Consider the following 57,671-nt stretch of genomic DNA (forward strand, 5'->3'; position numbering starts at 1 on the left):
CCCCCAAGCCTCCGCGCAAAAAGCCCAAGCCAAACTCCCCAGCCAAAGCCGCCGCCCCCAAGGAAAAGGCCAGCCTGCACCCGCGCAATCGCCACCAGGGGCGCTACGACTTCCCGCAGTTGATCAAGAGCACCCCGGAGCTGGGCCAGTTCGTGATCCTCAACCCCTACGGCAAGGAAAGCATCGACTTCGCCGACCCGGCAGCGGTACGGGTGTTCAACCGGGCGCTGCTCAAGGCCTTCTACGGCATTGCCCACTGGGATATTCCGGCAGACTTCCTCTGCCCGCCGGTGCCAGGCCGCGCCGACTATGTGCATTTCCTCGCCGACCTACTGGCCAGCCACAACCAGGGGGAAATCCCTCGCGGCGCAGCGGTCCGGGTGCTGGACGTCGGGGTCGGTGCCAACTGCGTCTACCCGTTGATCGGCTACAGCGACTACCGCTGGCAGTTCCTCGGCTCGGACATCGACAGCACCGCCCTGGCCGCCGCCAAGGCCATTGTCCAGGCCAACGGCTTGAACAAGGCCATCAGCCTGCGCCAGCAAGGCAACCCCAGGCAGATCCTCAGTGGCCTGCTGGAAAGCACCGAGCGTTTCGACCTGACCATGTGCAACCCGCCCTTCCACGCGTCACTGGACGAAGCCACCCGCGGTAGCCAGCGCAAATGGCGAGCCCTGGGCAAGGCCGATCCCAAGCGTAAGCTGCCAGTGTTGAATTTCGGCGGTCAGGCCAGGGAACTGTGGTGCGAGGGGGGCGAGATCCGCTTCGTCAGTCAGTTGATCAGCGAAAGCGCCAGCGTCGGCCAGCAAGTGCTGTGGTTCAGCACCCTGGTGTCAAAGGCCTCGAACTTGCCGGCGATTGAAAGCACGCTGAAAAAGGCCGGAGCCCTGGAAAGCCAGGTGGTGGAAATGTCCCAGGGACAGAAACAGAGTCGCTTCGTCGCCTGGACCTTCAAGGACAAGGCACAGCAACAGGCCTGGAGTCAGGAACGCTGGGTAAGGAAGAACTGAGAGGCGGGGATTGAGCGTCGATTCACCTTGCGTGAATCGGTGTCACACAAACCGTGCCCGGAAAGCTCCTGAGCACGGTTTCACTGCAAGTATTACTTGTTAACAGCGTCGGTCAGGCCTTTAGCCACAACCAGCTTGATAACTTTCTTGGCAGCGATTTCGATGGCAGCGCCAGTCGATGGGTTACGGCCAGTACGGGCAGGACGCTCGGTCACTTTCAGCTTGCCGATACCTGGCAGAGTGATTTCGCCGCCATTTTCCAATTGATCAGCAACGATCTGAGCCAGTTGGTCCAGGGCGTTACGCGCGGTGGTTTTCGGCGCGTCGATAGCTTCAGCGATATCAGCGATCAGTTGGTCTTTAGTAATAGCCATTGTGGTGTTCCTTCCCTATCAAATTCATTTGGATTGCAGAGTGCAGTGTCAGCCATCGAGCCAGATCTTGTGAATCTGGCACCCCGGTTACAACCACGACGAATCGGGGTTATAGATACCGAAATCAGGGTTTGGTTCGACCCGACAAATGCTGAATGCACGCTTAACGCTGAGACATCGCGTAAGACGGGGCAAAACTAGCACACAGACGGGGAAATATCCGCCTCTACCTAGCCATTTGGTCAGCTTTATTGCTCTAAATCGGTAAAAAAATGCATAAGCCTTACCGACGAGCCGTTCATCGCCCGGCAAACCGCGCCAAAACCAGTGTGTGCGGTACACTGGGCACTTTTTCGGGGAGCCCGCCCTCCCCCTTCAATCAGCCGAGAAGCCCATGCCGATCCGCCATTGCATCGTCCACCTGATCGACAAAAAACCCGACGGCAGCCCAGCAGTTCTGCACGCCCGCGATTCCGAATTGGCAGAGTCCGCGGCCATCGAGAACATGCTCGCCGACCTCAATGAAAGCTATAACGCCAAACAGGGCAAAGCCTGGGGCCTGTTCCATCCAGAGTCCGGCGCATTCCCCTTCAGCGGCTGGTTGAAGGAGTACCTCGACGGCGGCCAGGACTTCACCGCCTTCAGCAAGGTGGCGGTGGAACACCTGCAGAAGCTGATGGAAGAATCCAACCTGTCGGTGGGCGGCCACGTGCTGTTTGCCCACTATCAGCAAGGCATGACCGACTACCTGGCCATCGCCCTGCTGCACCACAGCGAAGGCGTGGCAGTGACCGACCAATTGGACGTCACCCCGTCCCGGCACCTGGACCTGGGCCAGTTGCACCTGGCGGCGCGGATCAACATCTCCGAGTGGCAGAACAACAAGCAGTCCAAGCAGTACATCTCCTTTATCAAGGGCAAGAACGGCAAGAAGGTCTCGGAGTACTTCCGCGACTTCATCGGCTGCCAGGAAGGTGTCGACGGTCCGGGCGAGACCCGCACCCTGCTCAAGGCCTTCAGCGACTTCGTCGAAAGCGAGGACCTGCCGGAAGAGTCGGCCCGGGAAAAGACCAAGACCCTGGTGGACTACGCCAGCAGCCAGGCCAAGCTCGGCGAGCCCATGGGGCTGGAAGAGCTGTCCGAACTGATCGACGAAGAGCGCCCCAAGGCCTTCTACGATCACATCCGCAACAAGGACTACGGGCTGTCACCGGAGATTCCAGCGGATAAACGCACCCTCAATCAGTTCCGCCGCTTCACCGGTCGTGCCGAAGGCCTGTCCATCAGTTTCGAGGCGCATCTGCTGGGCTCGAAGATCGAATACGACGAAGAAGCCGGGACCCTGATCATCAAGGGCTTGCCGACCCAACTGACTGATCAGCTCAAGCGCCGCAACTGATGCTCCAGGGCGTGCTGAAGAAGTTCCTGCTGATCCTGCTGGTGGTCGTGCTGTATCAGAACTGGGGCAAGATCGAACGGCTGTTCAATCCTTCGGCGGTGGTCTCAGAAGAGATCCGCAACCAGGCCCAGGTGGTGCTCTACGCCACCGACTGGTGTGGCTACTGCAAGGCCACTCGGCGCTTTCTTGATCAGAAGGGCATCCCTTTCAAGGAATTCGATATCGAGAAAGACGCCGAGGCGCGCAAGGCCTACACCGCCCTGGGCGGTGCGGGCATTCCGATCCTGGATGTCAACGGCACTCTGATCCGCACCTATGACCCCGACGGGATCATGGCGGCTTTGAAACGCTAAGCGCCGGTCGGAAGGGGCCCCACTTGCCGGCGAGGACGTCTTCGAATCGTGCGCCGTCCCTGAATATGCCTTCGCTAGCAAGCCAGCGCCGACAACACCTGTCGCTACCAAGCGCAGATTTGTGTCACTGAGGCTGAATGCGAAAACCCAGCCGTGGGAAGTGCACATGCGCCACGCCGGCGCGAGGGTCTTCACGGCGCAGGATCAGCTCTTCAGTGCCAGCGAACAACAACTCTCCCGCCACCGGATCGACACCATAGTCGGTCGCAGCAATCACCACTTGCTGGCCCGCCGTGAAACCGTTGGGGTCGACCAACTGCTCATCCGGCAGCGGCGCCGGGGTAGCGCTGCGCGATACCTCAAGGGCCTCTTCGGCGCTCATTTCAGTGAAGGAGCCATGTCCAAAGCCCAACACCCGCGCCAGCCAGGCGGACACCGCCGGATACTCGTCCACCAACGGTGCAGTCACCGGCGTACCCTTGAGGAACCACAGCGGGTGGGCCAGGGCGATATCGGCAATCGACGGCTCGCCAAACAGGAAGTCCCCCGGTTCGCGCTGCAACTGCTGCTCCAGGCGCGCCATGATGGTTGGCCATTGATGCTTGGCCACTTCCAGGGGCAAACGGCTGGCATTGCCACCACTGAACAGCCCGGCGCGATCGGCCAAGAACGCCTTGACCACGTCCGGTGGCAACTTACCGAAACGTACAGCGGCGGATTCCGGCTGGAAAACCAGGGTCACGGCGTGCTGGAACACCACTGAGTCGACCCAGGCGGCGAAGGTCGCGCTGATCATTTCCTGGCCCTCGGGGAACAGCGCCGGCGAGGCTTTCTCCTGCTCCAGACGCCGGGCGATCAAAGCCGTGTCGCAGTAGATATCAGCGCCGATCTGTAGCACCGGGGTCTTGCGATAACCACCGGTCAGGGCAGTCAGATCAGGCTTTGGCATCACCGGGGGAATTTTCACAGAGCGCCAGGACAGCCCCTTGAAGCCCAGCAGCAAACGGGCTTTTTCGGCGAAGGGAGAGGTCGGGTAATGGTGCAGGATCAACTCTGACATGCTGGGGTCCGCCGGAAGAGAGGGAGGACTGAGCTTAGCCTGCAATCCCTTGGCGGCCTACAGATCCCACTGATGGAAACCAATCAGTCAGAGTGATGCACCCGCCACCAGACATTCCTTGGCGCTCTTCTTGAGTTTCTTGATCAACCGCTCCTGGCGCAGGGCCTCGCTCTTGTCCCGGCAAAGCTCGGTATAGACCAGGGCCACCGCCGGGCTGGAAAGAAAGAACCGTGCGCCCTTGCCACTCTGGTGCTTGGCGAAGCGCTTGACCGGATCATCGCTGATGCCGCAATACAGGGCGCCATTGGCGGCGCGCACCAGATAGACGAACCAGGGTTTGCGGTCCGCCAGTGGCGAAGCTGCTTCAGCGATGGAAGAGGGAACAGGACGGGTCACAAAAGGGCATCGAGGCTTGTGGATAACAAGCCGCGATCTTAGCAGAGGATGGCTTTCAGCGACCGTTTTGAAAGGCCTTCAGGCCTTTGCGGGCCTGGGCACGGACAGCGTTTTTCAACAATGGCGTCCAGCCCAGCAACCAGCCCTTGGTGCCCAGGGCCTGACGTGCCCAACGCCACATATCGAAATGGTCGTGATGTTCACAGATCTTGCCATCTCGAAACACGAAGCGCGCCTGGATATCGTTGACCACCGTGTTGCCGGTCTGGCTGAACAGATAGGTGGCGACCCAGTGCGCGCCACCTGAGTTCTGGTCCGCACGCACCTGATCGAAGGTCAGGGAAAAGTCCTTGGCTCGAGAGGTCAGCATGCGCCACATATCACCGGCATCACGCCCGCGCAGCTCGCCAAAGGCCGGATCGCTGAACAGCACATCCTCGGTGTAGCAGGCACTCATGGCCTCGGCATCCAACCGCTGGAAAGCTTGATAGAACTCAGTGATCAGGGCGCGCTGGGCATCACTCATGGACGGACTCCGAAAAGGCATAGGGATGCCAGCACAATAATCCGCAACCCTGAAGAACACTATCGGCATTTGCCGCGCAAATACCGACAGTGAGGCCCATCAGATTCTCTCGCTTTGCACCTGTACATACAGCGAGCGACCCGCTCCCAACCCAGCAACTATCGCGCCGCAACCGAGCACCGCGAAGATCCAGCCCACGGCGTCCCAGCCGCCCGTCCAGTCATGTACCAGACCCACCGCAAAAGGCCCCATCGACGCCAGGGTGTAGCCGATGCCCTGGGCCATGCTCGACAGGTTGGCAGCCACGTGAGTGTCCCTCGAACGCAGGACGATCAGGGTCAGGGCCAGGCTGAAGGTACCGCCCTGCCCCAGGCCCAGCAGGATCGCCCAGCCCCACAGTCCCTCGATCGGTGCATACAGGCAACCGAACAGGCCGCCCAGGGTCATCAGCATGACAATCACGATGGCCAGGCGCTGATCCTTGCCGCGGGTCGCCAGCCAGGGTGCGGCCAGGGAGCTGGCCAGCTGCACGATCACCGAGCCCGACAGCACCAGACCGGCCTGCGTCGGGGTCAACCCGCGACCGATAAGGATCGACGGCAACCAGCCAAACACGATGTAGGCCAACGAGGACTGCAGGCCCATGTACAAAGTCACCTGCCAAGCCAGGCGATCGCGCAGCAGTCCGCGCACCCGGAAAGCCACATGGTGGGCGCCGTGTTTCTGCCCCACTTGCGGCAGCCAGAACAGTGCCGCCACCAACGCCGGCACCACCCAGAAGCCCAGGCCCACGGCCCAGCTGTCATCGAAACGATGGCTCAGGGGCACAGTGGCGCCGGCCGCCATAGCCGCTCCCAGACACAAGGCCATGGTGTAGACCCCGGTCATGGTGCCGGCGTGCTTAGCGAAATCGCGCTTGACGATACCCGGCAGCAGCACCCCGATCACGCCAATGCTGGCGCCCGCCAGGATGCTCCCGGCAAAGACCCCGAACTCACCGAAGGAACTGCGCACCACAATGCCCAGCGCCAGGGTCAGCAAGATCCCCAGGACCACGCGCTCAGCGCCGAAACGCCGGGCCAGCAGCGGCGCCAGTGGCGCAAACAACCCCAGGCACAACACCGGCAAGGTGGTCAGCAGCCCGGCCTTGGCCGCCGACAACCCCAGGTGCAGGGAGACGTCACTGAGTAGCGGCGCCATGCTCGCCAACGCCGGGCGCAGGTTCAGTGCCACCAGGATCAACCCCAGCAGCAACAGCCAAGGGCGGTGTACTGGCGCTGGAGCCTGCTGGACTTCTTCGTCATCGGCCTCGGCGTCGATCAGCAATTCAGGGGGAGCGAGGGTATCAGGGGGTGCCTGGTGGTTGGACATGGCAGTCTCGGATTCAGGATTCGTTGATCAACTGGCGGGAGAGGTTCTTGGCCCGTTCGGGGTCGCCCTGCTCGATCGCATCCAGCAGTTGCTGATGGAGGTCGAAGACGTCCTGGCGGCGCGGGGTGAGGCTCAGGGTCTGGCGCAACTGTGCCACTACCACGCTGGAGAAATAGCGGTACAGCTGGCTCAGCGTCGGGTTGTGTGCCGCGTCCACCAGGCGCTGGTGGAACACCAGGTCGCAGGCGATGTAGCTTTCCAGATCGCCGTGAAAGTGCCCGCCGCTGAGCTGCAAGGCCGTGCTCAAGCCTTGCAGGTCCTCATCAGTACGACGCAGGGCCGCCAGGCCCACCGCCTCCACCTCAAGGATCTGCCGGGTTTCCCGGGCCTGCTCCAGGGAGCATTGCGACAGGGCCTGGAGCATGTCCAGCGGATCGGCCACGGCCCGCAGGTAGCTGCCGTCGCCCTGACGGATTTCGATCAGCCCGGAAAACGCCAGGACCCGCATCGCCTCACGTACGGTGTTGCGGCTGATGCCCAGCTCGCTGGCCAGCTCAGGCTCGGTGGGCAGACGTTGGCCGACGCTCCAGGCGCCGTTATTGATACGTGAACGCAGTTGTTCCAGGGCCTGGTCGACCAAGGATCGCTTGATCAGGGGGGAAATTTCGCTCATTAGACTCACTCAGTCATCCAATCATCGGATGAATTGCCCGACATGGTATTCAGGATTTTCCGAGAGTTCAACGTTTTAGGCTGGAGGAGGCACTTTCGCCATTTCAAACAGGCCTTGACAAAAAACCCTATAAGGGTAGTTTCAATCAGGCATCAAAGGTGTCTCATGGAAAAGAAAACACCTCATCACGATCTCTCGCTGATCAAGGCGCAGGTCGTTCGGCAAGGGGCACAAGCCTTCACTCGAAGCGCGTTGCTCTGCGGCAAAGAACTCGGATTGTCTCTGGCCGCCATGCAACGAGTGATAGCCGGACTCCAGGGCAGCATGTTCTACAAATCGATGAGCACCTATTGCGATCACCGGGTGTGGCAGGACGTGTATTACACCGGCACCGATAACCGGACGCTCTACATCAAGATCCCCCATCGCCCCGGCATAGGGCCGCCAGTGATCTCCTTCAAGGAGGCAGACACATGAAACGACAACAGTGCTACAGCTGCGGCGCCCCGACCGGCATGCTGGCGTTCGAGCGGCGCAGCGAGCTCATCGACTACCGGCACCTGTTGCGTCACCTCCATGGCCTAGCCGGCTGGGAATGCCAGGAATGCGGTGAGATCGAATTCGACGCAGCGAGCGCAGAACGCTACGCCGCCGCGGGCGATCAATTGCTGGAGGATTACCGGCAGATCGTCACCGCAGACATGAAACGCATCCGCCGCAAGCTGCACCTTTCCCAGAAGGAAGCGGTCAGGCTGCTGTCGGGCGGCGGGCACAATGCCTTTTCCCGCTACGAGCGTGGCGAAGTCGGCGCGCCCCAACCGCTGTACATGCTGATGCGCCTGCTCGATCGCCACCCGCAATTGATGAAGGACGTACTGGATCTCAGCGAACCCCAACTGACGCCCTCGGCCTCCAGCGACCTACCCGAACCACAGCTCGGTACTGCCGGCAGTTGAACACCGGGCAAAAATAAACCCGGAGCCGGTCCGGGTTTATCTTCAGCGCGGGCCCTGCAGCAGGATCAATGCAGGATCTGGCTCAGGAACAACTTAGTGCGCTCGTTCTGCGGATTATCGAAGAAGTCGTTTGGCGCCGCCTGTTCAACAATCTCGCCCTTGTCCATGAAGATCACCCGATTGGCCACGGTCCGGGCAAAGCCCATTTCGTGAGTGACACAGAGCATGGTCATACCGTCTTCGGCCAGGCCGATCATGGTGTCCAGCACTTCCTTGACCATCTCCGGGTCCAGGGCCGAAGTGGGCTCGTCGAACAGCATGATCTTGGGTTTCATGCACAGTGCCCGGGCAATCGCCACCCGTTGCTGCTGACCACCGGACAACTGGCCCGGATACTTGTTGGCCTGCTCCGGAATACGCACCCGCTCCAGGTAGTGCATGGCGATTTCCTCGGCCTTGCGCTTGGGCATCTTGCGCACCCACATCGGCGCCAGGGTGCAGTTCTGCAAGATGGTCAGGTGCGGAAACAGGTTGAAGTGCTGGAACACCATGCCCACTTCCCGGCGGATGGCCTCGATCTGCTTGAGATCGTTGGTCAGTTCCACGCCGTCTACCACGATACGCCCCTGCTGGTGTTCTTCGAGTCGGTTGAGGCAACGGATGGTGGTGGATTTACCCGACCCCGAAGGCCCGCACAGGACGATGCGCTCGCCCTGACGCACATTGAGGTTGATGTCCTTCAACACGTGGAATTGGCCGTACCACTTGTTCACGCCCTGCATCTGAATAATGCCTTCAGGGCCCACAGGCTTTTTGCTCGCTTCACTCATGGAGATACTCCTAACGCTTGTGGCCTGTGTCCAACTTGCGCTCCAGATGCATGGAGTAGCGGGACATACCGAAACAGAAAATCCAGAACACCAGGGCCGCGAACACATAGCCTTCGGTGGCCATGCCCAGCCACTTGGGGTCGGCGGCGGCTTGCTTGACGCTGTTGAGCAGGTCGAACAGGCCGATGATGATCACCAGGCTGGTGTCCTTGAACAGGGCGATGAAGGTGTTGACGATGCCGGGGATCACCAGCTTCAGGGCCTGCGGTAAAATCACCAGGCCCATGGCCCGCCAGTAGCCCAGGCCCATGGCGGCAGCCGCTTCGTACTGGCCCTTGGGAATGGCTTGCAGACCGCCACGCACCACCTCGGCCACATAGGCCGACTGGAACAGGATCACCCCGATCAAGGCTCGCAGCAGCTTGTCGAAGTTCATGCCCTCGGGCAGGAACAGCGGCAGCATCACCGATGACATGAACAGCACGGTGATCAACGGCACGCCGCGCCAGAACTCGATGAAGGTCACACAGACCACGCGGATCGCCGGCAAGTTGGAACGTCGCCCCAATGCCAGCAGGATCCCCAGGGGCAGAGCCCCGGCAATGCCCACAGTGGCGATCACCAGAGTCAGCATCAACCCGCCCCACTGGCTAGTGGCGACATTGCTCAGCCCCAGATAACCGCCGTGCAGCAAGGTGTAGGCAACGATCGGGTACCACACCAGGAAGCACAGCCCGTAGATCGCCTTGCGGGGAAAGCGCGAGATGAACAACGGCGCCGCACCGATCACCGCCAGCCACACGGTCAGGTCCACCCGCCAGCGCAACTCCAGCGGAAAATAACCGTACATGAACTGGCCAAAGCGCTGCTGGATGAACACCCAGCAGGCGCCGTCCTTGGTGCAGTCGGCCCGGGTGGTGCCAACCCAGTTGGCATCGAGGATCGCCCAGTGCACGAGCGGCGGCACGACCAGGTAAATCAGATAGAAGGCAAACAGGGTCAACAGGGTGTTGAGCCAGTTGGAGAACATGTTGGCGCGCATCCACGCCAAGACCCCGATACTGCTGCTGGGCGGCGGCATATCGGGCTTGAAAGTATGAGTCGTCATGGGCGCTTCCTCACCGCTCGATCAGCGCAATGCGCTTGTTGTACCAGTTCATCAACAGGGAAATGCTGATGCTGATTGCCAGGTACACGCTCATGGTGATGGCAATGACCTCGATCGCCTGGCCGGTCTGGTTGAGCACCGTGCCGGCGAACAGCGAAACCATTTCCGGATAGCCAATACCGGCCGCCAGGGACGAGTTCTTCGCCAGGTTCAGGTATTGGCTGGTCAGCGGCGGAATGATCACCCGCAAGGCCTGGGGAATGATCACCTTGCGCAGGGTCGGACCGTTGCGCAGCCCCAGGGAACGGGCCGCCTCGGTCTGGCCGTAGCTCACCGACTTGATCCCGGAACGCACGATCTCGGCGATGAACGCCGCGGTGTAGACGGTCAGGGCCAGGGTCAGGGCCAGCAGTTCGGGGATCAGCACCCAGCCACCGACGAAGTTGAAACCTTGCAGCTTCGGCAACTCCCAGTGCACCGGCGAGCCGAAGGCCAGCGTGCACAGCGCCGGAATCACCAGCAGCAATGCCAGGCCGGTCCAGAACTTGTGGAACGGCACGCCGGTGGCTTCAAAGCGCTTGTTGGCCCAGCGGCACATCAGCACGATGGCGACGATGGCCAGCAGCACACTCGCGACGAAGGCCCAGAACCCCGGCGCCATCTGCGCCGCCGGCATGTTCAGGCCACGACTGCTGACGAAGAAGGTATCGCCGAAGTTGTGACTGTTACGCGGCCCCGGCATGGTCAGGAACACCGCGAAGTACCAGAACAGAATCTGCAACAGCGGCGGAATGTTGCGGAACACCTCCACATACACCGTCGCCAGCTTGCTGATGATCCAGTTCTGCGACAGCCGCGCCACGCCAATGATGAACCCCAGCAGGGTCGCCAGGACGACCCCGATAACAGTCACCAGCAGCGTGTTGAGCAGGCCGATGACGAACACCCGGGCATAACTGTCCGCCTCGGTGTAGGCGATCAGGTGCTGAGCGATGCCGAAACCGGCGCTGCGCTGAAGAAAGTCGAAACCCGAGGTAATACCTCGGTGCGCCAGGTTAGTTTGCGTGTTGTCGAACAGAAACCAGCCCAACGAGACCACCGCCACCAGGGTGATGATCTGGAATAACCAGGCGCGCACACGCGGATCGCTGAGGCTGAGCCTCTGCTTGGGTGCGCCGATTGAATTTTGCATGAAGTGCCCCAGGAATAATGGAACAGAACATCACCCGGCGGTTGGCCCGCCGGGCGATAGAACCATCAGCGCACAGGTGGTGCGTATTGGATGCCGCCGTTGTTCCACAGCGCGTTCAGGCCGCGGTCGATGGCCAGTGGCGTGCTCTTGCCGAGGTTTTTCTCGAACACTTCACCGTAATTACCTACTTGCTTGACGATCTGTACTACCCAGTCCTTCGGCAGTTTCAGGTCTTTGCCGTATTCACCGTCCGCGCCCAGCAGACGTGCAACATCAGGGTTCTTGGTGGATTTGGCTTCAGCTTCGACGTTCTTCGAAGTGACACCCGCCTCTTCGGCGTTGAGCATGGCGAACAGGGTCCACTTGACGATGCTGAACCACTCTTCGTCGCCTTTACGCACCACCGGGCCCAAAGGCTCCTTGGAGATGGTTTCCGGCAGTACGACATAGTCGGTCGGGGTCGCCAGCTTGCTGCGCTGTGCATAAAGCTGGGACTTGTCGGAAGTCAGCACGTCGCAACGACCGGACTCCAACGACTTGGCGCTTTCATCAGAAGTATCAAAGGTAATCGGGGTGTATTTCAGACCATTACCGCGAAAGTAGTCCGACACGTTCAGCTCGGTAGTGGTACCGGCTTGAATACAGATGGTCGCACCGTCCAGCTCTTTTGCGCTTTTCACACCCAGCTTCTTATTCACCAGGAAGCCAATGCCATCGTAATAAGTCACGCCGGCGAACATCAGGCCCATGCCCGCATCACGCGAACTGGTCCAGGTGGTGTTGCGCGACAGCACGTCGATCTCGCCGGATTGCAGCGCGGTGAAGCGCTCCTTGGCATTCAACTGGCTGAACTTGACCTTGGTCGCATCGCCGAATACCGCCGCTGCAACAGCACGACAGACATCGGCGTCAATACCGAGGATCTTGCCGGTCGCGTCCGGTACCGAGAAGCCCGGCAAACCATCACTGACGCCACACTGTATGAAACCTTTCTTCTGTATTGCATCCAGGGTCGCACCCGCCTGTGCGAAACCGCTCATACCCAGTACTGCAGCCGCCGTGACAACGGCCAGGGTGGATTTCAACATCTTCATTCAAACCTCCAGTCTTGCTCTTGTTGTGTCGGAGCTTGAGTCCTGCCGCACCCTCATGAGGCGCTGTTGACCCTTGTCGGCTTTTTATAGGGTCAAGCGGCGTAAGACATTAGCTATGAGTCTAGTAGGAGAAATCCACATAAAGGGGGACCTACCTCTCACCAATCGACCGAACGGGCTGTAGCCCTATGAGTTCGCAGAGCCCGTAGCGGCTATTGGCGAACGTCCATCAGAGGAGCCTGGCTAGCCCACCGCCCGCGGTGCCTGTTAGTGTTACCGCCGGCAGAGAGCGCTATCACCTCGACTCCTCTTTCTGAGCCATAGCAAAGCCCATACCACAGTCCCGGCTAAAGCGTTTCAGCCAGTGGTCAATAGCAAAACATTCAACGTTGCGACATCTTCGTCACAGATCAACTTGCCGCGCCCTTCAATCACGCACTCAATCGGCGCGCACGCACAACATTGGAGCAGCCATGACCGAGCCCTTGATTCTTCAGCCCAACAAGCCCGCAGACGCCTGTGTGATCTGGCTTCATGGCCTGGGAGCGGACCGTTACGACTTTCTGCCGGTGGCCGAGGCGCTGCAGGAAACACTCCTGAGTACGCGCTTCGTCCTGCCCCAGGCACCGACTCGCGCGGTGACCATCAATGGCGGATATGCCATGCCCAGTTGGTACGACATTCTGGCCATGAACCCGGCTCGGGCCATTAGCCGTGAACAGCTTGATGAATCATCTGAGGAGGTCATCAGACTGATCGAAGAACAACGCGCCAGCGGAATAGACGCATCGCGAATTTTCCTCGCGGGTTTTTCCCAGGGCGGCGCGGTGGTGTTGCACACCGCCTTCCTCAAATGGCAAGGCCCGCTGGGTGGCGTACTGGCCCTGTCCACCTATGCCCCGACCTTCAGCGATGAACTGCAGCTTTCGGCCAGCCAGCAGCGGATTCCAGTGCTGTCGCTGCATGGCCAGTACGATGAAGTGGTGCAGAACGCCATGGGCCGCACGGCTTATGAGTACCTCAAGCAGCATGGTGTCACCGTGACATGGCAGGAATACCCAATGGAACATGAGGTGTTACCCGAGGAAATCCGCGACATCGGCACCTGGTTGAGCGAGCGTTTGCGCTAGAAAATACGCGTTGCACGAGTCCGCAGAGCAACAGACTACGCCGCGCCCGTTTCTTGCATTACACTGGCCGGCGTACATTCCTTAACCAATTGATGAGATGACCGTGCTCAAAGCACTCAAGAAGATCTTCGGTAAAAGCGAGGCTGAGCCGCTCGCGCCCAGCACCAGCGCCCCTTCCCCCAGTTCCAGCAGCCGCAATGACGGCCGTCAGCCGGAACGGAGTGCGCCCGCTACCGCAGCTAAAAAAGAACCGGTGAACACACCGGCCGCCCCTTCAGCTCCCAAAGCACCGCGCCAAGAGAAGCCCAAGGCCGAGCAACCCAAGATCGAACAACCTCGTCGCCCACGCGCGCCGAAACCACCGGTAAGCACCTGGAAACTTGAAGACTTCGTGGTGGAGCCCCAGGAAGGCAAGACCCGTTTCCACGACTTCAAGCTCGCACCGGAACTGATGCACGCCATCCAGGACCTGGGCTTTCCTTACTGCACGCCGATCCAGGCCCAGGTCCTGGGCTTCACCCTGGCCGGCAAAGACGCCATTGGCCGCGCCCAGACCGGCACCGGCAAGACCGCCGCGTTCCTGGTCTCGATCATCACCCAACTGCTGCAGACCCCTCCGCCGAAAGAGCGCTACATGGGCGAACCACGGGCACTGATCATCGCCCCGACCCGGGAGCTGGTGGTGCAGATCGCCAAGGACGCCGAGGCGCTGACCAAATACACCGGCCTCAACGTGATGACCTTTGTCGGCGGGATGGATTTCGACAAGCAGCTCAAGCACCTCGAAGCCCGTCACTGCGACATCCTGGTAGCGACCCCGGGCCGTCTGCTGGACTTCAACCAACGCGGCGACGTGCACCTGGACATGGTTGAAGTGATGGTGCTGGACGAAGCCGACCGCATGCTCGACATGGGCTTCATTCCACAAGTGCGCCAGATCATTCGCCAGACCCCGCCCAAGAGCGAACGCCAGACCCTGCTGTTCTCCGCCACCTTCACCGAAGACGTGATGAACCTGGCCAAGCAGTGGACAACCGACCCGTCGATCGTCGAGATCGAAGCCGAGAACGTCGCCAACCAGAATGTCGAACAGCACATCTATGCGGTCGCCGGTGCCGACAAGTACAAGCTGCTGTACAACCTGGTCAACGACAACGGCTGGGAGCGGGTGATGGTTTTCGCCAACCGCAAGGATGAAGTGCGGCGTATCGAAGAGCGCCTGGTACGCGATGGCGTGAACGCTGCGCAGTTGTCCGGCGACGTGCCGCAGCACAAGCGGATCAAGACCCTGGAAGGCTTTCGCGAAGGCAAGATCCGCGTCCTGGTGGCCACCGACGTGGCCGGCCGCGGCATCCACATCGACGGCATCAGCCACGTGATCAACTTCACCCTGCCGGAAGTGCCGGATGACTACGTGCACCGTATTGGCCGTACCGGCCGGGCCGGTGCCGATGGCGTGTCCATCAGCTTTGCCGGTGAGGATGACTCCTACCAACTGCCGTCGATCGAAACCCTGCTGGGGCACAAGATCAGCTGCGAGACACCGCCTACCGAGCTGTTGCGCCCAGTGGAGCGCAAGCGTCCGTAAGCGCGGGACATCCGTAAAACCAAAAAACGCAGCCAGAGGGCTGCGTTTTTTTTGCCTGCTCGGCCAGCGCTGCCGGAGCGCTGGCCGCTGCTTGTTGCGCTCCCGAGCATGCCCTATCGCAGGCACATGACGGGCAACGCCCCCTCAAGGCTTCCAGCGATCGGCCGCGACATGGTCGCTGTCGCGCCCTTCGACCCAACGTGGGCCTTCGGCCGTCTGCTCCTTCTTCCAGAACGGCGCCCGGGTCTTCAGGAAGTCCATGACGAAGGCACAGGCATCGAAGGCCGCCTGGCGATGAGCACTGGCGGCCGCGACGAAGACAATCGGCTCGCCCGGCTCCAGCGCGCCCACCCGATGCAACAGCTCCAGCTTGAGCAACGGCCAGCGCTGCTCAGCCTCCACGGCAATCTTCCCCAAGGCCTTTTCGGTCATGCCCGGATAATGCTCCAGGAACATTCCGTGCACGTCCCGCCCATCGTTGAAGTCGCGCACGTAGCCGACAAAACTCACCACCGCGCCAACACCGGCATTGGCCGCATGCATGGCATTGACTTCAGCACCGGGATCGAAGGCCGCAGACTGCACACGAATCGCCATCTCAGCCTCCGGTAACGGTGGGGAAAAATGCTACTTCATCGCCTTCCACCAAGGGCTCGTCCAATTGGCACAGGTCCTCGTTGCGGGCGCACATCAGGTTCTGTTCGCGCAATACTTCGGCGCCCTCCCCCAACACCAATACCTGGCGCACATCCTCAACCGTGCGAAAGTCCCCTTCAAGCTGGATCTCATCGCGCCCCAGGGCTTCACGATAACGGGCAAAAAACTTCACCTTGATCTTCATGCCTGATCCACCTGGTAGTGGCCGCTCTTGCCGCCGAGCTTCTCCAGCACCCGCACGCCTTCGATGATCATGCCCCGGTCCACGGCCTTGCACATGTCATAGATGGTCAGCGCAGCAACGCTGGCGGCGGTCAGCGCTTCCATCTCCACCCCGGTCTGCCCGGACAGCTTGCAGCGCGCCACGATACGCACGCTGTCCTGGCCTTCGGCGCTGAGTTCGAGCTTGACGCTGGTCAGCATCAGCGGATGACACAGAGGAATCAGGTCACTGGTTTTCTTCGCCGCCTGGATCCCGGCGATGCGTGCCACGGCGAACACGTCGCCCTTGGGATGACCGCCACTGACGATCATCTGCAGGGTTTGCGGGAGCATGCGCACCCGCGCTTCGGCTACGGCCTCACGGAACGTCACAGCCTTGTCGGTGACGTCGACCATATTGGCGCGACCTTGGGAATCGAGATGAGTCAGCACGGCGTTACTCCTGATCAGGTGTTGCGATTGTAAACCTGCGGGTCAGTTTTTCGCACGGGGCATCGCCGGCACGAAGCAGTCAATCAACCTGACGAATACCCTGCATGCGAACAAATAATTGGCCCCCGCTTATTAATAAAAGTACAAATCCAAAAAAGGAATCCAAGTCAAATGACGTTTCTATTATCAATTCTGCTCAGCTTTCTTGCTGGATTTGCAGTTCCACTACAAGCAGGAGCCAACTCAAAGCTCGGCAACTTACTGGGCCACCCTTTATGGGCTACCGGCATATCTCTAGTTGTCAGTATTATTTCACTTACTACGATTATGCTTTTTACAAAAGCCCCTCATCCAAATTTAACCGCCGCCTATGAAGGGCCCTGGTGGATATGGCTGGGAGGGATCGCAGGCGTTCTCTACATCAGTATTTCACTACTAATGACACCACGCCTCGGGGCACTTAACTTCATTATGGCCGTCATTATCGGGCAGCTGACTATTTCTTTACTCATCGATTACTTTGGCTTGATGGGACTGCCACGCAAAACCATTAACGTACAGAAAACAATAGGACTTCTTGTTGTAGTCACTGGATTCATCATTACTACTCGCAGCTAATACAGCAACCACGGAATAAAAAGTTACACCAAGGAAGGAGAAACTTCTCATGCTGACTGCTTTTCCTGCGCACACCTATCGCAACCGTATTGATGCTATCAAACGCCGTCTCGCCGAACGTGATCTGGAGGCCTTGGTGGTCAACTTTCCAGAGAACATCAACTACTTGACCGGTTTCGACAGCCTAGGCTTCCTCTGGTACCAGGCCTTGATTATCTCGCCCAAACTGGCCGAACCAATCTTCGTTACCCGCACCAGCGAAGAACCCTGCACCTGGGAGCTGTCATGTATCAAAGATGCCATTTTCTACGACATCGCCAAGGAGGAACCACTGCGCATCGTCGCTGAAATGTTGGCCCAGGCCGGGCTGAGCCAAGCCCCAATAGGGTTGGAGATGTCTGCCTCAACCTTCTCTCCATTGCAGTTCAAAGCCTTATGCGACTATTTACCCGAGGCACGTTTTGAAGATGCCTCACGGCTGATTGCACAAGAGCGTTTGATCAAGACCCCCCTTGAACTCGCCTATCAACGCAGTGCCGCGCGAATGGCGGACCTTGGCATGCTAGCGGCTTTTGAGGCCTTGCGTCCTGGCATATCAGAAGTGGAAGTGGCCGGTATCGTTGCTCACGCACTGGGCAAGGCAGGAAGTGAAAACGCCGCCATCAGTCCAATGTGCTCAACAGGCCCGCGCAGTGCCATGGCCCACGCCATGCCGCATCGACAGACCATCAGCCATGGCGACGTGGTAATCCTCGAACATGCGGGAGTCTACAACCGCTATCACGCAATCCTGATGCGCACGGCAGTGATTGGTCAGCCTACTCCGCGCTTGCGAGAAGTCTCGGCTTTGCTCACAGAAGCGTTCAACGCCGCTGTTGAAACAGCTAAACCAGGCACACCGATGGGCGAAGTCAACCGGGTGTGCAACAAGATTCTTGATCGAATCGACCTGTCACGCACCCGCGTCCACCGCATTGGTTCCAGCCTGGGCTTGGCCTACCCCGCAACGTTGCTGGAAACCATGGTGCTCGACGAAACAGATGAATGCCTGTTCAAACCCAATATGTCGTTCTCCATTGAACCTAATCTGTCGCTGTACAACGAAGGGTTCGGTATCAAGCTCGGCGACACTGTACTTTGCAGTGCAGAAGGGTCCAGCAGCCTGTCTGCATTACCTCCCGAATTGACCATCATCAATTGAAGTGCGTAACAGGGAGATTTTTTAATCTCGACGACTTGCTGCGTAATTACACCGGCACCGACGCACTTGAGTCGCAGGATAGAGCTAAAGCCGATGCTCTCCCCCCCTTGAGCGCGCTATGAGCGACCACCTGCTTGACCTGCTCGCGCAACCAGACATGGGCCGGCTCATTGTCGAAACGCTGATGCCAGATCTGCACAAAGGGAAACGGCGGAATCGGCAACGGCGGCCGCAGCTGGATCAGGTCCTGGTTGAGCAGGGCTTCGTCCAGAGTGCGGGTGGCCACCGTGAGGATCAGGTCAGTGTTGTGAATCATGCTGGGGGCGGTCCGCCAATGGGGCACGCTCACGGCAATTCGCCGTTGCAGCCCTTCATCGCGCAGCAGGCTGTCCACCTCGCCACTGGCACTGCCATCCATCGACACCAGAATGTGCGGTCGCGCCAGGTAGCTGTCCAGGTCCAGCCTGCCGTCGGCCGGCAGGGTACGCCGGTCGAGGAGACAGGAGAAGGTTTCCTCGAACAGCACTTCGGTGGAAATGTCACCCGACAGATTGGGAAACACCCCCAGGGCCAGGTCGATCTTGCCCTGGGACACCTGCTCGAACATGCCGTGTCGAGTGTCCTGGGTCACCAGCAACGTGGTGTTCGGCGCATCGCGGCGCAAACGCACCATCAGGTTGGGCAGCACCAGCGCCGCGCCGTAGTCGGACATCGCCAGGGTGAAGATGCGCTGGGAGCTGGCGGGGTCGAATTCGATGGACTTGCCGAACAGGGTTTCGATCTGGCCGAGGATTTCGCGCAACGGTTGCTGAATGTTCTGGGCCAGGGAGCTGAGCACCAGCTCGCTGCCACGGCGAATCAGGATCGGGTCGTCCAGCAGTCCCCGCAACTTGCTCAAAGAGTGGCTGATCGCCGGCTGGCTCAAGTGCAGGCGCAGGGCCGTGCGGGTGACGTGTTTTTCCGTCAGCAGCGCATCGAGCACCACCAGCAGATTCAAATCGATATTGCGTAGTAAGACCGTGACCATCCTGTCATTTCCAACTCAGGGAGCACTCTCCCAAAAGGAGCAACACATGCTGCAACTCAAACGGATTATTGAAACAGCCCTTTATGTGAACGATCTCGATATTGCGAAGGAATTCTACGCAAAAACCTTCCAGCTGGAAGTCATGGTCGAGAGCGACGAGCTAGTGGCGCTGAACATCGGCGACCAGAATACCCTGTTGCTGTTCAAGCGAGGCGCCTCGCTGCACACCAAGTACCTCAGCGGCGGAGAGATCCCGTCCCACGATGCCAGCGGACGAATTCACGTGTGCTTCGCCATCGACAAGCAGGACCTGTCCAGTTGGCGGGAACGGCTGGCCCGTTGCGGCATACCCCTGGAAGGCCGGACAGAATGGCCCAAGGGCGGTTCCAGCATCTACTTCCGCGATCCGGATGAAAACCTCGTCGAGCTGCTCACGCCCGGTTGCTGGCCGATCTACTGAAACTGCAACAGACGTCAAGGAGTGAATGTCATGGTGTCCGTCGGTGTAACCAAGCACCCGTCCCTGCGCGCGCAACTGGTGCTGATCGCTGCACTGTTGATCCTCGGCCTGCTGGCCTGGTGGCTGTGGCACGGAACCCGGCCCGGCCCCCAGGCCTACGCACAGGCCCCGGTCAAGGTCGCGGTGGCGAACGCCAGCCTGCAGCCGTTCACCCGGTACCTGGAAGCCATCGGCGAGCTGGAGGCGGTCCAGCAAGTCAGCGTACCGGCGGAAATCGGCGGGCGCATCGTCGCACTGCTGGTCCAGTCCGGGCAGCGGGTCGAGCGCGGACAGGTCCTGGTGCAGCTCAACGATGGGCCTCAACGCGGCAATCTGCTGCGCCTGCAAGGCGAAATGGAAAACGCCAAGGTGCGGCTGGAGCGCTCGCGGCGTCTGGTATCGGTCAATGCCACCTCCAAGGAGGCCTTCGACGATGCCCAGACCGAACTTTCCACCGCCAAGGGGGCGTTGCAGGCACTCACCGCGCAGATCGAGCAGCGCACCATTCGCGCGCCCTTCTCCGGCACCCTGGGGATCCGCAAGGTCCACCTGGGTCAATATGTGAACCCCGGCGACATCTTGATCAACCTGGTGGGCGACAAGGGCCTGTACGTCAACTTCAGCGTTGCGGAGCAAGCCCTGCCCCAAGTCAGGCCGGGGGCGGTGCTGGAGGTGGTCCTTGACGCCCTGCCCGAGCAGAAGCTCAGTGCCGTGGTGAGTTCCCTCGACCCGTTCCTCGATCGCACTCGCACCCTCAGTGTCCAGGCCCGCCTGCAAGATGCACCGGCCGCGGCGTTGCCACGGATGTTCGCCCGCGTACGCCTGGCCCAGCCCATGCCCAGTGACACCTTGAGCGTGCCGGAAACCGCCGTGACCTATAACGCCTACGGCGAAGAACTGTTTGTGGTCCAGCCCGCCGAGAACGGCCAGGGCGCACCAACGGTGCGCCGGGTATCAGTCAAGACCGGTGAGCGGCGCGACGGCCGCGTGGTCATCGACAGCGGCCTGGCGCCGGGTCAACAGGTGGTGATCTCCGGGCAGATCAAGCTCAGTGACGGCTCGGCGATCGAGCCCCAGCAGCACAGCGTGCTCACCCCCCCGAACACCGCTGACGCCACCGTCGCCGTTGGAGAGACGCCGTGAGATTCACCGATCTGTTCGTTCGCCGCCCGGTGCTCGCGCTGGTGGTCAGCCTGTTGATCCTGCTGGCCGGCCTCAAGGCCTACAGCAACCTGCCGGTGCGGCAGTACCCGCTGCTGGAGAGCTCGGTGATCAGCGTTACCACCGACTACCCCGGCGCCCCGGCGGAGCTGATGCAAGGCTTTGTCACCCAGCCAATCAACCAGGCCCTGGCATCTGTGGAGGGTGTCGACTACGTCAGCTCGTCCTCGGTCCAGGGGCGCAGCCTCATTACCCTGCGCATGGCCCTCAACCAGGACTCATCCAAGACCCTCAGCGAGGTGATCGCCAAGGTCAACCAGGTCAAGTATCGCCTGCCCGAGCAGGCCTACGACCCGGTGATCGAGCGCTCCGCAGGAGACGCCACGGCCGTGGCCTATGTCGGTTTTGCCAGTCGCTCGCTGTCCGCCTCGGCGCTGAGCGACTACCTGAGCCGGGTGGTGCAACCGCTGTTTTCCAGTATCGAAGGCGTAGCCAAAGTCGAGACCTTCGGCGGCCAGCGCCTGGCCATGCGCCTGTGGCTGGACCCGCAACGGATGGCCGGCCACGGCATCAGCGCGGCCCAGGTGGAACAGGCGATTCGTGCCAACAACTTCCAGGCCGCTCCCGGCCAGATCAAAGGCCAGTACGTGATCTCCTCGATCCAGGTCAACACCGACCTCAGCAGCCTGGACGAGTTTCGCGACATGGTCATCAGCAACCGCGGTGACCACCTGTTGCGCCTGCGGGACATCGCCCGGGTCGAGCTGGGTTCGGCCTCCTATGAAACCAGCGCCCTGATGGACGGCAAGCCAGCGGTGCACCTGGGCCTGTACGCCACCCCCAAGGGCAATCCGCTGCTGATCGTCGCCGACATCAAGCGCCTGCTGCCGGAGATCCAGAAGACCCTGCCACCGGGCGTGGAAGTGGCCCTGGCCTTCGAGACCGCCCACTTCATCCAGGCGTCAATCATCGAGGTGATCGAAACCCTGATCGAAGCCGTGCTGATCGTGGTGGCCATCATCTACCTGTGCCTGGGTTCGGTGCGCAGCGTGTTGATTCCGGTGGTGAGCATCCCGCTGTCGATGGTCGGCGCCCTGGCACTGATGGAGCTGTTCGGCTTCAGCATCAACTTGCTGACCCTGCTGGCCATGGTGCTGGCCATCGGCCTGGTGGTGGATGACGCCATCGTGGTCATGGAGAACATCCACCGTCATCTCAAGGAAGGCCGTACGCCGCTCCAGGCAGCCTTTGTCGGTGCCCGGGAAATTGCCTCGCCGGTGATCGCCATGACCATCACCCTGGCCGCGGTGTACATGCCCATCGGCCTGATGAGCGGGCTGACCGGTGCGCTGTTCAAGGAGTTTGCCCTGACCCTGGCCGGCGCGGTGCTGATCTCCGGGGTGGTGGCTCTGACCCTGACCCCGGTGATGTGCGCCAAGCTGCTGCCGACGGGCCAGCAGGAAGGCCGCATGAGCCGTTGGGCCGAGCAGTTTTTCCACTGGCTGGCACGCCTCTACCAGCACGGCCTGGTGCGCTCGCTGCGCTGGCGCAGCGCGGTGCTGGCATTTGCCGCCCTGGTGCTGCTCAGCCTGCCGTGGCTCTACGGCCACGCCAGCAAGGAACTGGCGCCCAACGAAGACCAGGGCAACCTGCTGCTGGCGATCAAGTCGCCACAGCATGCCAACCTGGATTACGTCGAGCGGTATGCCTACCAGTTGGACGCGATACTTCAAGCCCTGCCAGAGACCGTCAGCACCTGGATCATCAATGGCAACGATGGCGTTGCCGCCAGTTTCGCCGGGGTCAACTTCAGCGAATGGTCGCAACGCCAGCGCAGTGCAGCCAGCATCCAGAGCGAGTTGCAACAAAATGTCGACGCGGTGGAGGGCAACTCGATCTTCGTCTTTCAACTGCCGCCCCTGCCGGCGTCCACCGGTGGCCTGCCGGTGCAACTGGTAATCCGCAGCACCGAGGACTACCGCTCGCTGTACCAGGCCATGGAAGAGATCAAGAGCAAGGCCCGCTCCAGCGGCCTGTTCGCGGTGGTGGACAGCGACCTGGCATTCAACAACCCGGTGACCGAAGTACGCATCGATCGCAGCAAAGCCAATAGCCTGGGGATTCGCATGCAGGACGTCGGCAATACTCTGGCCGTGCTGATTGGCGAGAACTACACCAACCGTTTCGCCCTGCAGGGACGCTCCTATGACGTGATCCCCCAAAGCACCGCCGCTCAACGCCTGACCCCGCAAGCCCTCAGCGGCTTCTACGTCGACACCGACAGCGGCGCCCAGGTGCCGTTGTCGACCGTGGTCAGCCTGCATGACAGCATCCAGCCCAACAAGCTCAAGCAGTTCAACCAGCAGAACGCAGCGATCTTCCAGGGCATCCCCGCGCCGGGGGTCAGCCTAGGCCAGGCCGTGGCCTTCCTGCAGCAGCAGAGCCAGGAGCTGCCCGCCAGTTTCAGCCACGACTGGCAAGCCGACTCACGCCAGTTCATCCACGAAGGCAACGCCCTGCTGCTGACGTTTCTGTTCGCCCTCATCGTCATCTACATGGTGTTGGCCGCGCAGTACGAAAGCCTGAGCGACCCATTGATCATCCTGATCACCGTCCCCCTGTCGATCTGCGGCGCGTTGATCCCGCTGGCGCTGGGACTGGCAACCATCAACATCTATACGCAGATCGGCCTGGTGACCTTGATCGGACTGATCAGCAAGCACGGCATCCTGATGGTGGAGTTCGCCAATGAGCTGCGGATCGCCCACGGCTATACCCCGGCCCAGGCGATTATCCGCGCCGCACGGATCCGCCTGCGACCGATCCTCATGACCACCGCCGCCATGGTGGTGGGGCTGGTACCACTGCTGTTCTCCTCCGGCGCCGGCGCCAGCAGCCGTTTCGGCCTGGGCCTGGTGATCGTCATCGGGATGCTGGTGGGCACCCTGTTCACCCTGTTCGTCCTGCCGTCGATCTACAGCCTGATGGCCCGCGCCCACAGCCGCTCTAGCGAGCTGGAGGAACTGCAGCAACTGGCCTAAGCCTGCGCCACATGCACAACAGGCGGCCCAAGGGCCGCCCGTTGTGTTTCAGGGGTGAGGTTACAGGTGGGTTTCGGCGTATTCCGCCAGGATCGAGCGCGGCACCCCTTGCAGGGTGATGTGCACACCGTTGGGGAAATCCTTGAAGCGTTCGGTGAGGTAGGTCAGGCCCGAGCTGGTGGCCGACAGGTAAGGGGTATCGATCTGTGCCAGGTTGCCCAGGCACACCACTTTGGAACCGGCGCCGGCACGGGTGATGATGGTTTTCATCTGGTGCGGGGTGAGGTTCTGGCATTCGTCGATCAGGATCAGGCTCTGCTGGAAGCTGCGACCGCGGATGTAGTTCAGGGATTTGAACTGCAACGGCACCTTGCTGAGGATGTAGTCGACGCTGCCATGGGTGTTCTCGTCATCCATGTGCAGGGCTTCAAGGTTGTCGGTAATCGCGCCGAGCCAGGGTTCCATTTTCTCCGCCTCGGTGCCCGGCAGGAAGCCGATCTCCTGGTCCAGCCCCTGCACGCTGCGGGTGGCGATGATCCGCCGGTAGCGCTTGCTGACCATGGTCTGCTCGATGGCGGCGGCCAGGGCCAGGATGGTCTTGCCGGAACCAGCGGCGCCGGACAGGTTGACCAGATGGATGTCCGGATCGAGCAGCGCGTACAGCGCCAGGCCCTGGTAGATATCACGCGGTTTCAGGCCCCAGGCTTCCTGGTGCAACAGGGGTTCCTGATGCAGGTCGAGAATCAGCAGCACATCGGCGCGGATTTCCTTGATCCAGCCGACAAAGCCCTGCTCGTCGATGATGAATTCGTTGATGTGTACCGCCGGCAGGTTGTCGATCAACTGCACCTGGTGCCAGGTACGACCGTGGTCCTGGCGGGTTTCCACCTTGCTCACGCGATCCCAGAACGAACCACTCATGTTGTGGAAGCCGTTGGGCAGCAGGGACACATCGTCCACCAGCTGGTCGGTGCTGTAGTCCTCGGCGGCGATCCCGCAGGCCCGCGCCTTGAGGCGCATGTTGATGTCTTTGGTCACCAGCACCACGGGCAAGTCCTTGTTGCGCGCGTGCAGGTCGATCAACTGGTTGATGATGATGTTGTCGTTGAGATTGTCCGGCAACAGGCTATTGGGCTCGTTGCGCTTGCTCATCAGGATCGACAGCAAGCCCTTGGGCCCACTCTTGCCGCGTTGGATCGGTACGCCCAGTTCGACATCCTCGGGAGAGGCTTCGCCGAGGGTCTTGTCGATCAGGCGAATGGCCTGCCGGCATTCTGCAGCAACGCTGTGATGCCCGCTCTTGAGCTTGTCCAGCTCTTCAAGGACGGTCATCGGGATGGCGACGTGGTGTTCTTCGAAGTTCAGCAGGGCGTTGGGATCGTGAATCAATACATTGGTATCGAGTACATAAAGGATTGGCTGATTGGAAGAAGAGCTACGTCCGTGGTCATCCATACTCGGTCACCTTATGTGGGAGCCAGTCGACGCAACACCATGGGGTATCGCGCCTCGAAGGGCCACCGAATTCACCCGCTGGGGTTCAGGTGAGCTGCACACAAGGAGTCTTGGGAGACGCCACCTGTGTTGCAGGTTTCGGCGGTCTGACTTCGTAATACTCCAAAAACCATGACAGGAAAAAGCACTTTGACGCTTTTTTGAAGTTTATTTTTCAGAGTGACGAAAAGCCCTTGGCGAGCTGTCCGGGCACCGCTAAAGTCATAAGTTCACCTGGCTCGAAATCTTCTGCAAGTTCAGCTCTTTTATCGGCTAAATCGCCTGTTTCCGGCAGGTTTACCGTTTCAGCGAAACGCCTCCTGACAATCCTCCCAGCCGATCCCGCTTTGCGCGGTCTGTGCCAGTAACCAGGGCAGCGTGCTCTTGACCCCATCCTGCTTGGCATTGAAGGCAATCACCCCGCGCCGCCACAGCAGCATCAGCGTCAGAACCCGCTGGCCACTGTCCTGGGCCTTGAGCTTACCGGCGCCGTCCTGGGCATCGATGTCCCACAACGCCACCTGCATGCCCTGGGCATTGAAGAATCCCTGGGCATCGGCACGGCGCTGGCCGTAAGGCGGGCGAAACAGCGGTACATAGTTTTCCGGCAGCTTGCTTTTCACCAGCTCGGCGCTGCGCTGGATCGAATACTGCCAATCCTGCCAGTGGCTGTGGGAGCGATACTCCCAGCCCTGGACACCCACGCACTGCCGGGAATACAGCGACTGCAGGCTGGCCACCGACGCCTGGTTGAGGCGGTTCTGGATGTCGTTGCCCAACACAAAGAAGGTACCGCTGAGGTTGGCCTTGCGCAGGTAACCGGTCAGCCACGGGGTGTTGTCCGGTGCCAGGTTGGCGGCGCTGTCGAAAGTCAGCAGGAACAGCCGGTCATTGAGTTCGTCGCCATTGCGCTCGTAGTCGCCAAAGCGCAGCACTTCGCTGCTGGTCTGCGGCAACAGCGCGGCCTTGCGCAGCAACTCGTCGAGATACTGCTCGTGGAAGGTCCGGCTCGGTTCGCCCCAACGGGCGTAATAGGAGTCCGCCGCCAGCTGGAACTTGCCGGCCTGCTTGCGCAATTGCGGCATGTTTTCCACCAGGAAGCAGAATGAGGCGTCCTGATCGCAGCTCTGCTGGGCGAAGTTGTAGTTCTCCAGCAAGCGTTGCCACAGATGCTCACGCAGACTGTTGATCGCCTCCATGTTGATCATGCGCAGCCCAAGGCGCTGCTTGAGCGAGCCCTCGTCCCAGGCCTCGCTGACCAGCAGGGCACGGGCAAAGGTCAGGATCTCGGCCCGCGAGGCCACATCGAACAGGACCGGGCTGTCGAGCTTTTCCGGCCAGGTGCTGCGATCCAGGGTCGCCACATCATTGGGCGCTGCCAGCACGCCGAAACTCAAAAGCCAGGCCGAGAACAAAAACGCGATACGCAAAAGGGATGCCTCCAGAACAAAACCCGCGCGGCACTATAGCCGATCTATGCAGGGGATCAGGCATGGTCATGACGGCCCCTTCGCTGGCAAGCCAGCTCCTACCGGGCCGTGTAGGAGCCGGCTGCCGGCGAAGGGGCCCCGACTATCGCCATCATAGGTGGAGTCCAGGCGCCCCAACCCCTAGAATCCCCCGACGCTTAAAGGAGACGACTCATGCTGATGGTGATTTCCCCCGCCAAGACCCTCGATTACCAGACGCCGCCGGTAACCCAGCGCTTCACCCAACCGCAATACCTCGATCACTCCCAGGAACTGATCCAGCAGTTGCGGGAACTGACCCCGGCGCAGATCAGTGAACTGATGCACGTATCCGACAAGATCGGCGGCCTCAACGCCGCACGCTTCGGCAGCTGGACCCCGGCCTTTACCCCGGAAAACGCCAAGCAGGCCTTGCTCGCGTTCAAGGGCGACGTCTACACCGGGCTCAACGCCGAAACCCTCAGCGAGGCGGATTTCGACTACACCCAGCAACACCTGCGCATGCTCTCCGGCCTCTATGGCCTGCTGCGCCCGCTGGACCTGATGCAGCCCTATCGCCTGGAAATGGGCACCAAGCTGGCCAACGCCCGGGGCAAGGACCTGTATGCCTTCTGGGGCACCCGCATCAGTGAATGGTTGAACCAAGCCCTGCACGAACAAGGCGACGACCTGCTGCTCAACCTGGCCTCCAACGAGTACTTCTCGGCGGTCAAGCGCCCAGCCCTCAACGCGCGGATCATCAACACCGAGTTCAAGGACCTGAAGAACGGCCAGTACAAGATCATCAGTTTCTACGCCAAGAAGGCGCGGGGCATGATGAGCCGTTTCGTCATCCAGGAACGCATCAACGACCCTGCCCAGCTCAAGCAGTTCGACGCCCAGGGCTACCGCTACAGCGCGGAACAGTCCAAAGCCGACAACCTGGTATTCCTGCGCGACCACGCAGCGGAATAAAGCGTTCCCCTGCCGCGCTCGTTTTCATCCGGCGAGCGCGCCAGAATGTGATCATTCGCACATTCCTCACCTTTATTAAGCCAATTTTCTGGCGCCATTAAACTTTCATATTTCTTCATAACTTTTATTTCACTCGACAGCCGTATTTTTTTTCAGTAGTGGCACCACTTTTTTATTCAGTAGTGGCACAAAAGTACCCCATCGCTTTATCTCCCCACAACTAAAGGGCGAAACCCTTAGTGCTATCAATTTGAGAGCAGTGCCATCTTTCTCAACAATTCAATAATTTTCAAAAAACAAGATGAATGGGTTGGAACTATGCCTGCAGCCACTGCTCATACCACCGGTAACGATTCTTAACGACGTTGTAAGAGATGACTTACACGCACTCAGGAAAAACCAATTACTTTACAGAATTGGTTTGACCAATGAGTCACAAACTTGAACTAAAGACTTATCAAAAGGAGATAAAGCGTCCCAACTATCCCCTAATGAGCCAAGAAACAGCTGGCCTTCAAGGACCACGGAAAGCAACTGGATAGCCCCAATTACATGGCATCCAGCCATCCACAGGAACGCGGATGGTTTTCCCAAGGGGCCTGCAGCAGGAGCCGCCGGCAACATTCAAGGGCAAGTCAAAACAACATGGATCGGTTGCGCACAACTTGAGTGCATTTATTTAATCACTCGGAACTTAGTCTGCCTGCACACGACACTACAGCGTACTTCGCTGTACTTCCGAGTGTGCAACAACAGCTGGCAAACATGAACTCCGGCCATCTAATGGCGTGAATAACACAGAGGTAAATTCGATGCGCATCAGCATATTTGGTTTGGGTTACGTCGGTGCAGTCTGTGCCGGTTGCCTGTCCGCACGGGGCCATGAAGTGGTTGGCGTGGATATATCCAAAGACAAGATCGACCTGATCAATGCCGGCAAATCGCCGATTGTCGAACCGGGTCTGGGTGAACTTCTGGCTCAAGGGATTCAGAACGCTCGTCTGCGCGGCACCACCAACTTCGCCGAAGCCATTCGCGATACCGACGTGTCGATGATCTGCGTCGGCACCCCGAGCAAGAAGAACGGCGACCTGGAACTGGACTACATCGAATCGGTGTGCCGCGAGATCGGTTTCGTCCTGCGCGACAAGGCCACCCGCCACACCATCGTGGTACGCAGCACGGTCCTGCCGGGCACGGTGAAAAACGTGGTGATCCCGATTCTCGAAGACTGCTCGGGCAAGAAGGCCGGGGTGGATTTCGGCGTGGCGGTGAACCCCGAGTTCCTGCGCGAAAGCACCGCGATCAAGGACTACGACTTCCCGCCGATGACCGTGATCGGCCAGTTCGACCAGGCCTCCGGTGATGTGCTGCAAGCGCTGTACGAAGAGCTCGACGCGCCGATCATCCGCAAGGACATCGAAGTCGCCGAGATGATCAAGTACACCTGCAACGTCTGGCACGCGACCAAGGTCACCTTCGCCAACGAGATCGGCAACATCGCCAAGGCGGTGGGTGTCGACGGCCGTGAAGTGATGGACGTGGTCTGCCAGGACAAGACCCTCAACCTGTCCCAGTACTACATGCGCCCGGGCTTCGCCTTCGGCGGCTCCTGCCTGCCCAAGGACGTGCGCGCCCTGACCTACCGCGCCGGCGCCCTGGACGTGCAAGCGCCACTGCTCAACTCGCTGATGCGCAGCAACGAGTCCCAGGTGCAGAACGCCTTCGACATCGTTTCCAGCCACGACAAGCGCAAGGTCGCCCTGCTCGGCCTGAGCTTCAAGGCCGGCACCGACGACCTGCGCGAAAGCCCGCTGGTGGAGCTGGCGGAAATGCTCATCGGCAAGGGCTTCGACCTGAGCATCTACGACAGCAACGTCGAGTACGCCCGGGTCCATGGCGCCAACAAGGACTACATCGAGTCGAAGATCCCCCACGTCTCGTCCCTGCTCAACTCGGACTTCGACGCGGTGATCAATCACTCCGACCTGATCATCCTCGGCAACCGCGACGAGAAGTTCCGCGCCCTGGCCCAGAACGTGCCCCACGGCAAGCAGGTCATCGACCTGGTGGGTTTCATGTCCAAGGCCACCTGCAGCCAGGGCCGTACCGAAGGGATCTGCTGGTAAGGCTGCGCCGGCCAGCCGGCTCCTACCCCATCCCCGTAGGAGCTGGCTTGCCAGCGAACAGTCTCACCCCAATCTCCACGCCTGCCTTAACCCCCCTCGGGCCACCCCACAGGCTCGCCCGAGACCTTGATGGACGCAGATTATGCACAGGCTAAAGCACGGCCTGCTTCAGGCCGCCGGTTGGCTGTTCTACTTGAGTTTGCTGATGGGCATGGCCTTGTTGCTGCCCGCCTCGACCTTCGACTCGCAGTCCAAGGACTTCATTTTCCTGATTGGCGCCGTGGGCATCTGGCGCTACTCCATGGGTGCCACGCACTTTGTCCGCGGCATGCTGTTTCTCTACGTGGTCTACCCGCACCTGCGGCGCAAGGTGCGCAAGCTCGGCAGCGCGGCGGACCCGTCCCATGTGTACCTGATGGTCACCAGCTTCCGGATCGACGCGCTGACCACCGCCCAGGTCTACGGCTCGGTGATCCGTGAAGCCATCGACTGCGGCTTCCCCACCACCGTGGTCTGCTCGATCGTGGAGATGTCCGACGAGCTGCTGGTGAAAAGCCTGTGGGCGCGGATGAACCCGCCGGAGCGGGTCAAGCTGGACTTCGTGCGCATCCCCGGCACCGGCAAGCGCGACGGCCTGGCCTTCGGTTTCCGCGCCATTTCCCGCCACCTGCCGGACAGCCGTGCCGTGGTGGCGGTGATCGACGGCGACACCGTGCTCGGCGAAGGCGTGGTGCGCAAGACCGTGCCCTGGTTCCAGCTGTTCGGCAATGTCGGCGGCCTGACCACCAATGAATTCTGCGAAGTGCGCGGCGGCTACATCATGAGCGAATGGCACAAGCTGCGCTTCGCCCAGCGCCACATCAACATGTGCTCCATGGCCCTGTCCAAGCGCGTGCTGACCATGACCGGGCGCATGTCGGTGTTCCGCGCCACCGTGGTCACCGACCCGGACTTCATCGCCGACGTCGAAAGCGACTCCCTGCAGCACTGGCGCCTGGGCCGCTTCAAGTTCCTCACCGGCGACGACAAGTCCAGCTGGTTCAGCCTGATGCGCCTGGGCTACGACACCTTCTACGTGCCCGACGCGGCGATCAACACCGTGGAGCACCCGCCGGAGAAGAGCTTCATCAAGGCCAGCCGCAAGCTGATGTTCCGCTGGTACGGCAACAACCTGCGGCAGAACGCCCGGGCCCTGGGCCTGGGCATCAAACGCCTGGGGCTGTTCACCAGCGTGGTGCTGTTCGACCAGCGCGTGTCGATGTGGACCTCGCTGCTGGGCCTGACCGTGGCCCTCATCGCCAGCTTCAAGTACGGCACCGCGTTCATCCTCGCCTACCTGCTGTGGATCGGCATTACCCGGCTGATCCTGACCCTGCTGCTGTCCTGCTCGGGGCACCGCATCGGCCCGGCCTACCCCTTGATTCTCTATTACAACCAGATCGTCGGCGCGCTGGTGAAGATCTACGTGTTCTTCCGCCTCGACCAGCAATCCTGGACCCGCCAGGACACCAAGCTGACCCGCGACCTGGCCAGCTTTCAACGTTGGTTCAACACCTGGTCGTCTCGGACCATGACCTTCTCGGCCGGCAGCGTGTTCGTCGCCGTGCTGTTGCTGATGGTCTGAACCGCCTTGCCTGAAATTAGGAAATCGACTCTATGAACACCCCCATGAACGTCAACGTAGTGCATGAATCCGAAGCCCAACGCCAGCACGCCCGGGTCAAGATCCCGGCCAAGCTGCGCTTCTTCGGGAACGAGGCCAAACCTCTTGAAGTACGGGTCCACGACCTCTCCGCCGGCGGCCTGAGCTTCAACGCCGGGCAGCAGATGCTGAGCATCGGCGCGGTGCACAAGGGCCGCCTGCAATTCGTCATCGACAACCTTGGACTGGCCATGGACGTCGAGCTGCAAATCCGTTCCTTCGATCGCCAGAACGGTCGCGTTGGTTGCCAGTTCCAGAACCTCGAACCCCAGGACATTTCCACCCTGCGCCACCTGATCACCTCGCACCTGGCCGGCGACATCGTCAGCATGGGCGACGTGCTCGCCACCCTGCAGCGCGACAACTTCACCAAGGCGCGAAAGGTCAAGGACAGCGGCAGCGGCATGAGCCCGCTGGGCCGCCTGCGGGCGGTGACCTTCAGCGCCGGAATCTTCATCGTCGGCCTCGCCGCCTTCGGCTTCGTGCTCAAGTCGGTGTACGGCATGTACTTCGTCAGCCACGCCGAGGCCGGCCTGGTCAGCGTACCGGGGATGAACGTGACCATGCCCCGCGATGGCACCGTACAGAGCCTGGTGCAGACTGATGGCAACGTCGCCAAAGGTGCGCCACTGGCCACCTTCAGCACCAGCATGCTGGACGTGCTCAAGGGCCACCTGGATGAAAACCAGCTGCAACCGGCCAAGGTCGAAGAACTGTTCGGCAAGCAGATGACCGGCACCCTGACCGCCCCCTGCGACTGCACCGTGGCCCAGCAACGGGTGGCCGACGGACAGTACGCCAGCAAGGGCGACGTGATCTTCCAACTGGTGCCGCGCAACAGCCTGGCCAACGTCGAGGCGCGCTTCTCTTACCGTCAATTCGGTGATGTACGCCCAGGCACCAAGGTCAACTTCCAGATTGCCGATGAAGACACCGTGCGCCGCGGCACCATCGTCAGCAGCACCAGCCTCAACAGCAACGACCTGTCCTCCGACATCCGCGTACAGATCAAGCCCGACGCGCCCCTGAGCAGCACCTTCGCCGGCCGCCCGGTGGAAGTCAGCAGCGACCGCGGCCCTTCGATGAACTGGCTGATCGACAAAGCCATGGCCGCCGGTCTCTGAGCGGAGGACATGCCTGTGACTAGCCTTTTGATTGGCGAGTGCTGCGCACTCGATCGCGAGCAAGCTCGCTCCTACCCGAGCAACGCCGCCCCCCGTAGGAGCGAGCTTGCTCGCGAAAGCGCCCCAGGCCGTCGCCATCTGGCCCTGTGCTCCCTGGCGCTGGCCGTGAGCCTGGCCGGTTGCGCCGGCCTGCCGGACCAGCGCCTGGCCAACCAAGCCCTGAAGCGCGGTGACACCGCCCTGGCCCAGCAGAACTACCGCCAGCTGGCGGACCTGGGCTATAGCGAAGCGCAAGTGGGCCTGGCCGACATCCAGGTGGAAAGCCGCGACCCGGCGCAGATCAAGCAGGCCGAGGCCACCTACCGCGCCGCGGCCGACACCTCGCCACGGGCCCAGGCGCGCCTGGGTCGGCTGCTGGTGGCCAAGCCCGGCTCTACCGAAGCCGAGCAGCACGAAGCCGAGGGTCTGCTGAAAAAAGCCTTTGCCAATCGCGAAGGCAACACCCTGATCCCCCTGGCGATGCTGTACCTGCAATACCCCCACAGCTTCCCCAACGTCGACGCCCAGCGGCAGATCAGCCAATGGCGCGCCGCCGGCTACCCGGAGGCCGGGCTGGCCCAGGTCCTGCTTTACCGCACCCAGGGCACCTACGACCAGCACCTGGATCAGGTGGAAAGCATCTGCAAGGCCGCCCTCAACAGCACCGACATCTGCTACGTCGAACTGGCCACCGTCTACCAGAAACGCGGCCAACCGGAGCAGCAGGCCGAGTTGATCAAGCAGTTGCAGGCCGGCTATAGCCGCGGCGCCATCAGCGCCCAGCGGGTCGACAGCGTGGCCCGGGTGCTGGGGGATGCCAGCCTCGGCAAGCCGGACGAAAAGACCGCCCAGGCCCTGCTGGAACAGGTCGCCCCCGGCTACCCGGCATCCTGGGTCAGCCTGGCGCAACTGCTCTACGACTTCCCCGAACTGGGTGACGTCGACAAGATGATGGAGTACCTGGACAACGGCCGCGCCGCCGACCAGCCCCGGGCCGAACTGCTGCTGGGCAAGCTCTACTACGAAGGCAAGTGGGTCCCGGCCGACGCCAAGGTCGCCGAAGAACACTTCCAGAAAGCCGTGGGCAAGGAAGTGGCCGCCGATTACTACCTGGGGCAGATCTACCGCCGTGGCTACCTGGGCCAGGTCTATCCGCAAAAAGCCCTGGACCACCTGCTGACCGCCGCCCGCAACGGCCAGAACAGCGCCGACTTCGCCATTGCCCAGCTGTTTTCCCAGGGCCGCGGCACCGCGCCCAACCCGGTCAACGCCTACGTCTTCAGCCAGCTGGCCAAGACCCAGGACACGCCCCAGGCCAACGAACTGGCCCAGCAGCTGGATCAACAACTGCCCCCCGGCCAGCGCGCCGAAGCCCAGCGCCTGCTGCAACAGGAGCAGGCGGTACGTGGCGCCCTGACCCAGAACACGCTGCAACTGCACGCCCTGCAGGAAGAAGACGGCGAGGAATCCCTATGAAGCTCACCCCATTCAACACCGCCCCTGTAGCCGCTGCCGCAGGCAAGCGCTGCAGCCTGTCGAAACTGGGCATGGCCCTGGGTGTTGCCATGATCTGGTCCAACCCGACCCTGGCCGCCCTCACCGACACCAAGAACTTCGGCCTGGAAGTGAAGATCACCGGCCAGTCCGAGGACGATCGCGACCTCGGCACCCAGGGCGGTGGCGACGTCAACGGCATCGGCCTCGACCTGCGACCCTGGGTCTACGGCGAAAGCGGCAACTGGAGCGCCTACGCCATGGGCCAGGCGGTGACCTCCACCGACGTGATCGAAACCGACACCCTGCAACAGTCCAGCGATGACGCCAGCCAGCAATCCAGCAACGACGACCGCAAGACCAAGAAGAACTACCTGGCCATGCGCGAATTCTGGGTCGGCTACAGCGGCTTCACCGCCTACCCGGGCGAGCAGTTGAAGTTCGGTCGCCAGCGCCTGCGCAACGATGACGGGCAATGGCGCGACACCAACATCGAGGCGCTGAACTGGACCTTCGACACCACCCTGCTGCGGGCCAACCTGGGGGCCGCCGAGCGCTTCAGCGAATACCGCACCGACCTCAAGGAACTGGCGCCCAAGGACAAGGATCGCCTGCACCTGTACGCCGACGCCGCCTACCAGTGGACCCCCGGCCAGTGGGTGGGCATCCGCGCCCACCATACCCATGACGACGGCAAGCTCGACTATGCCCAGCCTGGGGTGGCCAGCGACCCGCTGGACAAGAAACAGAACGGCGACCTGACCTGGCTCGGCCTGGAAGCCAACAGCGACGCCTTTAACTGGCGCAACACCAATACCGTCAACTACTGGGCCAGCCTCACCGGCATGCGCGGCGACCGCGACACGGTCAACCCGCTGAACGCCGACGGCAGCCGCCCGACCCAAGCCAAGCGCGGCGACAATCTCGATGGCTGGGCCACTGACCTGGGGGTGCGCCTGCGCCTGGACCCGAACTGGCAAGTGGGCGCGGCCTATGCCCGGGCCAGTGCCGAGTACGAGCAGAACGGCCTGCAAAGCAACCGTTCCAATTTCACCGGCACCCGCTCGCGCATGCATCGCTTCGGCGAGGCCTTTCGCGGCGAGCTGAACAACACCCAGACCGCCACCCTGTTCGGCTCCTGGCAGCTGCGCGAGGACTACGACGCCAGCCTGGTCTACCACAAGTTCTGGCGCGTGGACGGCAACAAGCCCGTGGGCAGCAACGGCATCAACGCTGTGGACAACAACTACGACGACACCACCGGCGCCCTGCTCAGCAGCACCTCGCTGCCACTCATGGACGGCAAGAAAGACCTCGGCCAGGAGATGGACCTGGTGGTCACCAAGTACTTCAAGCAAGGCCTGTTGCCGGCGGCCCTGAGCCAGTCGATCGATGAACCTTCGGCCCTGGTGCGTTTTCGTGGTGGCGTGTTCAAGCCCGGCGACGCCTACGGCAAAGAGGTCGACTCCTACATGCACCGCGCCTTTATCGACGTGATCTGGCGCTTCTGATGCAAGCCGCCAAAGGAGTGCCCGACATGAATGGCTACCCCCACAACAGCCAGCGCTACAAAGGCTCCCTGAGCCTGCTGGCCGGCGCCCTGCTGCTGGCCGGCAGCAGCGCCTTCGCCAGCGTCGAAGCGGCCAAGGCACCAATCGTCGCCAAGGAGCTGCAACAGGCCAAGACCTACACCGTCAGCAGTGCCCCCACCGAGCCCCTGGCCCTGGCCAAGCCGACCCTGCCCGACCTCTCCGGCTACACCGCCGAAGCGGCCGCGGCGAAGATCGTGCGCAGCAAGCCGGGCAAGATCAGCGTGCGCCGGATGATGCAGGAAGACGCCCTGAAGGACTTTATCGGCGGCGACAACAAGATGGCCGAATGGGTGGTGCGCCAGCACGGCATTCCCCAGGCGATCTTCATCGACGACGGCTACGTCAACCTCAAGCAACTGGTGGGCAAGCTGCCCAAGCAGTACATCAGCGAGACCGCGCCCGGGGTCTACCTGGCGCGCGTGCCCATCGTCGTCGGCCGCCACGGCATCCTGGAAATCGACCAGCAGACCCAGGAGCTGCGCCTGTCCCAGGAAGGCGGCTCGTTCCTGGTCAACGACGGCCAGCTGTTCGTGCGTGACAGCAAAGTCACCGGCTGGCGCGAGAAAGACAACGGCCCGGCGACCTTCCGCTCGCCCAAGGAATTCCGCCCGTTCCTGCTGGCCTGGGGCGGCACCCAGACCTACATCGTCAACAGCACCATGGCCAGCTTCGGCTACGCCAACTCCAAGTCCTACGGGGTGAGCATTTCCCAGTACACGCCGAACATGGCCAAGGTCCTCAAGCGCCCCGAGCCCACCGGCTGGATCATCGGCTCGACCTTCTCGGACATGTGGTACGGCTTCTACTGCTACGAGACCCGGGACTTCGTGCTCAAGGGCAACACCTACAAGGACAACATCGTCTACGGCATCGACCCCCACGACCGTTCCCACGGCCTGATCATTGCCGACAACAGCGTCCACGGCACCAAGAAGAAGCACGGCATCATCATTTCCCGGGAAGTGAACGACAGCTTCATCTTCAACAATCGCAGCTACGACAACCACCTTTCCGGGCTGGTGATCGACCGTAACAGCGTCAACAACCTGATCGCCTACAACGAGATCTACCGCAACCACACCGACGGCATCACCCTCTACGAGAGTGCCGACAACCTGATCTACGGCAATAAGGTGATCAGCAACCGCCGCCACGGCATCCGCATTCGCAACAGCGTGAACATTCGCCTGTACGAAAACATCGCCATGGCCAACGGCCTGACCGGGGTCTACGGCCACATCAAGGACCTGTCCGACACCGACCGCGACATCAAGCTCGACCCGTTCGACGCCCAGGTCTCGCTGATCGTGGTCGGCGGCGAGCTGGCGGCCAACGGCAGCGGGCCGATGTCCATCGACTCGCCCCTGAGCGTGGAGCTGTACCGGGTCTCCATGCTGGCGCCGACCAAAAGCAGCGGCATCAGCTTCTCCGGCATCCTCGGCGAGCGCCAGGATGAAATTCTCGACCTGCTGGTGCGCCAGCAGAAAGCCGTGTTGATCGACCCCGTCGAACGCCAGACCGAAATGCGCGATTGAGGATGACTGTCATGCACCCACACTGGATCAAACTCCTGGGCCTGTCGGCCCTGACCGCGGGGATTCTCGCCGCCAGCGCCGGCGCCCGTGCCGACGAAAGCAGCGCCACCAGCGCCGCGCCAAATTTCAAGGCCGAGCCGTGCTGCAACCTGTGCCCGGCCGCCCACGATGCAAAAAACTACGTGACCCGTTACCAGCAGAACTTCACCACCCTGGTGCAAGCCCAGGGCGACTGGCTGTTCCGTACCCAGGAAGATTTGCGCACCGAGTTCAACACCACGCCGGAAGGCTACCGCCGCCTCCAGCAGCTGCACCAAGCCTTCAAGAGCAAGGGCGTGGAGCTGGTGCTGGTCTACCAGCCGACCCGCGGCCTGGTGAACCGCAACAAGCTCAACCCGGCACAAAAAGCCCGCTTCGACTACGACAAGGCCCTGAGCAACTACAAGGCCATGCTCGGCCGCTTCGCGCAGATGGGCTACGTGGTGCCGGACCTCTCGCCGCTGACCAACGAACAGCTGCCCGAAACCCTGCCGGCCCACGACTTCTACTTCCGCGGCGACCAGCACTGGACGCCTTACGGCGCCCAGCGCACGGCGCAGATCGTCGCCGACCAGATCAAGCAACTGCCGGCCTTCGCCGACGTGCCACGGCGTGAATTCGAGACCCGCAAATCCGGGCGCATGGGCAAGACCGGCACCCTGCACAACATGGCCGGGCAACTGTGCGGCACCAGCTACGCCATCCAGTACATGGACCAGTTCACCACCGAGCCCAAGGGCGAAGCCGGCGACGGCGACCTGTTCGGCGATTCCGGCAACCCGCAGATCACCCTGGTGGGCACCAGCCACAGTGGCAAGAACTACAACTTCGCCGGCTTCCTTGAAGAAGCCATCGGTGCCGACATTCTCAACGTCGCCTTCCCCGGCGGCGGCCTGGAAGGCTCGATGCTGCAGTACCTGGGCAGCGATGAATTCCAGAAGAGCCCGCCGAAGATCCTGATCTGGGAATTCTCGCCGCTGTACCGCCTGGACCAGGAAACCATCTACCGGCAGATGATGGCCCTGCTGGACAACGGCTGCGAAGGCAAGGACGCGCAGATGACCGGCAGCACCACCCTCAAGCCCGGCAAGAATGAACTGCTGGTCAACAGCAAGAACCTGGACCTGCGCAACAGCGGCCATCAGGTCGACATCCGCTTCGCCGACCCTTCGGTGAAAACCCTGCAAGCCACCCTCTGGTACATGAACGGGCGCCACGAGGACATCAAGATCGAAAAACCGCAAACGTCCGACACCGACGGGCGCTTCGCCTTCGAACTGCGTAGCGACGAAGACTGGGCCGCGCAGAACCTGCTGGCGGTCGAAGTCCAGGGCCCGGAAGCGGGCACGGCGGGGCAGAAGGTCGAAGCGAAAATTTGCAAACGCAACGTATTCCCGAGCGCCGAGCAACGCACCGCGCAAATCGGGCAATGAGGTTTCCCATGCAAAGCACAGACTTGAAACGCTTGTTGATCCCCAGCCTGCTGGGGCTGGCCATCGTTACCGGCAGCGCCCAGGCCGCTGCGCCGCTGCGCCCGCCCCAGGGCTATTTCGCCCCGGTGGACAAGTTCAAGAGCGGCGACAACAGCGAGGGCTGCGACGCCATGCCGGCGCCCTACACCGGCGCCCTGCAGTTTCGCAGCAAGTACGAAGGCTCGGACAAGGCCCGGGCCACCCTCAATGTGCAGTCCGAACAGGCCTTTCGCGACACCACCGCGGACATCACCAAGATCGAGCGCGGCACCAGCAAGCGGGTCATGCAGTTCATGCGCGACGGCCGCCCGGAACAGCTGGACTGCACCCTCGCCTGGCTCAGCGCCTGGGCCCAGGCCGATGCGCTGATGTCCAGGGACTTCAACCACACCGGCAAGTCCATGCGCAAATGGGCCCTGGGCAGCATGGCCTCGGCCTACCTACGGCTGAAGTTCTCCGACTCCCACCCCCTGGCCACCCACCAGGAACAGGCGCAGAAGATCGAAGCCTGGTTCAGCAAGATGGCCGACCAGGTGGTCAGCGACTGGGACAACCTGCCCCTGGACAAGACCAACAACCACTCCTACTGGGCCGCCTGGTCGGTAATGGCTACCGCCGTGGCCACCAACCGCCGCGACCTGTTCGACTGGGCAGTGAAGGAATACAAGGTCGGCGCCAACCAGATCGACGCCGACGGCTTCTTACCCAACGAACTCAAGCGCCAGCAACGGGCCCTGGCCTACCACAACTACGCCCTGCCGCCGCTGGCGATGATCGCCAGCTTCGCCCAGGTCAATGGTGTGGACCTGCGCCAGGAAAACCACGGCGCCCTCAAGCGCCTGGGCGAACGGGTACTGGCCGGGGTCAAGGACCCGGACACCTTCGAGCAGAAGAACGGCAAGCAACAGGACATGACCGACCTCAAGGTCGACTCCAAATTCGCCTGGCTGGAACCCTACTGCAGCCTCTACACCTGCGCCCCAGATGTGCTTGCGCGCAAGCACAAGATGCAGCCGTTCAAGACCTTCCGCCTGGGGGGCGACCTGACCAAGGTCTACGACCCGGCCCACGAAAAAGGTTCCTGAGCACCACCCGCAAACGACCCACCGTAGGAGCTGGCTTGCCAGCGAAGAGGCCCTCAAGGACACCGTCACATCCAAGGACGCCTTCGCCGGCAAGCCGGCTCCTACACAGGGCGCGCTACACGCAGTACCGCTTCCCCGGTTTTCACGGGGGGGTTTGGGGGGGCTCCGGCCTCTGACTATTGGTTAAACATGGAGAGATCGGGATGGTTTTCTCATCCAATGTGTTCCTGTTCCTGTTCCTGCCGATCTTTCTCGGCTTGTACTACTTGAGCGGGCAACGCTATCGCAACCTGCTGCTGCTGATCGCCAGCTACCTGTTCTATGCCTGGTGGCGCGTGGACTTCCTGGCGCTGTTCGCCGGGGTCACCCTGTGGAACTACTGGATCGGCCTGAAAGTCGGCGCCGCCGGGGTCAGGACCCAACCCGCCCAGCGCTGGCTGCTGCTGGGGGTGGCGGTGGACCTGTGCATCCTCGGCTACTTCAAGTACGCCAACTTCGGCGTCGACAGCATCAACGCCATCATGACTTCCATGGGGCTTGAGCCGTTCATCCTGACCCACGTGCTGTTGCCGATCGGCATCTCGTTCTACATCTTCGAGTCCATCAGCTACATCATCGACGTCTACCGCGGCGACACCCCGGCCACCCGCAACATGATCGACTTCGCGGCGTTCGTGGCGATCTTCCCGCACCTGATCGCCGGCCCCGTGCTGCGCTTTCGCGACCTGGCGGACCAGTTCAACAATCGCACCCACACCCTGGACAAGTTCTCCGAAGGCTGCACCCGCTTCATGCAGGGCTTCATCAAAAAAGTGTTCATCGCCGACACCCTGGCGGTGGTCGCCGACCATTGCTTCGCCCTGCACAACCCCACCACCGGGGACGCCTGGCTCGGCGCCCTGGCCTACACCGCGCAGCTGTACTTCGACTTCTCCGGCTACAGCGACATGGCCATCGGCCTGGGCTTGATGATGGGTTTTCGCTTCATGGAAAACTTCAAGCAGCCCTACATCAGCCAGTCCATCACCGAGTTCTGGCGGCGCTGGCACATCAGCCTCTCCACCTGGCTGCGGGACTACCTGTACATCACCCTGGGGGGCAACCGCAAAGGTACCCTGATCACCTACCGCAACCTGTTTCTGACCATGCTCCTGGGCGGCCTGTGGCACGGCGCCAACTTCACCTACATCGTCTGGGGCGCCTGGCACGGCATGTGGCTGGCCATCGAAAAGGCCCTGGGCATCAACACCACGCCGCGCAGCCTGAACCCGGTGCGCTGGGCCCTGACCTTCCTGCTGGTGGTGATGGGCTGGGTGATCTTCCGCGCCGAAAACCTGCACGTGGCAGGCCGCATGTACGGCGCCATGTTCAGCTTCGGCGACTGGTCGCTGTCGGAACTCAACCGCGCCAGCCTCACCGGCCTGCAAGTGGCGACCCTGGTCCTGGCCTACGCCACCCTGGCGTACTTCGGCCTGCGTGACCTGTACCGCAACCCGGCGCCGGTCAAGGCCAAGCCTGAAGTCGACAGCCAAGCCGACGGCCCGGCCAGCGCCCAGCCCGGCCTGATCAAGGCGGTACCCGGGGACAACCCCGGCAGCATTCACCAACCGGGCTACATCGTCGGCCGCGAGGCCCAGGTGCAGCCGGCCTACTGGACTGCCGACTGGTCGCGCTACGCCATGCGCGCCCTGGTGCTGCTGCTGTTCATTGCCTCGATTCTCAAACTCTCGGCGCAAAGCTTCTCGCCGTTCCTTTACTTCCAGTTCTGAGGGATCTGCCCATGACCCGCTCATTACGTGTGTTCTACATCGCGCTGTTCCTGGTGACCCTGCTGGTCCTCGGGCTGTGGTCGGCGCGCAGCTTCTTCGGCTTCAGCACCAACAATGACGCCACCGTGCTCAACGGGCGCTGGGCCAAGGCGGTGGAAACCCACTACGACGACCAGTTCCCGATCAAGCGCCTGGGCACCAACCTCTGGGCCGCCCTGGACTTCAAGCTGTTCAACGAAGGCCGCCCGGGGGTGGTGCTGGGCCGCGACCAGTGGCTGTACAGCGATGAAGAGTTCAACCCGGTGGTCAACGAGGAACTCAACCTGCAGGGCAACTACGCCCTGGTGGAAGGCGTGCGCCAGACCTTGAAGGCGCACGGGGTGAAACTGCTGATGGCGATCGTTCCGGCCAAGGTGCGCCTGTACCCGGAACACATGGACGAAGTGCGCCCGGCGCGCATTCACGCCAACCTCTACCAGGACTTCCACGCCCGGGTCGCCGCCAACAAGATCCTCGCCCCCGACCTGCTAGGGCCCCTGCAACAGGCCAAGCAGCAGGGCCAGCAAGTGTTTCTGCGCACCGACACCCACTGGACCCCGGCGGGCGCCGAAGTCGTCGCCCGCCAGCTGGCCCAGACCATCGCCGCCAAGACCCCGCTCAGCGGCCAGCCGCAACGCTTCGTCACCGAAACCCAGGAGACCGTGGAGCACCAGGGCGACCTGCGCCGCTTCCTGCCCCTGGACCCGCTGTTCGAGAACCTGATGCCCGCCGAAGAGCCCCTGCAAAAGCGCGTAACCCGGGCCAGCGACGAACAGCCGGCCGCCGACGACGCGCTGTTCGCCGACCACGAAGTGCCAGTGACCCTGGTGGGCACCAGTTACAGCGCCAACCCCAGCTGGAACTTCGTCGGTGCCCTGAAACAGGCCCTGCACAGCGACGTGCTGAGCTACGCCGAAGACGGCCACGGGCCGATCCTGCCGATGCTCAGCTACCTGAAAAGCGACGACTTCAAGAACCACCCGCCCCAGGTGCTGATCTGGGAATTCCCTGAACGCTATCTGCCGGTGAACAACGAAATCGGCGACGCCGACCCGCAGTGGGTCGCAGAGCTCAAGCAAGCCGGTGCTCAAGCCGGGCCGAGTAGAAGCGTCGCGAGCGAAGGCAAGACAAGGCAAAAACAGGCGAGGACGCGGAGTTTACGAGCTGTAAATGAGCAGTCCGAGCCTGTTTTTAACGCTGGATTGCCGAGCGCAGCAACTTCTACCCAGCCCGGCCAGCAAAACCTAGCCAACAACACCCCGAAATCCGAGACGCCCGATCGGGCGCAAAACTGAAAAGAGGTAACACTCATGACTGTCATCACTACTCCTCGCCGTCTCGCCCAAGCAATCACCCTGGCTGCCGGCATGAGCGTCCTGTCCCTGTCCGCCTTCGCCGGTGGCGATGCCGCGCTGTACGGCCCCACCGCGCCCAAGGGCTCGACCTTCGTGCGCCTGTACAACGCCAGCAACAGCGAAGTCAGCGCCACGGTGGGCAGCACCAACGTCAACGACGTCGCGCCCCTGGCCAGCAGCGACTTCAGCTTCATGCCCGGCGGCGACTACAGCGCCAAGGTGGGCAGCCAGAGCGTGCCGGTAAAACTGGCCGCCGATCACTATTACACCCTGGTCAACAACGCCAGCGGCCAGCCGCAACTGATCGAAGAACCGCCGTTCAAGAACAAGCAGAAGTCCCTGGTGCGGGTGCAGAACCTCAGCGACCAGGCCCTGACCCTGAAGACCGCCGACGGCAAGACCGACGTGGTCAAGGCCGTGGCGGCCAAGGGCCGCGGCGAGCGCGAAATCAACCCGGTAAAGGTCAGCTTCGCCCTGTATGACGGCGAGAAAAAGGTCAGCGACCTCAAGCCCGTGGCCCTGGAGCGCGGCGAAGCGGCGGTGCTCTACGTCACCGGCAACGGCAGCAGCCTGTCGCCGGTGTGGGTCAAGCGCCCAGTCTCCACCCGCTAACGAATTTCCGGATGCACGCCGCACCCGCCGCCTCTCGTAGGAGCTGGCTTGCCAGCGAAGGCGCCCTCAAGCCCGACACAAGGCTCAAAGGCCCCTTCGCCGGCAAGCCGGCTCCTACAGGGGGCAGGCAACGCATCCGGGCACGCAACAAAAACAAGAGTGAAACGACAGAACGCAGTAGCTCTAACCCATACGATGTTTGAAGGAGTAACAACATGATTCCGGTGATCTTGTCAGGTGGTAGCGGCTCACGTCTTTGGCCGCTTTCGCGCAAGCAATTCCCCAAGCAGTTCCTCGCCCTGACCGGCGAACACACTTTGTTCCAGCAGACCCTGGAGCGCCTGGTGTTCGAAGGCATGGACACCCCCATCGTGGTCTGCAACAAGGACCACCGCTTTATCGTCAACGAGCAGTTGGCCAACCGTAACCTCGAATCCCAGCGCATCCTCATGGAACCCTTCGGCCGCAACACCGCGCCCGCCGTGGCCCTGACCGCGATGATGCTGGTCAACGAAGGCCGCGACGAGCTGATGCTGGTGCTGCCCGCCGACCACGTCCTCGACGACCAGAAAGCCCTGCAACGGGCCCTGGCCCTGGCCACCGTGGCCGCTGAGCGTGGCGAAATGGTGCTGTTCGGCGTACCGGCGACCAAACCGGAAACCGGCTACGGCTACATCAAGTCCAGCCACGACGCCCTGCTCCCGGAGGGAGTCAGCCGGGTCTCGCACTTCGTTGAAAAGCCCGACGAAAAACGCGCCACCGAGTTCGTCCAGGCCGGCGGCTACTTCTGGAACAGCGGCATGTTCCTGTTCCGCGCCAGCCGCTTCCTCGAAGAGCTGAAGAAACACGATCCGGACATCTACGACACCTGCCTGCTGACCCTGGAACGCAGCCAGCAGGACCCGGACACCGTGACCATCGACGAAGCCACCTTCGCCTGCTGCCCGGACAACTCCATCGACTACGCGGTGATGGAAAAGACCCAACGCGCCTGCGTAGTCCCGCTGACCGCTGGCTGGAGCGACGTGGGCTGCTGGTCGTCGCTGTGGGACGTGCATGAAAAAGACGCCAACGGCAACGTCAGCAAAGGCGACGTGGTGATCCAGGACAGCAAGAACTGCATGATCCACGGCAACGGCAAGCTGGTGTCGGTGATCGGCCTGGAAAACATCGTCGTGGTGGAAACCAAGGACGCCATGATGATTGCCCACAAGGACAAGGTCCAAGGGGTGAAACAGATGGTCAACACCCTCAACGAACAGGGCCGCAGCGAGACCCAGAACCACTGCGAGGTCTACCGCCCGTGGGGTTCCTACGACTCGGTGGACATGGGCGGGCGCTTCCAGGTCAAGCACATCTCGGTCAAGCCGGGGGCCTGCCTATCTTTGCAGATGCACCACCACCGCGCCGAACACTGGATCGTGGTCAGTGGCACCGCCGAAGTCACCTGTGACGAGAACGTGTTCCTGCTCTGCGAGAACCAGTCCACCTACATCCCGATTGCCTCGGTGCACCGCCTGCGCAACCCCGGGAAGATCCCGCTGGAGATCATCGAAGTGCAATCGGGTAGCTATTTGGGTGAAGACGATATCGAGCGGTTTGAGGATATCTACGGGCGTTCTACTCCGGTGGAGCGTGGCGTTTCGGTGAAGACCATAGCTCAGTAACAGCGGCAAGTTTCAAGCAAGAGCAGCCGTAAGCTTCAAGCGGCAAGCTGCAAGTAAAAGCAGGGAGTCGTGCTAGCAAGACCTTTGTGCTCCCCCGTTCCAGGTGCCTGCGTCCCCTATCCGCAGGCGGTTGGACAGGGGGATTTTTTTCAGAAGCAGGGGCAAGTGGCAAGCTTCAAGCAGCAAGCCAGATCAACAGCCATCTGTGGATACAAAAGGTCGTTCAAGGCTACACATATCGGGTTGACCGCCCTCTTCTCGCTCCCTATCCTCGCGCCTGTCACGACTCATTCGTGATCGAGGTTGACGGCTCGGTTGTTTTCTCAGGAACGCAGTTTCCAACACTGTTTCTTTGGAGCCCACCATGGCCGACCGTATCGCGTTAACCAGCAACGAATCCTCCACCCCCACCCTGTTTATCGACACCCGAGCGCCCTTGGACGAACTCCATGCCAGCGCCGCCTACCGCATCCTCGCGGTGACTCAACTGATGGAAAGCATCGTGCACATGGACAGCCGCCACGCCGATGCCACCGACCTGACACAGATCGCTCACGCCAGCGCCATTCTGTTGCGCGATGGTTGTGATCTGCTGGATGTGTTGGGTCGGCGGATTCGTGGTAGTCAGTCCCTGAACTAAAACGCCCCGTGATCGTTCCCTCCTTCAAACGCGGGGGAACGATCTGCAAGCCTATCCCCTCTCCTTCATCTCCAACCCCACCTCATCGATCACTGTCGCGCCCCTCTGCACCACAAAATGCACAGCCCTGCGAAGGGAGGCAGCCGTACGCGGATTGGTCGGCCGGAGATACAGGCACCCGGCAGGGACGAAGCCCTTCCACGCACAGCTGCCATTGCCCGAATACACAGGTGCACAACGAGCTTGCAATAGCGAAATGGGGCGCTGCAGCAGCTATCAAAACGGGTTACCAAGCGAAGGGGTGGCAGCTGCGTGCAGGTTGGTAAACCGGAGATACAGGAGCCCGGCAGGGACGAACCCTCCCACGCACAGCCGCCATTGCACGAGTGAAATACGGCGCTGCTGCGCCTGGATCAGAACGGGTTACCAAGAGCCCGGTGGTTGAATGGACAGCGACGCTCAAAGGCTAGTCCGGGTTCGATACGGAGCAACGACAAAGGCGTCGCAGTTTATGTCCAAGTCACTTGTGTTGGGAATGTTCAGGATGGCGGGAAGCCGTAGCACACTAGAACCCGCAGGCCACTACGGCCAGTTCCGATAGGGGGTGTTATTAGGCGGTGACGATGCGCTTGAAGATGTCCGCCATGGGCGCGTAGTTCACATGGACACCATTAATATTCGCTTCAAGCCACTCACCCTGGCTGACCTCTTGCCAGTCCAGTTCGTAACCGGCCGATAGCGCAAGGTGTTCAAAGAAAATCCGCTGAACCCTGCCATTGCCCTCGCGAAACGGATGGATCATGTTCAGCTCGCAGTAGAACTCCGCCAACTTTTCACAAAAGTCGTTTCGTTCAAGTCCACTCAACCAGTTGTTTTCTTGAAGCTCGGAAAAAATCTTGAGTGCTGCAACCTCGATTCTTCCGCAGTGACAGAAACGGGTTCCGCCCTTGGAGATATCAACATTCCTTATTTCTCCCGCCCAGGCATAAAGATCGGAGAACAACTGTCGATGCAACAGCTTGAAACTTTCCAGGCTGTAGGGTGGGGCGACATAGCGAACCCTGTTGACCGTCAGCGCGGTGATTTCCCTCTCTGCGGCCTCAAGGGCTGCCATTTCCTGGATATTCAGCTTGTTTTTAAGCACTGAGGATGCGGGGTAGCAGTAATGATCATGAGAGGCGTCGTACTTATCCATTCAACGGTCTTCCATGCTTGGCCAGGATTTTTTCCAAAGACGCTTTTTCGTCGAAGACAGGTATCTCTATACCTTCCAGTCTTGAGCTGCTTATAAAGTTTTTTAGCTTCTTCTGCTCAAAACGCTCATAAGGATCGAACTCCGGGCGGGTTGAACCTTTCGACAACTGATTCAAAGCTGCCCTGAGCTCGGTAAAATTCCTTGCGGTGATCTGGAAGCCGATCCTTTTTGAAACTTCATGCCGTACAGCCGGATATGGCTGCGCATTACTGATATCACGTGCGCACTCGCGGCCCTCTTCTGCCAGGGCGCCTAGAAGCCTTAAACGCAAAAACAAGGAGTTCCATCCATTGGCCCCCAACTTCAAAAAAAGCTGAGCTTCGACAAAGTGCTTTACCTCAAGAAACTTCCCCAGTCTCTTAAGATCGCTAACCTGTGCAGTTTGCAAGATCTGCTGCAGTGATACGTCCATCATCGCCCCATGACTTTTACCAAAGCCCGAAAATTATACACCCCATGGATCGCCGTCGCGGACCAGTCTCACCCCTTCCACCACCACTCTTCGCAGTCGAAACCGGGCCCCTAATCCTTCAGCCAGGATGTTCCTCGATAGATTTTTGAAGAGCTGAGAGCCTGAGCACTCTCCGATACTGGCAGGGAGTTGGAGCGCGCCTGCCGGCTGCTCAGGAAGACATCGGAGTGGACCACATGATGTCCACTATCCCCCTAAAACCGCGTTAACAGACCTTCTATTGTCCCTACCAGACAAATGAAAACCAGCTCTGCGGATAAAACCCATCGCAACCATCATCCATCGCCAACCCCACCTACGCTTAGGTAGGATGTCCCCTCCTTTTCCCCGAGGCTCGCGTCATGTTCATCGGCGTTCTGCTGGTCATCACCTGGCTGATCCTGCTTCTGCGCTACCCCGCCAAAGCCCTTCCCGTGTCCCTGGCCGCCGCTTTCGGCCTGGCCCTGGTGGCCTGCTGGGTGGTCTGGCTGGACAACCGCGAAGCCCAGCAACTGGCGCGCCTGGAATTGCGCCTGACCTACGCCCCGGAACATTGCCCCGCCGACCGGCCGTTGCAGGTCAAGCTCAATAACGGCAACAAAGTGCCCCTGATCGAGCTGCGCTGGCGGGTCGCTGCCTATGCTCCGGGGGACACGGTCAACCTCGCCGATAACCAGTACAGCGCCCCGCGCTACCGTGGCCCCGGCGAGTTGCAGGCCGGCGCCAACTGGCAGGACTGTCTGCCGCTGCCACCGCTGCGCCCGGGCTATCGCCCGCAAACCCTGGAGTTTCGTGCCGAACGTTTACAAGGTAGCTTCTCCCACTGATTCGCCCCTCCCCTCACCCCAGCACAAGGACCGCGCCATGCCCGTAGCGTTGATCACCGGTTGTTCCAGCGGCATCGGCCGCGCCCTGGCAGACACCTTCAAGGGCGCCGGCTTCACCGTGCTCGCCACCGCCCGCAAGGCCGAGGACGTCGCCACTCTGCAAGCCGCCGGCTTCACCGCGGTGCAGTTGGACGTGAATGACGGCCCGGCCCTGGGCGCCCTGAGCGAAGAGATCAACCAGCAGTACGGCGGCCTCGATGTGCTGATCAACAACGCCGGCTACGGCGCCATGGGCCCACTGCTGGACGGTGGCGTGGAAGCCATGCAGCGCCAGTTCGAAACCAATGTGTTCTCGGTGGTCGGGGTGACCCGGGCGATGTTCCCCGTGCTGCGTCGCAGCCGTGGCCTGGTGGTGAACATCGGCAGTGTGTCCGGGGTGCTGGTCACCCCCTTTGCCGGTGCCTACTGCGCCTCGAAAGCCGCGGTGCACGCCTTGAGCGACGCCCTGCGCATGGAGCTGTCGCCGTTCGGCATCCGGGTCATGGAAGTGCAGCCCGGGGCCATTGCTTCAAGTTTTGCCAAAAACGCCGGGCATGAAGCCGAACAGTTGCTCAACGAACAATCGCCCTGGTGGCCGCTGCGCGAGGGCATCCGCTCCCGGGCCAAGGCCTCCCAGGACAAGCCGACACCGGCCAGCGAATTTGCCGCCGGCTTGCTCAAGGCCGTGCAACAGGACAAGCCGCCACGCCTGGTGCGCCTGGGCAATGGCAGCCGTGCCTTGCCGCTGCTGGCCCATCTGCTGCCCAAGGGTTTGCTGGAGAAGGGCCTGATGAAGCGCTTCGGCCTGGGGGCGAAGCTGTAAGCGCCTTCGCCGGCAAGCCGGCTCCTACAGCGCTATTCAATAGCGATCAAAGCTCCAGAATCGACACCCAGCAAGCCAGGGCCATTCCCAGCAGCGCCGCGGCGAGGATCAGATCGTCCCAGGTGTCGGCAATCACTTCCTCGGGAGCGGCGGGGTTATAGAAAATCCCCACCTCAGCGCCCGGCTTTATCCCGGAAAATGTACCGTTGAACTCATGCTTGACCAGCACTCCCCCGGCAGTCGCAAACTCGACCGTGACGCTCGAACGGTAGCTGGTACCCCCTCTCGAACCGGCCACTTGCTGGCTCGAAGCGCTGACCACCTTAGCAACGCCGTGCAACCCGCTCACCCGCAGATGGAAAAAATCATAGGCAACGCTGGCCGCACCCGCAGCGCTGCCCAGCACTATGATCAACAGCAAAAACTTGGCGACGTACTTCACCCCAGCGTTCCTTGCGCGCTCGAACAGCCGGCGAATATATAGCGGCGAAGAAACCATCAGCAACTGCCGACACCGCCGGCCAAGGCCTTGCTCATCCTGTAGCTGGCGCTGCGCTTTTCATTGTGCACTCAACGGATGCCGGTAAAATGCCCCACCCTTGAGGCTTGCCAAAGCCCTCAACAAGCCGCATGGAATCGCTGGCGAACGGCTGAAATCCCCCCGCGCCCTCCTTCCATGCTCACCGCTACTCAATCGTCGTTCAGGGAATCCCCATTGAAGTTGCGCAACGTACTGCCATGGATCATGGCCACAGCACTGCTCGGCTGCGGCGCGCCGTCGCCAGACGAGGAGCTCAACGCCACCTTGCCCAAGGTCAGCCTCAACGAGCTACTGCCACCGGCGGTGGCCAACGAGCACTGCAACCCGGACCTGGACAGCGACCTGCTGTATGGCATCGGTTACCAGCTGTACAACGACAATCAATCGGCAGAAGCCCGCAACTGCCTGATCATGGCCGCGCCCACTCACGACCGGGCCCTGTGCTACCTGGCGAGCATCGCCGAGCAGGACAGCAGCAAGGACAGCGCCGAACGCGACCGTGAAGCCTTTGGCTACATGGCTTACTCGGCACGCAAAAGCGACGCTTGCGCCGAGTTCGGCATGTTCCAGAACTTCACCTTCGGCATGCGCGGGCAGACCCCGGATACGGCCCTGGGCCTGCGCTGGCTGGAGCGTTCCGCACGCCACGGCGATACCGATGCCCAGCAAACCCTGGTGCGCCTGCACAATAACAAGGGCAATCTGCCGCTGGCCTACAGCTGGGCCAGGGTCCTGGACGATACGGCGAAGACCGAGGCCTTGAAGCAGAAGATGAACCCGCAACAGATCAGCGAAGGCGAACAAGGCTACGAACAACTGAGCAAGAGCGTGACCAGCCAGGACAGCGTGCGCAAGGAGGCTCGGGAGGAAAACATCGCGGTGTACACGGCGAACATCCATATGGAGTACCCCGAGACGTTCAAGGGCATGTCCGTAGCCGATCGACATGCCTTCATGGAACAGGCTGTAGCCACGGTGAGCGCCCGGCCCGAGTTCAGCACCCGTGGCCAGCTGTACGCCTATGTGATGCTTGCCCGCAAGGCCCAGTTGCAGAAGGCCGGTGTCGACGTGCTGCAGAACCCGCAGATTTTGCAGGTGCTCAGCGACCCAGAGTTGGAAGTGGCCGATATGCTGAAAAAGGCCGAGGTGATTCTCGGCCAGGCTGCCCCGTAACCCCGCCTTCACCGTAGGAGCCGGCTTGCCGGCGAAGAGGCCCGCGAGCCGAGTGCAAACCTTGCGATTGCCTTCGCTGGCAAGCCAGCTCCTACAGCGGTGGTGCGCTTCCGATTGTGCCCCCTCGCATTCCCAGTAGAATGCGCGCGCAGCATGGAATCGCTGGCGTCGACACCCAAGCACGGAATGGCTAATGCTCCACCCTCTGCCGTCCCGTCCCAGCCTGATTTCATGCGCGTCTTTTTTCATTCGCCGATCAGGGAATACCCATTGAAATTGTTCAACGCGCTGCCACTGGCATTGGCTGTCTTGCTGGCGGCCTGCGCCTCCACGGCTCCGGAAAACACCGGACCGAAAGTCCCCGAACTGAATGACACCCTGCCCAAGCTGACCCTGGAAAGTGTCTTGCCCAAGGTGACGCCCAACGAATACTGCAACCCATCCATGGATGCCGATCTGCTGTACGGCACCGGTTACAAGCTGGACGAGGCCGAGGACTACAAGAACGCCAAGAGCTGCTTCGCCATGGCCGCGCCGCACTACACCCGGGCCTTCTGCTACCTGTCCACCACCACCGATCAGGAAACGGACAAGCCCAAGGCCGAGCGCGACCGCGAGTCCTTCAACTACATCGCCTACTCAGCCTCGCAAAACGACTGGTGCGCCGAGTACGGCATGTATGCCACCTACTGGTTCGGCGACAAGGACATCCCCAAGGACCGGGACCTGGCCCTGCGCTGGCTGGAGCGCTCGGCGCTGCACGGCAACCCGGAGCCGCAGCAGAACCTGGCCGACGCCGCCGAAGAATCCGGCGACCTAGTGAAGGCCTATGCCTGGCTGAAGATCATCGACAATACCGAAGACACCAGCCAACTGGATGCCTTGAAAGGCAAGATGAGCCCGGAGCAACTGGCCGAAGGCGAACAACGCTTTGCCGACCTCAAGAAGCGCGTGACCAGCAAGCAAGTGATGTACGACGAGGCGCGGGATGAGGAAGTGGCGATTTTCTCCGCCGAAATCCATTTCGATATCCCCGACCTGTTCCAGGGCATGACCACGGCCGAGCGCCAGGCCTTTGTCAAAACAGCGATTGCCGATGCCCGGGACAGCGGCCAGTTCAAGCTGCATTACGCGGTGACCCAGTACATCATCGTTTCGCGCCTGGCCCAGCAGCGTTACCCCGGCGTCGACATCCTGCAGAACCCGAAGCTGGTGGCCGCCATCAACCACATTAACGACGGCTTGGAAGCCACGGCGAAAAAGTCCCTGGCGATCATGCAGAAAAGCTACAAATAACCGCGCGCCCCACCGTCGTAGGAGCCGGCTTGCCGGCGAAGGGGCCCTTGAGTCTTGCATCGCCTGGGCCGGCGCCTTCGCTAGCAAGCCAGCTCCTACAGCAGTCAGATAGACCGTGCAGCTCCCCGTAGGAGCCGGCTTGCCGGCGAAGAGGCCCTTGAGTCTTGCATCGCCTAGCCCGGCGCCTTCGCTGGCAAGCCAGCTCCTACAGCAGTCAGACAGACCCTGCAGCTCCTACAGCAGTCAGATAGACCGTGCAGCTACCCGTAGGAGCCGGCTTGCCGGCGAAGAGGCCCTTGAGTCTTGCATCGCCTGGGCCGGCGCCTTCGCTGGCAAGCCAGCTCCTACAGCAGTCAGACAGACCGTGCAGTTCCCTGTAGGAGCCGGCTTGCCGGCGAAGAGGCCCGCGAGACATGCATTGCCTGGGCCGACACCTTCGCTGGCAAGCCAGCTCCTACACATGCCAGATCGCGCCTATTGAGACTCCTGGTTGACGACGACGGTACAGGTGATGCCGGCCGCCAGCAGTACGCCGTCCGGCACTTCGTCGATGTGGATGCGCACCGGCACACGCTGGGCCAGGCGCACCCAGTTGAAGGTCGGGTTGACGTCGGCAATCAGTTCGCGGCTTTCCGGGTTGTCGCGGTCGTAGATGCCGCGGGAAATGCTTTCCACGTGGCCCTTGAGCACTTCGCCACTCATCAGTTGCATGTCGGCCTTATCTCCCACGCGCACGTGGGGCAGCTTGGTTTCTTCGAAGAAGCCATAAACCCAGAACGAGTTCATGTCGACCACCGCCATCTTCGCCTCGCCAATGCGTGCATAGTCGCCGCGGTGCACGTTGAGGTTGGTGACGTAGCCGTCCACCGCCGCCCGTACCTGGGTGCGTTTGAGGTTGAGTTCCGCCGCTTCCAGCTGGGCCTGGGCGTGCTGGTAGTCGGCCAGGGCCGAGTCGGCGATGTTGCCGGCGTCGTCGCGGTTTTCCTTGGAGATCACCAGGTTGTCCATGTCGGCGCGGCGCCGGGCGTTGACCTTGCGCATTTCCCAGGTGGCCTTTTTCGACGCCACCAGGGATTGCGCCTGCTTGACCGCGATCTGGTAGTGCTCGGGGTCGATCTGCATCAGCAGATCGCCCTTGCGCACCAGTTGGTTGTCCTTGACCGGCACGTCCACCACTTCGCCGGTGACGTCGGCGGCGACGTTGATGATGTCCGCCCGCACCCGACCGTCACGGGTCCAGGGGGTGTACATGTAGTGCTCCCACAGGGTGCGGCCGATCCACAGGGCCAGGGCCAGCACGAGCAGGGTGGCGAGCAGGCTGAAAAACTTTTTCATCGCGGGGGTCTCAACGGTAGACAGTGAGCGCCATGGCGCCGAACAGACAGCAGAACAGGCTCAGGCGCAGCAGCGCCGGGTGCCAGAAGAAGCGATACAGGTCGTAGCCGGAAATGAACCGGTCCAGGGCCCAGGCCAGGGCCGCGGCGATGAAGAACATCAGGGTCATGGTGGGCATGTAAACGCCGTGGAAGGCGATTTCACGAGGCATGTTCAAGTCCTTGGGGTGCAGGCAGCGCCGGCTTGGCCACGGCATAGGCCGCCAGCGGCGATTGCGGGTCGAGCAGTGAGGTACGGATGAAGTGCAGGTAGCTCTTGACCCGGCGCAGGGCCGAAGTGTCGAAGTGCGGGGCGAAGGGTTCGTCGGTGGCCTGGACCCGGCTGATCGCGTGGTCCACGGCGATCAGCCCACGCTCCAGGTTGCTCTGGCTGGGCTGCAGGAACAGCCGCACCAGGGAGCGGCCCATGACCCGGATCGCCTGGCGCCAGGGCTGGGATTCGGCATAGGCCGGGTGCACCGGAAGAATCGCCTGTTCCTTGCGCAGCTCGATGATCGCGTGGCCGACTTCCAGCACCACGAACATCCAGCGCAGCAGCTCGCTCTGCACCTTGGGCTGGCCCACCGCTAGGCCATAGGCCTGGTGCAGCAGGTCGCGGGTGCGGCTCTCGAAGCTTGAGGCCAGGCCCTTGAGCTTGCCGCTGATGGCGTACACCACCTGGCCGCGCAGGTCCTGCTCCAGGCGCCGCCACAGCCAGCGGCTGTTGGGCGGCAGGATGATCGCCCCGGCCGCGGCGCAGACCAGCATGCCCATGACCATGGCGATGTAGTCGTTGATAAAGGTGTAGGGGTTGTAGACGGTCAGGTTGTCCGGCACCGAACCGGTGCTGAAGAAGATCAGCAGCCCCAGGCCGACCCCGGCGTACTTGGGCCGCGAGGCCAGGAACGAACCGAGCACGATCACCGGCGCCAGCATCAGGCACAGCAGCGGGAAGCCGTCGATCCAGGGGAACACGAAGAACATTTCGACGAAGCCCACCAGGGCGCCGATGAAAGTCCCGCAGGCCATCTGGAAGGCCATGCGCTTGGGGTTCGGCGTGGCAGCCGAGAGGCCGATGGTGGCGGCGGCGATCAGGGTCATGGTGGCGCCACTGGGCCAGGCGGTGGCCACCCAGTAGCTGCCCAGCACCACCAGCACGAAGGCCGCGCGGATGCCCGAGGCGGCGCAGGCCAGCCAGTTGGTCTGCGGGGTGTAGGGCTCGTCCCAGCGCTCGCGTTCGTGGCTGTGGTCGGCCAGGGAGGCGTGGGTCTGGGCGTAGCTGTGCATCTCGTCGACGAAGCGGTAGAGCAGCTCGTAGGCGGTGTGGAAATCCAGCTGCTCGGCGTCGCTCGGTCCGCTCTCCTGGAAGGCCGCCCGCAGGCTGCGCACCCGCGCCGGCAGCTCGGCCTTGTAGGCCGCCAGGGCCGTGGCCAGGCGCGCCGCGTCGGGGCTGGTCAGGGCGCGGCCGGAGAAGCCGTCGAGCAGTTCTGCCAGGTCCTGCAGGCCGGGCTTGATGGCCGCCACCACGTGATCGGTGCCGCTGCTGCGCAGGCGTTCAAGCAACTGGTGCAAGGCGTTGAAGCGCGTGGTGATGCCCATGAACTCGCTGTTCAGGCGGCTCAGGCGGCCATTGCGCCGGCGCATGTGCGGGTCTTCGAACACGGTGACGCTGCGCAGCCCTTCCAGGCCCACGGCCTCGGCGATGAAACGCACGTTGCTGGTTTCGAAGCTGTCGCGCTGGCTGCGCCCGCGCAGGCCGTCGGTGACGAACAGGGCGAACACCCCGAAGCGCTGGTACAGGGCGTTGCGCATGGCGGCGCTGGCGGTTTGCGGCAGGATCGCGGCGCTGACCAGGGTCGAGCAGAGAATCCCCAGGGAAATCTCCAGCACCCGCCACACCGCCGCCATGAAAGCGCCTTCCGGGTGGGCCAGGGCCGGCAGGCCGACCATGGCCGCGGTGTAGCCGGCGAGGACGAAACCGTAGGCGCGAAAGTTGCGATAGCGCGCGGCACCGGCCGAACAGATGCCGACCCAGATCGCCAGGGAACCGAGGAACAGCTCGGTGTTCTGGGCGAACAGGGCGATCAGCGCCACCATCACCGCCGAGCCGGCCAGGGTGCCGAGAAAGCGGTAGAAGCTCTTGGCGAACACCTGGCCGCTCTGCGGCTGCATGACGATGAACACGGTGATCATCGCGGTGCGCGGTTGCGGCAGTTCCAGGCGCATGGCCAACCACAGGGTGAGGAACGCGGCGGCCAGGACCTTGAAGATATAAACCCAGGTCACGCCGTCGCTGCGCGCCCAGTCGAAGAAACCCCGGCGCCATTCAAGGGAGTACAGCCAGCGCAAAGGGGCGGGCAAGGAAGTCATGGGAGCCTGCTTCAGTGGTCGAACACGGCCAGGGCCGCGGGAGTCTTGGGTGCCTCAAGGCGGTCTTGCGTGGGGACGTCGCGGCCGGCTTCAAGCCCGCCGCCCAGGGCCGTCACCAGGTCCGCCTGGACCGTCAGGCGCGCGGCCTGTACCTGCTGCTGGATCTGCTGCTGATGGAACAGCAGGCTCTGGGCGTTGAGTACGTTCAGGTAGTCGGTCAGGCCGCGCTGGAAGGCCACGGTGGCGATGTCGTAGGTCTTCTGCGCAGCGGCCACCGACTCGGCGGCAAAGGCTTGCTGCTTGTCCATGGACTCGCGGCGGATCAGCTGGTCGGAAATGCTTTTCAGCGCGTCCACCAGGGTCTGGTTGTACCGGGCCACAGCCAGGTCGTAGCCGGCCGCGGCTTCACCCAGCTGCGAGCGCAGGCGCCCGCCATCGAAGATCGGCAGGCTGATGGCCGGGCCGACGTTGTAGTTGAGCTTCTTGCCGGTGAGGAACTCCAGGGCCCCACCGCCGGTGGCCATGAACCCGATGCTGCCCACCAGGTCGACGTTGGGGTAGAAGCCAGCGTGGGCCACATCGATGCCGCGAGCCTGGGCCGCCACTTGCCAGCGGCTGGCGACCACGTCCGGGCGCTGCCCCAGCAGTTCGGCGGGCAGGGCCGAGGGCAGTTTCAGCGCCGCGCCCAGGGACAGCGTCGGCCGCTGCAACTGCGCGCCCTCCCCCGGGCCCTTGCCGGCCAGGGCCGCCAATTGGTTGCGGGTCAGGGCGATTTCTTCGTCCAGGGCATCCAGCTGGCGATGGGTTTCCGGCAGCGGCGCCTCGGCCTGGCTGACTTCGAAATGGGTGCCGAGGCCGCCGTCCAGGCGCCGTTGCGCCAGTTCGAGAATCTGTTGCTGTTGCTTCAAGGTGGCCTGGACCACGTCGCGCTGGGCGAAGTGCAGGGACAGCTGGATATAGCTGCGCACCACATTGTTCACCAGTTCCAGCTGCGCTTGGCGGGCTTCGGCCACGCTCATGTGGGCCAGGTCCACGGCGCGCTCGGTGCTGTTGCTTTCCCGCCCCCAGAGGTCCAGGGCATAGCTGAAGCCCAGGGCGGCGTTGTTGTCCCAGGTGGTGGAGTTGGCCAGGGCACCGGGACCGTAGAACTGATCGGTGGGCCAGTTGTGGCGCTTGAGGGTGGCGTCACCCTTGACCTGCAACGACTCGGCCGACTCGGCGATACCGGCCAGGGCCTTGGCCTGACGCACCCGCGCGGCGGCCATGGCCAGGCTCGGACTGCCGTGCACGGCGAGGCTGATCCAACGGTTCAGTTGCGGGTCGCCGTAAGCCTGCCACCATTGCGCGCTGGGCCAGTGGGCGTCCTGCGCGGCGGTCTTGATCGCCTCGTCGGTG

Annotated in this window: 52 protein-coding genes and 1 pseudogene (1 of these 53 running past the window's edge); 30 read left to right on the forward strand and 23 right to left on the reverse strand. The window is 61.8% G+C overall.

Features of this window, described 5'->3' with window-relative positions:
- Positions 1-1,010: 23S rRNA (adenine(1618)-N(6))-methyltransferase RlmF (gene rlmF / locus GV818_RS27235; protein ID WP_161778000.1), on the forward strand; the 1,010-nt coding region annotated here is incomplete at its 5' end.
- 92 nt (positions 1,011-1,102) lie between these two features.
- On the opposite strand, the gene GV818_RS27240 is transcribed toward rlmF, so the two are convergent.
- A complete protein-coding gene (locus GV818_RS27240; protein WP_003440137.1) occupies positions 1,103-1,384 on the reverse strand; it encodes an HU family DNA-binding protein in 282 nt (93 codons plus the stop codon).
- 394 nt (positions 1,385-1,778) lie between these two features.
- On the opposite strand from GV818_RS27240, the gene yejK reads away from it, so the two are divergent.
- Positions 1,779-2,783 (forward strand): nucleoid-associated protein YejK, encoded by a 1,005-nt coding sequence (gene yejK, locus GV818_RS27245; protein ID WP_161755309.1) that lies wholly within the window; start codon positions 1,779-1,781, stop codon positions 2,781-2,783.
- Complete coding sequence (locus tag GV818_RS27250) at positions 2,783-3,136, forward strand: glutaredoxin family protein (RefSeq protein WP_161755311.1); 354 nt, start codon at positions 2,783-2,785, stop codon at positions 3,134-3,136. Before yejK ends, GV818_RS27250 begins: the two co-directional genes overlap by 1 nt.
- A 124-nt stretch (positions 3,137-3,260) precedes the next feature.
- Here GV818_RS27250 and GV818_RS27255 read toward each other — a convergent pair whose 3' ends face one another.
- The 5 genes from GV818_RS27255 to GV818_RS27275 all read right to left on the reverse strand — a co-directional run bounded on the left by GV818_RS27255 (position 3,261) and on the right by GV818_RS27275 (position 7,162).
- Entirely contained in the window at positions 3,261-4,196 is a 936-nt protein-coding gene (locus GV818_RS27255) for a glutathione S-transferase family protein (protein WP_161755313.1), read from the reverse strand.
- A gap of 87 nt (positions 4,197-4,283) precedes the next feature.
- Entirely contained in the window at positions 4,284-4,592 is a 309-nt protein-coding gene (locus tag GV818_RS27260; RefSeq protein ID WP_161778001.1) for a GIY-YIG nuclease family protein, read from the reverse strand.
- A gap of 55 nt (positions 4,593-4,647) precedes the next feature.
- Complete coding sequence (locus GV818_RS27265) at positions 4,648-5,118, reverse strand: nuclear transport factor 2 family protein (protein ID WP_161755318.1); 471 nt, start codon at positions 5,116-5,118, stop codon at positions 4,648-4,650.
- Positions 5,119-5,217: 99 nt separating this feature from the next.
- Complete coding sequence (locus tag GV818_RS27270; protein ID WP_161755320.1) at positions 5,218-6,489, reverse strand: CynX/NimT family MFS transporter; 1,272 nt, start codon at positions 6,487-6,489, stop codon at positions 5,218-5,220.
- Between the two features lie 13 nt (positions 6,490-6,502).
- Positions 6,503-7,162 (reverse strand): FadR/GntR family transcriptional regulator, encoded by a 660-nt coding sequence (locus GV818_RS27275; protein WP_161778002.1) that lies wholly within the window; start codon positions 7,160-7,162, stop codon positions 6,503-6,505.
- A 165-nt stretch (positions 7,163-7,327) separates the two neighbouring features.
- On the opposite strand from GV818_RS27275, the gene GV818_RS27280 reads away from it, so the two are divergent.
- On the forward strand, positions 7,328-7,639 hold the full coding sequence (locus tag GV818_RS27280) for a type II toxin-antitoxin system MqsR family toxin (protein ID WP_161778003.1): 312 nt from the start codon (positions 7,328-7,330) through the stop codon (positions 7,637-7,639).
- Positions 7,636-8,118, forward strand: coding sequence for a type II toxin-antitoxin system MqsA family antitoxin (locus tag GV818_RS27285; protein WP_161778004.1), 483 nt, complete (start codon positions 7,636-7,638; stop codon positions 8,116-8,118). Before GV818_RS27280 ends, GV818_RS27285 begins: the two co-directional genes overlap by 4 nt.
- Before the next feature lie 65 nt (positions 8,119-8,183).
- On the opposite strand, the gene GV818_RS27290 is transcribed toward GV818_RS27285, so the two are convergent.
- The 4 genes from GV818_RS27290 to GV818_RS27305 all read right to left on the reverse strand — a co-directional run bounded on the left by GV818_RS27290 (position 8,184) and on the right by GV818_RS27305 (position 12,342).
- Complete coding sequence (locus GV818_RS27290; protein WP_161755329.1) at positions 8,184-8,948, reverse strand: amino acid ABC transporter ATP-binding protein; 765 nt, start codon at positions 8,946-8,948, stop codon at positions 8,184-8,186.
- Positions 8,949-8,958: 10 nt separating this feature from the next.
- Complete coding sequence (locus GV818_RS27295) at positions 8,959-10,056, reverse strand: amino acid ABC transporter permease (protein ID WP_161755331.1); 1,098 nt, start codon at positions 10,054-10,056, stop codon at positions 8,959-8,961.
- Positions 10,057-10,066: 10 nt separating this feature from the next.
- On the reverse strand, positions 10,067-11,248 hold the full coding sequence (locus GV818_RS27300) for an amino acid ABC transporter permease (protein WP_161755333.1): 1,182 nt from the start codon (positions 11,246-11,248) through the stop codon (positions 10,067-10,069).
- A gap of 65 nt (positions 11,249-11,313) precedes the next feature.
- The gene (locus tag GV818_RS27305; protein ID WP_161755335.1) at positions 11,314-12,342 is read right to left on the reverse strand and encodes an amino acid ABC transporter substrate-binding protein; all 1,029 of its coding nucleotides are present in this window, start codon (positions 12,340-12,342) and stop codon (positions 11,314-11,316) included.
- Between the two features lie 473 nt (positions 12,343-12,815).
- Between GV818_RS27305 and GV818_RS27310 the strand changes: the two genes are divergently transcribed.
- Together GV818_RS27310 and rhlB are read left to right on the forward strand one after the other, a co-directional pair.
- Entirely contained in the window at positions 12,816-13,472 is a 657-nt protein-coding gene (locus GV818_RS27310; RefSeq protein WP_161755337.1) for an alpha/beta hydrolase, read from the forward strand.
- 97 nt (positions 13,473-13,569) lie between these two features.
- Positions 13,570-15,060, forward strand: coding sequence for an ATP-dependent RNA helicase RhlB (rhlB, locus tag GV818_RS27315; protein WP_161755339.1), 1,491 nt, complete (start codon positions 13,570-13,572; stop codon positions 15,058-15,060).
- A gap of 144 nt (positions 15,061-15,204) precedes the next feature.
- On the opposite strand, the gene moaE is transcribed toward rhlB, so the two are convergent.
- From moaE to moaC, 3 genes are read right to left on the reverse strand one after another with little or no spacing between them, the layout of a single operon-like run.
- A complete protein-coding gene (gene moaE, locus GV818_RS27320) occupies positions 15,205-15,657 on the reverse strand; it encodes a molybdopterin synthase catalytic subunit MoaE (protein ID WP_161755341.1) in 453 nt (150 codons plus the stop codon).
- Between the two features lies 1 nt (position 15,658).
- Positions 15,659-15,901, reverse strand: a complete 243-nt coding sequence (locus GV818_RS27325) for a MoaD/ThiS family protein (protein ID WP_161755343.1) — start codon at positions 15,899-15,901, stop codon at positions 15,659-15,661.
- Positions 15,898-16,371: a cyclic pyranopterin monophosphate synthase MoaC gene (gene moaC / locus GV818_RS27330; RefSeq protein ID WP_161755345.1), complete on the reverse strand. Its 474-nt coding sequence runs from the start codon at positions 16,369-16,371 to the stop codon at positions 15,898-15,900. Before moaC ends, GV818_RS27325 begins: the two co-directional genes overlap by 4 nt.
- 171 nt (positions 16,372-16,542) lie before the next feature.
- On the opposite strand from moaC, the gene GV818_RS27335 reads away from it, so the two are divergent.
- A complete protein-coding gene (locus tag GV818_RS27335) occupies positions 16,543-16,989 on the forward strand; it encodes a DMT family transporter (RefSeq protein WP_161778005.1) in 447 nt (148 codons plus the stop codon).
- 49 nt (positions 16,990-17,038) lie between these two features.
- Entirely contained in the window at positions 17,039-18,190 is a 1,152-nt protein-coding gene (locus GV818_RS27340; protein WP_161778006.1) for a M24 family metallopeptidase, read from the forward strand.
- A 46-nt stretch (positions 18,191-18,236) separates the two neighbouring features.
- On the opposite strand, the gene GV818_RS27345 is transcribed toward GV818_RS27340, so the two are convergent.
- Complete coding sequence (locus GV818_RS27345; protein WP_161778007.1) at positions 18,237-19,217, reverse strand: LysR family transcriptional regulator; 981 nt, start codon at positions 19,215-19,217, stop codon at positions 18,237-18,239.
- Between the two features lie 46 nt (positions 19,218-19,263).
- Here GV818_RS27345 and GV818_RS27350 point away from each other — a divergent pair, with 46 nt between their 5' ends.
- From GV818_RS27350 to GV818_RS27360, 3 genes are read left to right on the forward strand one after another with little or no spacing between them, the layout of a single operon-like run.
- Complete coding sequence (locus GV818_RS27350) at positions 19,264-19,677, forward strand: VOC family protein (RefSeq protein WP_161778008.1); 414 nt, start codon at positions 19,264-19,266, stop codon at positions 19,675-19,677.
- Positions 19,678-19,707: 30 nt separating this feature from the next.
- Positions 19,708-20,859 carry an efflux RND transporter periplasmic adaptor subunit gene (locus tag GV818_RS27355; protein ID WP_161778009.1) on the forward strand — a complete coding sequence of 384 codons (1,152 nt, stop codon included), beginning with the start codon at positions 19,708-19,710 and terminating at the stop codon, positions 20,857-20,859.
- Positions 20,856-23,918 carry a MexW/MexI family multidrug efflux RND transporter permease subunit gene (locus tag GV818_RS27360; protein ID WP_161755366.1) on the forward strand — a complete coding sequence of 1,021 codons (3,063 nt, stop codon included), beginning with the start codon at positions 20,856-20,858 and terminating at the stop codon, positions 23,916-23,918. Before GV818_RS27355 ends, GV818_RS27360 begins: the two co-directional genes overlap by 4 nt.
- A 60-nt stretch (positions 23,919-23,978) precedes the next feature.
- On the opposite strand, the gene GV818_RS27365 is transcribed toward GV818_RS27360, so the two are convergent.
- Positions 23,979-25,373 carry a PhoH family protein gene (locus tag GV818_RS27365; protein WP_161755368.1) on the reverse strand — a complete coding sequence of 465 codons (1,395 nt, stop codon included), beginning with the start codon at positions 25,371-25,373 and terminating at the stop codon, positions 23,979-23,981.
- Between the two features lie 344 nt (positions 25,374-25,717).
- Positions 25,718-26,842: a polysaccharide deacetylase family protein gene (locus GV818_RS27370; protein WP_161778010.1), complete on the reverse strand. Its 1,125-nt coding sequence runs from the start codon at positions 26,840-26,842 to the stop codon at positions 25,718-25,720.
- A gap of 213 nt (positions 26,843-27,055) precedes the next feature.
- On the opposite strand from GV818_RS27370, the gene yaaA reads away from it, so the two are divergent.
- From yaaA to GV818_RS27440, 14 genes and pseudogenes are all read left to right on the forward strand, one after another.
- Positions 27,056-27,835: a peroxide stress protein YaaA gene (gene yaaA, locus GV818_RS27375; RefSeq protein WP_161755372.1), complete on the forward strand. Its 780-nt coding sequence runs from the start codon at positions 27,056-27,058 to the stop codon at positions 27,833-27,835.
- 812 nt (positions 27,836-28,647) lie between these two features.
- Positions 28,648-29,964, forward strand: a complete 1,317-nt coding sequence (locus tag GV818_RS27380) for a nucleotide sugar dehydrogenase (RefSeq protein ID WP_161778011.1) — start codon at positions 28,648-28,650, stop codon at positions 29,962-29,964.
- Positions 29,965-30,106: 142 nt separating this feature from the next.
- Complete coding sequence (gene alg8 / locus GV818_RS27385; protein ID WP_161755376.1) at positions 30,107-31,588, forward strand: mannuronan synthase; 1,482 nt, start codon at positions 30,107-30,109, stop codon at positions 31,586-31,588.
- Positions 31,589-31,620: 32 nt separating this feature from the next.
- Positions 31,621-32,790, forward strand: a complete 1,170-nt coding sequence (locus tag GV818_RS27390) for an alginate biosynthesis protein Alg44 (protein ID WP_161778012.1) — start codon at positions 31,621-31,623, stop codon at positions 32,788-32,790.
- 9 nt (positions 32,791-32,799) lie between these two features.
- Positions 32,800-34,305 (forward strand): alginate biosynthesis TPR repeat lipoprotein AlgK, encoded by a 1,506-nt coding sequence (algK, locus tag GV818_RS27395; RefSeq protein WP_161778013.1) that lies wholly within the window; start codon positions 32,800-32,802, stop codon positions 34,303-34,305.
- Positions 34,302-35,834 (forward strand): alginate export family protein, encoded by a 1,533-nt coding sequence (locus GV818_RS27400; protein ID WP_372242128.1) that lies wholly within the window; start codon positions 34,302-34,304, stop codon positions 35,832-35,834. The genes algK and GV818_RS27400 overlap by 4 nt, the downstream gene beginning before the upstream one ends.
- Positions 35,835-35,860: 26 nt before the next feature.
- On the forward strand, positions 35,861-37,450 hold the full coding sequence (algG, locus tag GV818_RS27405; RefSeq protein WP_161778014.1) for a mannuronan 5-epimerase AlgG: 1,590 nt from the start codon (positions 35,861-35,863) through the stop codon (positions 37,448-37,450).
- A gap of 11 nt (positions 37,451-37,461) precedes the next feature.
- Positions 37,462-38,922 carry an alginate O-acetyltransferase gene (locus GV818_RS27410; protein ID WP_161778015.1) on the forward strand — a complete coding sequence of 487 codons (1,461 nt, stop codon included), beginning with the start codon at positions 37,462-37,464 and terminating at the stop codon, positions 38,920-38,922.
- 8 nt (positions 38,923-38,930) lie between these two features.
- Positions 38,931-40,046 (forward strand): mannuronate-specific alginate lyase, encoded by a 1,116-nt coding sequence (locus tag GV818_RS27415; protein WP_161778016.1) that lies wholly within the window; start codon positions 38,931-38,933, stop codon positions 40,044-40,046.
- 203 nt (positions 40,047-40,249) lie between these two features.
- Positions 40,250-41,815 (forward strand): MBOAT family O-acyltransferase, encoded by a 1,566-nt coding sequence (locus tag GV818_RS27420; RefSeq protein ID WP_161778017.1) that lies wholly within the window; start codon positions 40,250-40,252, stop codon positions 41,813-41,815.
- A gap of 11 nt (positions 41,816-41,826) precedes the next feature.
- Positions 41,827-42,945: pseudogene (locus GV818_RS27425) on the forward strand (alginate O-acetyltransferase); the annotation flags it as partial.
- A 219-nt stretch (positions 42,946-43,164) separates the two neighbouring features.
- Positions 43,165-43,821 carry an alginate O-acetyltransferase AlgF gene (locus GV818_RS27430; protein ID WP_161778018.1) on the forward strand — a complete coding sequence of 219 codons (657 nt, stop codon included), beginning with the start codon at positions 43,165-43,167 and terminating at the stop codon, positions 43,819-43,821.
- A 215-nt stretch (positions 43,822-44,036) separates the two neighbouring features.
- A complete protein-coding gene (locus GV818_RS27435; protein WP_161755392.1) occupies positions 44,037-45,488 on the forward strand; it encodes a mannose-1-phosphate guanylyltransferase/mannose-6-phosphate isomerase in 1,452 nt (483 codons plus the stop codon).
- 364 nt (positions 45,489-45,852) lie between these two features.
- The gene (locus GV818_RS27440) at positions 45,853-46,128 is read left to right on the forward strand and encodes a short-chain dehydrogenase (protein ID WP_161755394.1); all 276 of its coding nucleotides are present in this window, start codon (positions 45,853-45,855) and stop codon (positions 46,126-46,128) included.
- A gap of 610 nt (positions 46,129-46,738) precedes the next feature.
- Here the strand turns inward: GV818_RS27440 and GV818_RS27445 are convergent.
- Positions 46,739-47,323 (reverse strand): putative adenosine monophosphate-protein transferase Fic, encoded by a 585-nt coding sequence (locus GV818_RS27445; RefSeq protein ID WP_161778019.1) that lies wholly within the window; start codon positions 47,321-47,323, stop codon positions 46,739-46,741.
- On the reverse strand, positions 47,316-47,795 hold the full coding sequence (locus tag GV818_RS27450; RefSeq protein ID WP_178125139.1) for a YhfG family protein: 480 nt from the start codon (positions 47,793-47,795) through the stop codon (positions 47,316-47,318). Before GV818_RS27450 ends, GV818_RS27445 begins: the two co-directional genes overlap by 8 nt.
- A gap of 401 nt (positions 47,796-48,196) precedes the next feature.
- On the opposite strand from GV818_RS27450, the gene GV818_RS27455 reads away from it, so the two are divergent.
- Both GV818_RS27455 and GV818_RS27460 read left to right on the forward strand, forming a co-directional pair.
- Positions 48,197-48,661 carry a multidrug transporter gene (locus tag GV818_RS27455; protein WP_161778021.1) on the forward strand — a complete coding sequence of 155 codons (465 nt, stop codon included), beginning with the start codon at positions 48,197-48,199 and terminating at the stop codon, positions 48,659-48,661.
- A 37-nt stretch (positions 48,662-48,698) separates the two neighbouring features.
- On the forward strand, positions 48,699-49,523 hold the full coding sequence (locus GV818_RS27460; RefSeq protein WP_161778022.1) for an SDR family oxidoreductase: 825 nt from the start codon (positions 48,699-48,701) through the stop codon (positions 49,521-49,523).
- Between the two features lie 46 nt (positions 49,524-49,569).
- Here GV818_RS27460 and GV818_RS27465 read toward each other — a convergent pair whose 3' ends face one another.
- Positions 49,570-49,965: a DUF3592 domain-containing protein gene (locus tag GV818_RS27465; RefSeq protein WP_161778023.1), complete on the reverse strand. Its 396-nt coding sequence runs from the start codon at positions 49,963-49,965 to the stop codon at positions 49,570-49,572.
- 273 nt (positions 49,966-50,238) lie between these two features.
- Between GV818_RS27465 and GV818_RS27470 the strand changes: the two genes are divergently transcribed.
- Together GV818_RS27470 and GV818_RS27475 are read left to right on the forward strand one after the other, a co-directional pair.
- Positions 50,239-51,237: a hypothetical protein gene (locus tag GV818_RS27470; protein ID WP_256667419.1), complete on the forward strand. Its 999-nt coding sequence runs from the start codon at positions 50,239-50,241 to the stop codon at positions 51,235-51,237.
- A 270-nt stretch (positions 51,238-51,507) separates the two neighbouring features.
- The gene (locus GV818_RS27475; protein WP_256679541.1) at positions 51,508-52,533 is read left to right on the forward strand and encodes a sel1 repeat family protein; all 1,026 of its coding nucleotides are present in this window, start codon (positions 51,508-51,510) and stop codon (positions 52,531-52,533) included.
- A gap of 474 nt (positions 52,534-53,007) precedes the next feature.
- Here the strand turns inward: GV818_RS27475 and GV818_RS27480 are convergent, their stop codons facing one another.
- The 4 genes in view from GV818_RS27480 to GV818_RS27495 are tightly spaced (at most 11 nt apart) and all read right to left on the reverse strand, a layout consistent with a single transcriptional unit that may run on beyond the window.
- On the reverse strand, positions 53,008-53,868 hold the full coding sequence (locus GV818_RS27480) for an efflux RND transporter periplasmic adaptor subunit (protein ID WP_161778025.1): 861 nt from the start codon (positions 53,866-53,868) through the stop codon (positions 53,008-53,010).
- Between the two features lie 10 nt (positions 53,869-53,878).
- Complete coding sequence (locus tag GV818_RS27485; protein ID WP_007930063.1) at positions 53,879-54,079, reverse strand: DUF1656 domain-containing protein; 201 nt, start codon at positions 54,077-54,079, stop codon at positions 53,879-53,881.
- Positions 54,069-56,276, reverse strand: coding sequence for an FUSC family protein (locus tag GV818_RS27490; protein ID WP_161778026.1), 2,208 nt, complete (start codon positions 56,274-56,276; stop codon positions 54,069-54,071). The genes GV818_RS27485 and GV818_RS27490 overlap by 11 nt, the downstream gene beginning before the upstream one ends.
- Positions 56,277-56,287: 11 nt before the next feature.
- A protein-coding gene (locus GV818_RS27495) for an efflux transporter outer membrane subunit (RefSeq protein WP_161778027.1) crosses the window boundary here: on the reverse strand, positions 56,288-57,671 show its 3' portion. It continues 128 nt past the right edge of the window; 1,384 of the gene's 1,512 nt are visible here — the last part of the coding sequence; its start codon lies beyond the right edge, outside the window; the stop codon is at positions 56,288-56,290.

Origin of the sequence: Pseudomonas sp. Fl4BN1, from assembly GCF_009908285.1 — a bacterium.
Classification (GTDB): domain Bacteria; phylum Pseudomonadota; class Gammaproteobacteria; order Pseudomonadales; family Pseudomonadaceae; genus Aquipseudomonas.

Coding starts and splice junctions, on each gene's coding strand:
- GV818_RS27275 (WP_161778002.1), bottom strand. CDS start 7,162: ATGAGCGAAATTTCCCCCCTGATCAAGCGATCCTTGGTCGACCAGGCC.
- alg8 (WP_161755376.1), top strand. CDS start 30,107: ATGCACAGGCTAAAGCACGGCCTGCTTCAGGCCGCCGGTTGGCTGTTC.
- moaE (WP_161755341.1), bottom strand. CDS start 15,657: ATGGCGATTCGTGTGCAGTCTGCGGCCTTCGATCCCGGTGCTGAAGTC.
- GV818_RS27265 (WP_161755318.1), bottom strand. CDS start 5,118: ATGAGTGATGCCCAGCGCGCCCTGATCACTGAGTTCTATCAAGCTTTC.
- GV818_RS27430 (WP_161778018.1), top strand. CDS start 43,165: ATGACTGTCATCACTACTCCTCGCCGTCTCGCCCAAGCAATCACCCTG.
- yaaA (WP_161755372.1), top strand. CDS start 27,056: ATGCTGATGGTGATTTCCCCCGCCAAGACCCTCGATTACCAGACGCCG.
- GV818_RS27435 (WP_161755392.1), top strand. CDS start 44,037: ATGATTCCGGTGATCTTGTCAGGTGGTAGCGGCTCACGTCTTTGGCCG.
- GV818_RS27445 (WP_161778019.1), bottom strand. CDS start 47,323: ATGGATAAGTACGACGCCTCTCATGATCATTACTGCTACCCCGCATCC.
- GV818_RS27485 (WP_007930063.1), bottom strand. CDS start 54,079: ATGCCTCGTGAAATCGCCTTCCACGGCGTTTACATGCCCACCATGACC.
- GV818_RS27400 (WP_372242128.1), top strand. CDS start 34,302: ATGAAGCTCACCCCATTCAACACCGCCCCTGTAGCCGCTGCCGCAGGC.
- yejK (WP_161755309.1), top strand. CDS start 1,779: ATGCCGATCCGCCATTGCATCGTCCACCTGATCGACAAAAAACCCGAC.
- GV818_RS27350 (WP_161778008.1), top strand. CDS start 19,264: ATGCTGCAACTCAAACGGATTATTGAAACAGCCCTTTATGTGAACGAT.
- GV818_RS27380 (WP_161778011.1), top strand. CDS start 28,648: ATGCGCATCAGCATATTTGGTTTGGGTTACGTCGGTGCAGTCTGTGCC.
- GV818_RS27300 (WP_161755333.1), bottom strand. CDS start 11,248: ATGCAAAATTCAATCGGCGCACCCAAGCAGAGGCTCAGCCTCAGCGAT.
- GV818_RS27355 (WP_161778009.1), top strand. CDS start 19,708: ATGGTGTCCGTCGGTGTAACCAAGCACCCGTCCCTGCGCGCGCAACTG.
- GV818_RS27250 (WP_161755311.1), top strand. CDS start 2,783: ATGCTCCAGGGCGTGCTGAAGAAGTTCCTGCTGATCCTGCTGGTGGTC.
- GV818_RS27480 (WP_161778025.1), bottom strand. CDS start 53,868: ATGAAAAAGTTTTTCAGCCTGCTCGCCACCCTGCTCGTGCTGGCCCTG.
- GV818_RS27455 (WP_161778021.1), top strand. CDS start 48,197: ATGTTCATCGGCGTTCTGCTGGTCATCACCTGGCTGATCCTGCTTCTG.
- GV818_RS27450 (WP_178125139.1), bottom strand. CDS start 47,795: ATGGACGTATCACTGCAGCAGATCTTGCAAACTGCACAGGTTAGCGAT.
- GV818_RS27270 (WP_161755320.1), bottom strand. CDS start 6,489: ATGTCCAACCACCAGGCACCCCCTGATACCCTCGCTCCCCCTGAATTG.
- GV818_RS27420 (WP_161778017.1), top strand. CDS start 40,250: ATGGTTTTCTCATCCAATGTGTTCCTGTTCCTGTTCCTGCCGATCTTT.
- GV818_RS27490 (WP_161778026.1), bottom strand. CDS start 56,276: ATGACTTCCTTGCCCGCCCCTTTGCGCTGGCTGTACTCCCTTGAATGG.
- GV818_RS27280 (WP_161778003.1), top strand. CDS start 7,328: ATGGAAAAGAAAACACCTCATCACGATCTCTCGCTGATCAAGGCGCAG.
- GV818_RS27440 (WP_161755394.1), top strand. CDS start 45,853: ATGGCCGACCGTATCGCGTTAACCAGCAACGAATCCTCCACCCCCACC.
- GV818_RS27325 (WP_161755343.1), bottom strand. CDS start 15,901: ATGAAGATCAAGGTGAAGTTTTTTGCCCGTTATCGTGAAGCCCTGGGG.
- GV818_RS27390 (WP_161778012.1), top strand. CDS start 31,621: ATGAACACCCCCATGAACGTCAACGTAGTGCATGAATCCGAAGCCCAA.
- GV818_RS27345 (WP_161778007.1), bottom strand. CDS start 19,217: ATGGTCACGGTCTTACTACGCAATATCGATTTGAATCTGCTGGTGGTG.
- GV818_RS27415 (WP_161778016.1), top strand. CDS start 38,931: ATGCAAAGCACAGACTTGAAACGCTTGTTGATCCCCAGCCTGCTGGGG.
- GV818_RS27340 (WP_161778006.1), top strand. CDS start 17,039: ATGCTGACTGCTTTTCCTGCGCACACCTATCGCAACCGTATTGATGCT.
- GV818_RS27290 (WP_161755329.1), bottom strand. CDS start 8,948: ATGAGTGAAGCGAGCAAAAAGCCTGTGGGCCCTGAAGGCATTATTCAG.
- algG (WP_161778014.1), top strand. CDS start 35,861: ATGAATGGCTACCCCCACAACAGCCAGCGCTACAAAGGCTCCCTGAGC.
- GV818_RS27305 (WP_161755335.1), bottom strand. CDS start 12,342: ATGAAGATGTTGAAATCCACCCTGGCCGTTGTCACGGCGGCTGCAGTA.
- GV818_RS27285 (WP_161778004.1), top strand. CDS start 7,636: ATGAAACGACAACAGTGCTACAGCTGCGGCGCCCCGACCGGCATGCTG.
- GV818_RS27240 (WP_003440137.1), bottom strand. CDS start 1,384: ATGGCTATTACTAAAGACCAACTGATCGCTGATATCGCTGAAGCTATC.
- GV818_RS27310 (WP_161755337.1), top strand. CDS start 12,816: ATGACCGAGCCCTTGATTCTTCAGCCCAACAAGCCCGCAGACGCCTGT.
- GV818_RS27255 (WP_161755313.1), bottom strand. CDS start 4,196: ATGTCAGAGTTGATCCTGCACCATTACCCGACCTCTCCCTTCGCCGAA.
- algK (WP_161778013.1), top strand. CDS start 32,800: ATGCCTGTGACTAGCCTTTTGATTGGCGAGTGCTGCGCACTCGATCGC.
- GV818_RS27410 (WP_161778015.1), top strand. CDS start 37,462: ATGCACCCACACTGGATCAAACTCCTGGGCCTGTCGGCCCTGACCGCG.
- rhlB (WP_161755339.1), top strand. CDS start 13,570: ATGACCGTGCTCAAAGCACTCAAGAAGATCTTCGGTAAAAGCGAGGCT.
- GV818_RS27295 (WP_161755331.1), bottom strand. CDS start 10,056: ATGACGACTCATACTTTCAAGCCCGATATGCCGCCGCCCAGCAGCAGT.
- GV818_RS27460 (WP_161778022.1), top strand. CDS start 48,699: ATGCCCGTAGCGTTGATCACCGGTTGTTCCAGCGGCATCGGCCGCGCC.
- GV818_RS27335 (WP_161778005.1), top strand. CDS start 16,543: ATGACGTTTCTATTATCAATTCTGCTCAGCTTTCTTGCTGGATTTGCA.
- GV818_RS27365 (WP_161755368.1), bottom strand. CDS start 25,373: ATGGATGACCACGGACGTAGCTCTTCTTCCAATCAGCCAATCCTTTAT.